Origin of the sequence: Pseudoalteromonas sp. Z9A6, from assembly GCF_011378805.1 — a bacterium.
GTDB classification, from domain to species: Bacteria; Pseudomonadota; Gammaproteobacteria; order Enterobacterales; family Alteromonadaceae; genus Pseudoalteromonas; species Pseudoalteromonas distincta.
On the sequence record NZ_WTKZ01000002.1, the window covers coordinates 1 to 57,671 of the forward strand.

Annotated in this window: 46 protein-coding genes and 2 pseudogenes (1 of these 48 running past the window's edge); 34 read left to right on the top strand and 14 right to left on the bottom strand. The window is 38.4% G+C overall.

Annotation, left to right across the window (positions count from 1 at the left end; translation table 11 throughout):
• Positions 1–56: 56 nt before the first annotated feature.
• The gene (locus GQR53_RS00800) at positions 57–989 is read right to left on the bottom strand and encodes a hypothetical protein (protein WP_165742599.1); all 933 of its coding nucleotides are present in this window, start codon (positions 987–989) and stop codon (positions 57–59) included.
• A gap of 386 nt (positions 990–1,375) precedes the next feature.
• Between GQR53_RS00800 and GQR53_RS00805 the strand changes: the two are divergent.
• The 10 genes and pseudogenes from GQR53_RS00805 to rluF all read left to right on the top strand — a co-directional run bounded on the left by GQR53_RS00805 (position 1,376) and on the right by rluF (position 16,925).
• Positions 1,376–1,678: pseudogene (locus tag GQR53_RS00805) on the top strand (isoamylase early set domain-containing protein).
• A 9-nt stretch (positions 1,679–1,687) separates the two neighbouring features.
• A complete protein-coding gene (gene malQ, locus GQR53_RS00810; protein ID WP_165742600.1) occupies positions 1,688–3,682 on the top strand; it encodes a 4-alpha-glucanotransferase in 1,995 nt (664 codons plus the stop codon).
• Positions 3,683–5,890, top strand: a complete 2,208-nt coding sequence (gene glgB / locus GQR53_RS00815) for a 1,4-alpha-glucan branching protein GlgB (RefSeq protein ID WP_165742601.1) — start codon at positions 3,683–3,685, stop codon at positions 5,888–5,890. It begins immediately after the preceding gene.
• A complete protein-coding gene (gene glgX, locus GQR53_RS00820; RefSeq protein WP_165742602.1) occupies positions 5,883–7,946 on the top strand; it encodes a glycogen debranching protein GlgX in 2,064 nt (687 codons plus the stop codon). Before glgB ends, glgX begins: the two co-directional genes overlap by 8 nt.
• Positions 7,939–10,476: a glycogen/starch/alpha-glucan phosphorylase gene (locus tag GQR53_RS00825; protein WP_165742603.1), complete on the top strand. Its 2,538-nt coding sequence runs from the start codon at positions 7,939–7,941 to the stop codon at positions 10,474–10,476. Before glgX ends, GQR53_RS00825 begins: the two co-directional genes overlap by 8 nt.
• A 14-nt stretch (positions 10,477–10,490) precedes the next feature.
• Complete coding sequence (gene glgC / locus GQR53_RS00830; protein WP_002958601.1) at positions 10,491–11,792, top strand: glucose-1-phosphate adenylyltransferase; 1,302 nt, start codon at positions 10,491–10,493, stop codon at positions 11,790–11,792.
• Between the two features lie 80 nt (positions 11,793–11,872).
• Positions 11,873–13,408, top strand: coding sequence for a glycogen/starch synthase (locus GQR53_RS00835; protein WP_165742604.1), 1,536 nt, complete (start codon positions 11,873–11,875; stop codon positions 13,406–13,408).
• A gap of 89 nt (positions 13,409–13,497) precedes the next feature.
• Entirely contained in the window at positions 13,498–14,712 is a 1,215-nt protein-coding gene (locus GQR53_RS00840; protein WP_149603661.1) for an HDOD domain-containing protein, read from the top strand.
• 30 nt (positions 14,713–14,742) lie between these two features.
• Complete coding sequence (locus GQR53_RS00845; protein ID WP_165742683.1) at positions 14,743–15,813, top strand: DUF418 domain-containing protein; 1,071 nt, start codon at positions 14,743–14,745, stop codon at positions 15,811–15,813.
• Positions 15,814–15,899: 86 nt separating this feature from the next.
• Complete coding sequence (gene rluF, locus GQR53_RS00850) at positions 15,900–16,925, top strand: 23S rRNA pseudouridine(2604) synthase RluF (RefSeq protein WP_165742605.1); 1,026 nt, start codon at positions 15,900–15,902, stop codon at positions 16,923–16,925.
• 668 nt (positions 16,926–17,593) lie between these two features.
• Here rluF and GQR53_RS00855 read toward each other — a convergent pair.
• Entirely contained in the window at positions 17,594–17,848 is a 255-nt protein-coding gene (locus GQR53_RS00855; RefSeq protein ID WP_165742606.1) for a MetJ regulator of methionine regulon, read from the bottom strand.
• 242 nt (positions 17,849–18,090) lie between these two features.
• Between GQR53_RS00855 and GQR53_RS00860 the strand changes: the two genes are divergently transcribed.
• Positions 18,091–18,423 carry a PBPRA1643 family SWIM/SEC-C metal-binding motif protein gene (locus GQR53_RS00860; RefSeq protein WP_165742607.1) on the top strand — a complete coding sequence of 111 codons (333 nt, stop codon included), beginning with the start codon at positions 18,091–18,093 and terminating at the stop codon, positions 18,421–18,423.
• 109 nt (positions 18,424–18,532) lie between these two features.
• On the opposite strand, the gene GQR53_RS00865 is transcribed toward GQR53_RS00860, so the two are convergent.
• Both GQR53_RS00865 and GQR53_RS00870 read right to left on the bottom strand, forming a co-directional pair.
• Complete coding sequence (locus GQR53_RS00865; protein WP_165742608.1) at positions 18,533–21,601, bottom strand: efflux RND transporter permease subunit; 3,069 nt, start codon at positions 21,599–21,601, stop codon at positions 18,533–18,535.
• A gap of 2 nt (positions 21,602–21,603) precedes the next feature.
• A complete protein-coding gene (locus GQR53_RS00870) occupies positions 21,604–22,686 on the bottom strand; it encodes an efflux RND transporter periplasmic adaptor subunit (RefSeq protein ID WP_165742609.1) in 1,083 nt (360 codons plus the stop codon).
• A 122-nt stretch (positions 22,687–22,808) separates the two neighbouring features.
• Here GQR53_RS00870 and GQR53_RS00875 point away from each other — a divergent pair, with 122 nt between their 5' ends.
• The 3 genes from GQR53_RS00875 (at position 22,809) to GQR53_RS00885 (ending at position 25,175) form a co-directional block, all read left to right on the top strand.
• On the top strand, positions 22,809–23,705 hold the full coding sequence (locus GQR53_RS00875; RefSeq protein ID WP_076924743.1) for a LysR family transcriptional regulator: 897 nt from the start codon (positions 22,809–22,811) through the stop codon (positions 23,703–23,705).
• A complete protein-coding gene (locus GQR53_RS00880) occupies positions 23,695–24,006 on the top strand; it encodes an MGMT family protein (protein ID WP_096794573.1) in 312 nt (103 codons plus the stop codon). The genes GQR53_RS00875 and GQR53_RS00880 overlap by 11 nt, the downstream gene beginning before the upstream one ends.
• 254 nt (positions 24,007–24,260) lie before the next feature.
• Positions 24,261–25,175, top strand: a complete 915-nt coding sequence (locus GQR53_RS00885; RefSeq protein WP_165742610.1) for a toll/interleukin-1 receptor domain-containing protein — start codon at positions 24,261–24,263, stop codon at positions 25,173–25,175.
• Between the two features lie 157 nt (positions 25,176–25,332).
• Here the strand turns inward: GQR53_RS00885 and GQR53_RS00890 are convergent, their stop codons facing one another.
• Complete coding sequence (locus GQR53_RS00890) at positions 25,333–25,962, bottom strand: hemolysin III family protein (RefSeq protein WP_024606016.1); 630 nt, start codon at positions 25,960–25,962, stop codon at positions 25,333–25,335.
• A 185-nt stretch (positions 25,963–26,147) separates the two neighbouring features.
• Between GQR53_RS00890 and GQR53_RS00895 the strand changes: the two genes are divergently transcribed.
• Both GQR53_RS00895 and GQR53_RS00900 read left to right on the top strand, forming a co-directional pair.
• The gene (locus tag GQR53_RS00895) at positions 26,148–26,498 is read left to right on the top strand and encodes a hypothetical protein (RefSeq protein ID WP_165742611.1); all 351 of its coding nucleotides are present in this window, start codon (positions 26,148–26,150) and stop codon (positions 26,496–26,498) included.
• A 400-nt stretch (positions 26,499–26,898) separates the two neighbouring features.
• Positions 26,899–28,383 (top strand): annotated as a pseudogene (locus GQR53_RS00900) (cellulase family glycosylhydrolase).
• A gap of 64 nt (positions 28,384–28,447) precedes the next feature.
• On the opposite strand, the gene GQR53_RS00905 reads toward GQR53_RS00900, so the two are convergent.
• Positions 28,448–30,139 carry an alkaline phosphatase D family protein gene (locus tag GQR53_RS00905; protein WP_165742612.1) on the bottom strand — a complete coding sequence of 564 codons (1,692 nt, stop codon included), beginning with the start codon at positions 30,137–30,139 and terminating at the stop codon, positions 28,448–28,450.
• Between the two features lie 298 nt (positions 30,140–30,437).
• Between GQR53_RS00905 and GQR53_RS00910 the strand changes: the two genes are divergently transcribed.
• The 15 genes from GQR53_RS00910 (at position 30,438) to GQR53_RS00980 (ending at position 41,720) form a co-directional block, all read left to right on the top strand.
• A complete protein-coding gene (locus GQR53_RS00910; protein ID WP_165742613.1) occupies positions 30,438–30,710 on the top strand; it encodes a hypothetical protein in 273 nt (90 codons plus the stop codon).
• 235 nt (positions 30,711–30,945) lie between these two features.
• Positions 30,946–31,524, top strand: coding sequence for an LON peptidase substrate-binding domain-containing protein (locus GQR53_RS00915; protein ID WP_206013088.1), 579 nt, complete (start codon positions 30,946–30,948; stop codon positions 31,522–31,524).
• A gap of 68 nt (positions 31,525–31,592) precedes the next feature.
• On the top strand, positions 31,593–32,216 hold the full coding sequence (locus GQR53_RS00920; RefSeq protein ID WP_002962457.1) for a sigma-70 family RNA polymerase sigma factor: 624 nt from the start codon (positions 31,593–31,595) through the stop codon (positions 32,214–32,216).
• Complete coding sequence (locus GQR53_RS00925) at positions 32,209–32,889, top strand: ChrR family anti-sigma-E factor (RefSeq protein WP_002962459.1); 681 nt, start codon at positions 32,209–32,211, stop codon at positions 32,887–32,889. Before GQR53_RS00920 ends, GQR53_RS00925 begins: the two co-directional genes overlap by 8 nt.
• Before the next feature lie 8 nt (positions 32,890–32,897).
• Entirely contained in the window at positions 32,898–33,851 is a 954-nt protein-coding gene (locus tag GQR53_RS00930) for a DUF523 and DUF1722 domain-containing protein (RefSeq protein WP_138490055.1), read from the top strand.
• Complete coding sequence (gene phrB, locus GQR53_RS00935) at positions 33,851–35,245, top strand: deoxyribodipyrimidine photo-lyase (RefSeq protein ID WP_165742615.1); 1,395 nt, start codon at positions 33,851–33,853, stop codon at positions 35,243–35,245. The genes GQR53_RS00930 and phrB overlap by 1 nt, the downstream gene beginning before the upstream one ends.
• A 1-nt stretch (position 35,246) precedes the next feature.
• Complete coding sequence (locus tag GQR53_RS00940) at positions 35,247–35,675, top strand: nuclear transport factor 2 family protein (protein WP_165742616.1); 429 nt, start codon at positions 35,247–35,249, stop codon at positions 35,673–35,675.
• A gap of 2 nt (positions 35,676–35,677) precedes the next feature.
• On the top strand, positions 35,678–36,388 hold the full coding sequence (locus GQR53_RS00945) for an SDR family NAD(P)-dependent oxidoreductase (RefSeq protein ID WP_024596920.1): 711 nt from the start codon (positions 35,678–35,680) through the stop codon (positions 36,386–36,388).
• Positions 36,385–37,641 (top strand): FAD-dependent oxidoreductase, encoded by a 1,257-nt coding sequence (locus GQR53_RS00950; RefSeq protein WP_165742617.1) that lies wholly within the window; start codon positions 36,385–36,387, stop codon positions 37,639–37,641. The genes GQR53_RS00945 and GQR53_RS00950 overlap by 4 nt, the downstream gene beginning before the upstream one ends.
• Positions 37,634–38,371: a DUF1365 domain-containing protein gene (locus GQR53_RS00955; protein WP_165742618.1), complete on the top strand. Its 738-nt coding sequence runs from the start codon at positions 37,634–37,636 to the stop codon at positions 38,369–38,371. Before GQR53_RS00950 ends, GQR53_RS00955 begins: the two co-directional genes overlap by 8 nt.
• A gap of 37 nt (positions 38,372–38,408) precedes the next feature.
• Positions 38,409–39,671 carry a cyclopropane-fatty-acyl-phospholipid synthase family protein gene (locus tag GQR53_RS00960; protein WP_165742619.1) on the top strand — a complete coding sequence of 421 codons (1,263 nt, stop codon included), beginning with the start codon at positions 38,409–38,411 and terminating at the stop codon, positions 39,669–39,671.
• Positions 39,649–40,149, top strand: a complete 501-nt coding sequence (locus GQR53_RS00965) for a DUF2878 domain-containing protein (RefSeq protein ID WP_165742620.1) — start codon at positions 39,649–39,651, stop codon at positions 40,147–40,149. The genes GQR53_RS00960 and GQR53_RS00965 overlap by 23 nt, the downstream gene beginning before the upstream one ends.
• A 55-nt stretch (positions 40,150–40,204) precedes the next feature.
• On the top strand, positions 40,205–40,693 hold the full coding sequence (locus GQR53_RS00970) for a chalcone isomerase family protein (protein WP_165742621.1): 489 nt from the start codon (positions 40,205–40,207) through the stop codon (positions 40,691–40,693).
• Between the two features lies 1 nt (position 40,694).
• Positions 40,695–41,234, top strand: coding sequence for a DUF3833 domain-containing protein (locus GQR53_RS00975; protein ID WP_165742622.1), 540 nt, complete (start codon positions 40,695–40,697; stop codon positions 41,232–41,234).
• 210 nt (positions 41,235–41,444) lie between these two features.
• Complete coding sequence (locus tag GQR53_RS00980) at positions 41,445–41,720, top strand: HU family DNA-binding protein (RefSeq protein WP_002962474.1); 276 nt, start codon at positions 41,445–41,447, stop codon at positions 41,718–41,720.
• 91 nt (positions 41,721–41,811) lie between these two features.
• Here GQR53_RS00980 and ilvN read toward each other — a convergent pair whose 3' ends face one another.
• The gene (gene ilvN / locus GQR53_RS00985) at positions 41,812–42,309 is read right to left on the bottom strand and encodes an acetolactate synthase small subunit (RefSeq protein ID WP_007580691.1); all 498 of its coding nucleotides are present in this window, start codon (positions 42,307–42,309) and stop codon (positions 41,812–41,814) included.
• Positions 42,309–44,033: an acetolactate synthase 3 large subunit gene (locus GQR53_RS00990; RefSeq protein WP_165742623.1), complete on the bottom strand. Its 1,725-nt coding sequence runs from the start codon at positions 44,031–44,033 to the stop codon at positions 42,309–42,311. The genes ilvN and GQR53_RS00990 overlap by 1 nt, the downstream gene beginning before the upstream one ends.
• Before the next feature lie 489 nt (positions 44,034–44,522).
• Here GQR53_RS00990 and GQR53_RS00995 point away from each other — a divergent pair, with 489 nt between their 5' ends.
• A complete protein-coding gene (locus GQR53_RS00995; protein WP_165742624.1) occupies positions 44,523–47,531 on the top strand; it encodes an immune inhibitor A domain-containing protein in 3,009 nt (1,002 codons plus the stop codon).
• A 285-nt stretch (positions 47,532–47,816) separates the two neighbouring features.
• Here the strand turns inward: GQR53_RS00995 and GQR53_RS01000 are convergent, their stop codons facing one another.
• From GQR53_RS01000 to GQR53_RS01025, 6 genes are all read right to left on the bottom strand, one after another.
• Positions 47,817–48,824 (bottom strand): isocitrate dehydrogenase, encoded by a 1,008-nt coding sequence (locus GQR53_RS01000; protein WP_007580684.1) that lies wholly within the window; start codon positions 48,822–48,824, stop codon positions 47,817–47,819.
• Between the two features lie 206 nt (positions 48,825–49,030).
• Positions 49,031–50,719 (bottom strand): hypothetical protein, encoded by a 1,689-nt coding sequence (locus tag GQR53_RS01005; protein ID WP_165742625.1) that lies wholly within the window; start codon positions 50,717–50,719, stop codon positions 49,031–49,033.
• Between the two features lie 11 nt (positions 50,720–50,730).
• The gene (locus GQR53_RS01010; RefSeq protein WP_165742684.1) at positions 50,731–51,114 is read right to left on the bottom strand and encodes a DUF3192 domain-containing protein; all 384 of its coding nucleotides are present in this window, start codon (positions 51,112–51,114) and stop codon (positions 50,731–50,733) included.
• Positions 51,115–51,183: 69 nt separating this feature from the next.
• On the bottom strand, positions 51,184–51,957 hold the full coding sequence (gene xni, locus GQR53_RS01015) for a flap endonuclease Xni (RefSeq protein WP_165742626.1): 774 nt from the start codon (positions 51,955–51,957) through the stop codon (positions 51,184–51,186).
• A gap of 10 nt (positions 51,958–51,967) precedes the next feature.
• On the bottom strand, positions 51,968–53,311 hold the full coding sequence (gene ppnN, locus GQR53_RS01020) for a nucleotide 5'-monophosphate nucleosidase PpnN (protein ID WP_165742627.1): 1,344 nt from the start codon (positions 53,309–53,311) through the stop codon (positions 51,968–51,970).
• 62 nt (positions 53,312–53,373) lie between these two features.
• Positions 53,374–54,909, bottom strand: coding sequence for a GGDEF domain-containing protein (locus GQR53_RS01025; protein WP_024596932.1), 1,536 nt, complete (start codon positions 54,907–54,909; stop codon positions 53,374–53,376).
• Positions 54,910–55,113: 204 nt separating this feature from the next.
• On the opposite strand from GQR53_RS01025, the gene GQR53_RS01030 reads away from it, so the two are divergent.
• On the top strand, positions 55,114–56,901 hold the full coding sequence (locus tag GQR53_RS01030) for a PDZ domain-containing protein (RefSeq protein WP_165742628.1): 1,788 nt from the start codon (positions 55,114–55,116) through the stop codon (positions 56,899–56,901).
• Positions 56,902–57,125: 224 nt separating this feature from the next.
• Positions 57,126–57,671 carry the 5' portion of a bifunctional diguanylate cyclase/phosphodiesterase gene (locus tag GQR53_RS01035; protein WP_165742685.1) on the top strand. It continues 1,500 nt past the right edge of the window, so 546 of the gene's 2,046 nt are visible here — the first part of the coding sequence; the start codon lies at positions 57,126–57,128; its stop codon lies beyond the right edge, outside the window.

Here is a 57,671-nt window from a genome sequence, read left to right on the forward strand (position 1 = left end):
TTTAGAGTAAATAATGATAGGCAGTTACACAAAATTAGTTACATCCTCACATTATATTATGGATGTATTTTTTCTGAGGTCGGCTTTTTTCTTATAATTTCTTTTTTGGCTTCATCAAGCTTTATAAAATAAGCATTACCGCCAATACCTTTAAACTCTTCATCTGTAAATACAATAGTATTGTCATCAAAAAAAGTGATAGCTTCTTTTTGAGTCACTATTCCTAAGTCAATTTTTGATACATCGCCAGAAAAAAACTTATCACCCTCAAAATTTTCGAATAACCAAATACTGGTTGAATCAAGTAATATCAGCTTTTTACGATCAGGGCTTAAAGCAGCCGATGTTATCCAGCATAGCTTTTCTAAAGTGGTACATGTTTTAAATGAGTCTATTAACTCTGCTTTAAAATTAGCGGCATGATCGCCCACTTTATAAACCTTAGTAATACCGTCAAATGGCTCTGTGCGGTTTTTAGTAAATAAATATAAGTGACGTCCTAGAGCTACAAATGCCTCTAAATCAAAATTACGTTTATTGGGCTTTATAGGACTGCCATCCATTTCGGGGTAGGTAAACTTAATTATTTCTGCTTGAGTCGTATCTGTTTTTATATCTATCGGGTTTTCTATTTTATAAATAGTGAGCCATCTACGATCGTTTTTGTTGTTACCAAAATCGCCTAAAAAGAAGTGCCCAAATTTGTTTTGGGTCATGTCTTCCCAATCAATGTTTTTAGCGTTTTCAACTAAAATTTCTTTAGCAATAGAACCGTCTTTATTGAGTCTGTATAGCTTTGGTTCATTGCCTCCGTCGTTAATTGCCCATAAACGTTGCTGTTTATCAAATTCTATTCCTGATATTTCTTTTAATTTAGGATCAACTGAGATTTCTTTTTTACTGTATAAGGTATAAATTGAAGTACCAATAAATGCAGCTACAACTAAAAAAATGATGGTGGTAGTTATTAAAATGCTTTTTTTCAACATGAAATTAATGATATTTCAGAGTATTAGAATGATGTGTATTATCCATGATGAAGTAATATAAAAAAAGTAATTTAGGATTTTAAATTTTCTTCGGATATTTGCAGCTATAAATATTTATATATTGAACTAATGAGGTTTTTAATAGTTTGTTGGTTTGAATATTGCTCTGTATGTTAAGTATCATTTAAAGCGTATTGTATATAAGGTTAATGCACCTTTTTGGTGTAATTGAAATATTATTTGCACTGTAATAAAGCGCAAATAAAGTTTTGTTTAACTAATAACACGTTTAATGATTTTTAGATGGTTACCACATCGCCTTTTTGTTTAGTTGTATGGCCTGTGGCAAAGATTAAGTACCCTTTTTGGTTTAGTTGGAGCCTGCTATGTTGAATAAACGTTTTTTTAAAACAAAAGATGAAGCTGAAGTTACTTTTGAATTTTCTCATCCAGAGGCAGAAGAAGTTTGCTTATTAGGTGAATTTAATGATTGGCAACCAGTGCCAATGAAGCTTTATAAAAAACAAGGTGTGTTTAAATTTAAGCAACGCTTACCTATCGATCAACAATTTCACTTTCGTTATCTAATTAATGGAGACATTTGAGATAACGACCATCAAGCTGACGGTTATATCGGCAATACATTTGGCACAGAAAACAGCATAGTAAATACTCAACGCACTAATTAAGGCGATTCAATGGATGCTCTTTCGCAGTTGTTTTACCTGCATGGTATTGGCTTTGAATTCACTAAGTATACAGGTGAACAGGTATTTTTTAGCGAAGAAACGCGTAAACGTGCTTTGCAATGTTGTGGTGTTGATACAAATAATGAAGCAGGAATAGCTCAACTAACTTATGATTTAGATGCATCGCTTTGGCTTGATTTAGTACCTAGTGTGAGTTTAGTTGAGCAAAGTGCATGTTTGTTAAAGCTTCGTATAGATGAACGTCAGCAATATTTAGCCGCTAACATTGATGTCCCTTCACTTGGAATGCATTTAGCATTTGATAACCTTTATAACTTGGCTGTCACTGGTGAATATTACTTGCATGGCGTTCGCTATATTGAGCTGGCACTACCCATAGATAATATGTCAATTGGCTATCATGACGCTAATGTTCAGGTAGGTGAGCAACACGCTATTACACAAATTTGGTGCGTGCCTGAGCAAGTCTTTCAAGTGGGAGACACAAAGCGCACTGGATTATCTATTCAGCTTTACACATTAAAAAATAGAGCGAATTTGGGTATTGGCGACTTTGACGATTTATTAGCGCTTACAAAACTATGCAGCTTCCAAAACATGGATTATATATTACTTAATCCACTGCATTTGTTATTTGCTGATATGCCAGAGCGAGCCAGTCCTTATAGCCCTAATAGTCGCGCTTTATTAAATCCTCTTTATATTTCTATCGTACTAAGCGAAGACGCAATAAATAACGAAAACCTTGACGCCATTATGCAGCAAGATGATGTCGCTGCGCTTATTAAAAGTAATGATCAGTTTATAGATTATGAAAATGTAAGCCGTACAAAGTATACGTTATTTGAAGCGCTTTATAATCAGTTTGAATTAACGGCAAGTGATGAGCGTCGCCAAGCGTTTACTGATTTTTGTAATACTCATTCTACTACGTTAAATACCCTCGAATCAGATAACCTAACATTTGCTTATTACCTGCAATGGCAAGCGCATATGCAACTGGCACTGTGTCAAAACAGTTGCGCAGAGAGAGGCATGGCTATTGGCTTAATAAACGACTTAGCTGTTGGTTGTGCTGGCGATGGGGCTGAATTTAAAAATCAGCAATCGTTGTTTAGCCAAGGTGCAAGTGTAGGCGCTCCACCCGATCCATGGGCTGAAGCAGGTCAAAATTGGGGCCTCCCAGCCCTCAATCCCCAAAGCCTTAGTAATAATCACTACCAATTTTACCGCTCGCTCATTCGGGCAAACATGCAAAACGTAGGTGGACTTCGAATTGACCACGTAATGGCTATTAGGCGCCTATGGTGGTGCTTCGAAAGCAATGGCGAACAAGACGGCTGTTATGTTTATTATCCGTTTGAGCATTTACTTGCCATTTTAAAAATTGAATCGCATATTAATCAGAGTATTGTTATTGGTGAAGATTTAGGCATCGTACCGCCAGAGGTTAGGGAAGCTTTGGCATCTAGCGGTATTTTTTCCAACAGCTTATTCTATTTTGAGAAACAGCACAGTGGAGAGTTTTTATCGGTAGATGAGCTGGCAACACATTGTTTGTTAATGATAGCTAATCACGATGTTCCTCCATTTACAGGCTGGTGGCAACATGATGATTTAGATATTAAGCAACAATATAAGCTTATAACTTGCAATGAATACGAGCAACTAAAGCAACAGCGAATAGAAGAGCAACAAAGGTTACTACGTTTTATTAATCACCATGGCAATACAACTGAGCTTTTATTACATAGTGAAGCTGTGACTGTTTATAGCGCACTTGCATTGTGTTTAGCAGGCTCTCAATCGCGTTTATTTGCAATACAAATAGATGACTTAGATGAGCAAAAGTATCCGGTTAATATCCCCGGGACAGATAAAGAATATCCTAATTGGCGACGTGTATTAACGCATACCAGTGAAGAAATTTTTACCAAAAATGCCTCACTTTTAGCTGCTATCGATTCAATAAGGAAAGGTTAAATGAGCAGTACAACTAATGAAAATAGTTACGATGCACAAGTACACGCATTAAATATAGGGCGATTTAAAGACCCATTTAGCTTCTTAGGGGCACATAAAACGGATGCTGAGGTTGAAATTCGTTTTTATCTACCTTGTGCAATAAGCGTAAGTGTTACATTAAATAATAAAAGTATTAAGGCGAAACGCTACCAGCAAAGTGACTTATTTATAGCCAAAGTTGATGCTTTGCCCACTGCGCCATATGAATGCATTGCTCAGTACACAGATAGCAGCGTTACCTTTTATGATGAATACAGTTTCCAAAGCACACTTGATGCAGAGGCAATGTATTTATTTAACGAAGGCAGTCTTGAACATGCTTACTCGCATTTTGGTGCACATTTTAGTACTCAACAAAACGTAGACGGTGTACGTTTTTGTGTATGGGCGCCTAATGCGGCAAGTGTCTCTATTATTGGTGAGTTTAACTTTTGGCAAGCGAATCGCCACTTTATGCGCTTTCATCCTGCAAGTGGTGTATGGGAGTTATTTGTACCAGGCCTTAAAGCTGACATGTGCTACAAATTTGCAATTACCGCGCAAAGTGGAGAGGTGCTCGAAAAAGCCGACCCCTATGCATTTAAAATGCAACAAGCACCTGGCACCGCAAGTGTACTGCAGTATAAACCAGAACCTATAAAGCTTGGCGAGCAGGCACTTCAAAACAGACAAAAGCGTAACCATATTGATGCACCAATTAGTATTTACGAAGTGCATTTAGGCTCATGGCAACGCGCTGAAAACAACCGTTATTTAAGTTACACAGAGCTTGCCGACAAACTCGTTAGCTACGCTCTTGAAATGAATTTTACTCACCTGCAACTTATGCCAATAAGTGAATACCCGTTTGATGGTTCGTGGGGGTATCAGCCTGTTGGATTATTTGCACCTACCAGCCGCTTTGGCGGCTACAACAGCTTTAAATACTTTGTAGAGCAGTGCCACAAAGCTAATTTAGGTATTTTACTTGATTGGGTGCCAGGGCATTTTCCAAGTGATCCGCATGGCTTACATCGATTTGATGGCACCCATTTATATGAGCATGCTGATAAACGCCAAGGGTTTCATCCTGATTGGAATACCTACATTTATAACTACGACCGTCCTGAAGTTAAAAGCTTTTTAATATCAAATGCTATGTATTGGCTACATCAATTTGGTTTAGATGGCCTGCGTGTAGATGCCGTAGCTTCTATGTTGTATTTAGATTACAGCCGAAAAGAAGGCGAGTGGGTTGCTAATTGCTACGGTGGGCGTGAAAACTTAGGTGCAATTGAGTGCCTAAAGCAAGTCAATATGCGCAGCTATAAAAACAACCCAGGCATTATGATGGTGGCTGAGGAGTCAACAGCATGGCCGGGTGTCACCCAAAGTGTTGAGCACAACGGTTTAGGCTTTGGTTATAAGTGGAACATGGGTTGGATGAACGATAGTTTGCATTACATGCAGCACGACCCGCTTTATCGTCAGCATCATCATCACGAAATGACTTTTTCGATGGTATACGCGTTTAGCGAAAACTATATATTGCCATTAAGCCACGATGAGGTAGTACATGGTAAAGGCTCGTTAATTGAAAAAATGCCAGGCGATGATTGGCAGAAATTTGCAAATTTACGCGCTTATTACGCATTTATGTGGGCACACCCGGGTAAAAAACTCTTATTTATGGGCGGTGAAATTGCACAGCGAAAAGAGTGGGGACACGATCATTCTATTGATTGGCATTTACTTGAGCACCAAAGCCATAATGGTATAAAGCAAACGGTAAAAACACTAAATACGGTTTATAAAAACCAACCTGCGTTGTATGAGCTAGATTCGAGCGCGGCTGGTTTTACCTGGATAGATAACAATAATAATCAGCAGAGCATTCTGAGCTTTGTTCGCTATGCTAAAAACGCAAAAAACTTTGTGGTTGTTATTGCTAATTTTACCCCCGCGTCCTATGAAAACTACGTTATTGGCGTACCGAGTAAAGGGCGTTACAAGGTCATTTTAAATACAGATGATACTCAGTTTTTTGGCTCTGGCGTAGAGGTAACTAAAGATTCATCGCAGATAGTTCAGGCAATAAACGAATCAAATCATGGTTTTAAACACAGTATTTCAATTGCCATTGGTGGCTTAACTACTATTTATTTACAAAAGGTTGATGATGAGTAACCGATTTGATGTAGCACCCGGTAATGTAGAACCACTTGGCTCTAGTGTTATTGATAATGGGGTCAACTTCGCGCTTTATGCGCCTGGGGCGAGCCAAGCTTATGTATGCCTGTTTGATAAAAGTGGCCATTCAGAAATACTAAAAATGGCGATGAATATCAACGAAGGGGGTATTTGGAGTATTCATATTTCGCCATTAAACGCCGGTGCGCTTTATGGTTTTAGAGTTGAGGGTGAATATAACCCTAAAAATGGTCAACTGTTTAACGAAAATAAGCTGCTGATAGACCCATATGCAAAAGACTTGTTTGGTGAGTTTACTTGGAGTGAACGCCATTACGGGCAAATGCCCATCGGTACTAAAAGCACTGTAAATAATGCGATTGATATACCTAAATCAAAAGTAGCGGCTCCTACGATGTATAGGCATAAAAAGCCTAACCACCGTTGGTCAAACACGGTTATTTATGAGTGTCATGTAAAAGGTACAACGTGTCGTCATCCTAAAATTCCCAAATCTCTACAAGGGAAGTTTTTAGGGTTAAGCCACCCAAGCTTTATTGAACACTTACAAAGCTTTGGTGTTACAGCCGTTGAGCTTTTACCTGTTCATTCTTTTATTAGTGAGCAATTTTTAACAGGAAAAGGGCTGCAAAACTATTGGGGTTATAACACGCTTAACTTTTTTACCCCCCATAAAGACTATTTAGTAAACGACGATATAAACGAGTTTAAGCAAATGGTGAAAGAGCTTCATGCTGCCGACATAGAAGTTATTTTAGATGTTGTTTATAACCATACCGCAGAGGCTGGGGCCGATGGCCCTATACTATCGCTTAGAGGCTTTGATAACTTAGCCTATTACCGCACAGTAGAGGGGCAGCCTGACGTATATATAAACGATACCGGCTGTGGTAATACCATAAATATTGACCACCCTAAAACACTGCAACTTGTACTTGATAGCCTTCGTTATTGGGTTGAAGTAATGGGAGTTGATGGTTTTAGGTTTGATTTAGCGACCATTTTAGGCCGCTCAAAAGCAGGCTTTAGCTCCGCACATACTTTTTTACAAGTAGTTGCCCAAGACCCTGTGCTTAACAAAGTTAAGTTAATAAGTGAGCCTTGGGATATAGGCCCAGGTGGTTATCAGCTTGGTGCATTCCCGCCGCCATGGCGAGAATGGAACGATCAATACCGCGATGTAATTAGACGTTTTTGGCAAAGTGAAACAGGCATTATTGCCAACGTTGCAAAACGTTTGCATGGATCGTTTGATATTTTTGAGCACAGCCAACGTGGGCCGCTCAATAGTATTAATTTTATAGCGAGTCATGATGGTTTTACCCTTGCTGATTTAGTGAGTTATGAGCATAAACATAACGAAGCTAATGGCGAGCAAAATCGAGATGGGCACAGTGCAAATCATTCGTTTAACTGTGGGGTAGAAGGTTTTACCAGCGACTCTAAAATAAACGCACTGCGCTTACAGCAACAAAAGAACTTTTTACTTACTTTAATTCTCTCAAAAGGTGTTCCCATGATTGCTGCTGGTAGCGAAATGGCGCACTCGCAAGGGGGGAATAACAATGCTTATTGCCAAAATAATCGCACTAGTTGGCTTGCCTGGAAAGATTCTCAACTTAATCATTCGTTAACACGATTTATTGATGATGCATTAAAAATTAGACGTGCGCACAGTGCGTTTAAACACAGTGTATTTTTAGATGATATAGACGAGCGTTTTACCGTTAAGTGGTTTACCGAACAAGGTAAAACCATGACTGATGCTCACTGGCATGAAGATACCAGACAGTTTTTAATGTATAGCTTACTTGATAAGCAAAACAATCATGCATTGCTGATTGTATTTAATGCCAGTGAAAAAACAATTTTTTGTCAAATGCCCCCATCGCCAATTAATGCGCCGTGGCAAATGATTCTATCAAGTGTACATAATGCATCTGTGAGCAGTAATGAAGATGCGATGGTTGAAATTTCAGCACAAAGTAGTTGGGTTTTTAGTGCCAATTTAGAGGATGTTAGTCATGGTTAAACAAAGTGATCAAGTGTGTGTAGTAAAGGGCTGGCAAGAAGGGCCAGTTATTGATGAAAGTACGCTTAAAGATGACTTAACACGGCATTTTTATTATACCCTCGGCCGAGATAAGGTGGGTGAATCGCAGCATTATTTGTATCACGCATTAGCGCTTACTATTCGCGACAGACTTGTGGCCCGCTGCAGAGAAACGAATCAACAAATTAAGCAAGAGAAACGGCGCAAAACGGCTTACCTTTCTCTTGAGTTTTTGATGGGGCGTGCGCTAGGTAATGCTGTTTTAAATCTAGATTTAGATAAACAAGTAAGCTCAGCACTACAAGAGTACTGCACAACAATAGAAACAATTGAAGACGCCGAGCACGACGCTGGCCTAGGAAATGGCGGGCTAGGGCGCCTTGCAGCCTGCTTTTTAGATAGCTGTGCTAGTTTAGCGTTGCCTGTTATTGGCTATGGCCTACGATACGAATACGGCATGTTTAATCAATCGATTAAAGATGGTAACCAAATTGAGCAACCAGATAACTGGCTACGTGAAGGACATCCATGGGAGCTAAGCGCACCAGAGCATGCAAAACGTGTGAAGTTTGGTGGCTATGTGCAAAGTTACACAGATAAATTTGGCAGAGAGCACCGTCAATGGATGGGCTCACAAGATGTATTAGCTGTACCGTACGATGTACCTGTCCCTGGTTATAAAAACAATATCGTAAATACACTACGTCTGTGGAAATCAGAGGCAACAGATGAATTTAATTTAACCGAATTTAATGCGGGCAGTTACTCAGAAGCCGTCGCACAAAAAAATCTAGCCGAACAGATCACCATGGTGCTGTATCCAAATGACAGCAGCGAAAATGGTAAGGAGCTTAGGTTACGCCAACAATACTTTTTATCATCGGCGAGTATTCAAGACGTAGTAGACCAATGGGTTTCTCAACATGGCGAGAGCTTTAGTGACTTTGCTGATTTTCATGTTTTTCAGTTAAACGACACGCATCCAAGTATTGCTGTTGCAGAGCTAATGCGTATTTTAATTGATGATTACGAATTAAATTGGAACGATGCGTGGCAAATCACAACTAAAACCATGGCCTATACAAATCATACGCTACTTCCTGAAGCGCTTGAAAAATGGTCTGTTTTGTTGTTTTCAAAATTATTACCACGCATTTTAGAAATAGTTTACGAGATAAATGCACGCTTTTTAGCACAAGTTGCACAGCAATGGCCGGGAGATGTTGAAAAGCAACGTGCATTGTCACTGATTGAAGAGGGTGATGAGCCGCAAATTCGTATGGCTTATTTAGCTATTGTAGGTAGTTACTCTGTAAATGGCGTAGCAGCACTTCATACTGAACTGTTAAAAGCGGGATTATTTAAAGAATTTTATGCATTGTGGCCAGATAAGTTTAATAACAAAACAAATGGTGTAACGCCTCGTCGATGGCTTGCGCATTGTAATCCAGTATTAAGTGAATTAATTGGTGGAAAAATTGGTCATGACTGGGTTAAAAACTTCTCAAAAATTAGTGACCTACGTCGTTTTTATGACAACAAGGCATTTCATGAGCAGTGGCAAAATGCTAAACGTGAAAACAAACAACGTTTAGTTGATTTAGTTAAGGCGCGCTGCGATATCGATTTTGATGTATCAATGATGTTTGACGTACAAGTAAAACGTATCCACGAATACAAACGTCAGCTATTAAACATACTTCATGTGATTCATTTATATGACCGCATTCGCCGTGGGGATACCCAAGGACTTGTTCCTCGTTGTGTTCTATTAGGTGGTAAAGCAGCGCCAGGTTATTACATGGCTAAAAAAATTATTAAGCTTATTAATAACGTGGCAGAGGTTATAAATAAAGACCCTCAAGCTGCACCATATTTACGCGTCGCATTTTTACCTAATTACAACGTAACCGCAATGGAAGTTATTTGTCCTGCAACCGACCTCTCAGAGCAAGTATCTACCGCAGGCAAAGAAGCGTCTGGTACTGGTAACATGAAGTTTATGATGAATGGTGCATTGACGATAGGGACGCTCGATGGTGCAAACATTGAAATTAGAGATGCCGTTGGTGCAGACAACTTCTTTTTGTTTGGCGCACAAGCTCACGAAATTGACGATATTAAATCACGTTATAATCCAGAGCATTTAATATCGCAAAATAGCGATTTAAAGAATGTGATGCAATTACTCGAGAGCGGGCATTTTAATTTATTTGAGCCATGCTTATTTGACGATATAACAAATGCAATTAAGAGCCCGCACGATCCATGGCTTGTTGCGCACGATTTTGAAAGTTATGTAGCAGCTCAAAAAGAAGTTGATAAAGCTTACGCAGATCAAACCTACTGGACACAAATGAGTATTTTAAATACGGCAGCCAGTGGACTGTTTTCAAGTGATAGAACCATAAGCCAATACAGTGAAGACATTTGGCATTTAGAACCCCTCAATATTAGTGAAACAGACTTAACGACAACTAAAAGCCATGCCACTAACAGCCTAGACTAAATGGAGAGAGTATTATGCCTAATTATGCAAATCGCTACATAAGTAGCCTAACCAGAGAAACTTACGCGTTAATACTGGCAGGCGGACGCGGTTCTCGCCTGCATGAGCTAACCGATTGGCGAGCAAAGCCAGCAGTTTACTTTGGTGGTAAGCATCGAATTATCGATTTTCCACTATCAAACTGCATTAACTCGGGTGTGAGACGTGTTGGTATTGCTACACAATATAAATCACATTCATTAATACGCCATGTAAACCGCGCATGGGGGCACTTTAAAAAAGAGCTAGGAGAGTCGGTTGAAATACTACCTGCATCTCAGCGCCAAGGTGATGATTGGTATTGTGGAACCGCAGATGCTGTTTTTCAAAACATAGATATTATTCGTCATGAGCTTCCTAAATATGTGATGATTTTGTCTGGAGATCATGTGTACCGTATGGACTATGGTGCTTTATTGGCTGAACATGTGCAAAAAGGCGCAGATATGACTGTGTGTTGTATTGAAGTCCCAGTAGAGGAAGCCGCAGACACGTTTGGTGTAATGACCGTTGATGAAGAAAATAGAGTGTGTCGTTTTGATGAAAAACCAGCAATGCCGAGCTCCGTACCCGGCAAGCCAGGTACATGTTTAGCATCAATGGGGAACTACATTTTCAATACAGAATTTTTATTTGAGCAACTTAAAAAAGATTCTGAAAATGAAGGCTCTGGACGCGATTTTGGTCACGATATTATTCCAGCGATTATAGAAGAGCATAATGTATTTGCTTTCCCATTTAGAGATCCAAACCAAGAAGGGCAACCTTATTGGCGCGATGTAGGTACGCTTGACTCGTTCTGGGAAGCTAATATGGAACTGGTAATGCCAGAGCCACAACTTGATTTATACGATCCAACGTGGCCAATATGGACTTATCAAGAGCAACTACCACCTGCTAAATTTATTTTCGATGACGAAGATAGACGTGGTATGGCTTTAGACTCAACAGTCTCGGGTGGGTGTATTATTTCGGGCTCTGCGGTTAGAAAATCCCTGTTGTTTTCTAACGTTCACGTTCGCTCATTTTGTACTATTGAGCAGTCGGTTATTTTACCCGGTGCGGTTATAAACCGAGGTTGTAAAATTAAACGCGCAATAATAGATAGAAGCTGTGAAATACCTGCGGGTCTTGAAATCGGTTTTGACAAAAAAACAGATGAAGAAAACGGCTTTAGGGTATCTAAAAAAGGTATCGTTCTTGTTACACGTGATATGCTCACTGAGCTTGCAAAAAAGTTAGAACGCCAAGCGCGAGAAAATAAAAAGCTAGCGTAACAACAAGTTAGATAAGCACGACAACATAGCTTGCTCATTTGTGAGCAAGCTCACACAGGTTTAAAGGAAATAATAAATTAATGCATGTATTAATGGTTGCAGCAGAAAATGACGCGTTACCAGGCGCAAAAGTAGGCGGTGTGGCAGATGTAGTACGCGATGCACCTAAGGCTCTTGCAAAGCAAGGTATAACGGTTGATGTTGTTATTCCTGATTACGGGTTTGAGCCGCTTGAGCGTATTTATATAGGTGAAGTAACCGTTGCATTTAATGCTCAACCCCATGTATTAACCATTTTTAAAGTACAACAAGCCGAAAATAATGTAAGCCAAATTGTTATTAGCCACCCGTTATTTAGTGAATCAGGCAGTGTATATTGTAATGATGCACCGGGGAGGCCTTTTGCAACTGATGCGACAAAATTTGCTTTATTTAATGCAGCTGTCTGCGAAGCATTATTACAAGGTGTATTAAAGCCCCCTACAGCTCTACATTTACATGATTGGCACAGCGCCTGCGTTGCAGTTTTACTTAAGTTTGAGCCACGTTATAGCTCACTTAATACCTTACCCATTGCCTACACAGTACATAATATTGCACTGCAAGGTATTAGACCTTTCAAACATGATGATTCAAGCTTAGAGGCGTGGTTTCCGTCACTTAGCTATAATGGCCAGCAACTATGTGACCCTCGTTATCCGCATTGCTTTAACCCTATGCGCAGTGCAATAAATCTGTGCGATAAAATACATGTTGTATCACCAACCTACAGCCAAGAGGTTCTTGAACCTAGTAATTACGAGCATGGTTTTTTTGGTGGCGAAGGGCTTGAGCAAGATCTGCAAAATGCAGCAAGCCAAGGAAAGCTTGTCGGTATTTTAAACGGATGTGAGTATCCAAGTAATGAACTTGAAGGGGTAACTCTTGCCGATTTTTATAGCCAAGCAGGGAACACTTTATTTACTTGGATGGCAAATAGCGAGCAGTTACAAAGCGGCTACTATATTGCCCACCAACGACTACAGCAATTTAAAGCAACGATTAATAATGGCCCATTAGTCACAAGCGTTGGCCGACTTACAGAGCAAAAAGTGTTGTTATTGTGCCAGCAAGTTAATGGAGCTTTAGCTATTGATAAAGTGTGCCAATTAATTAGTGAACATAATGGCAGACTTATTATTCTCGGCTCGGGTGACAAAGAGCTCGAAAGCATATTTACCAAAGCAATGGCGCGTAATTCCAATCTTTTATTTTTAAAGGGCTATGGGCAAGGTGTTGGCGATTTAATGTATCAAGTAGGTGACTTATTTTTAATGCCAAGCTCGTTTGAACCGTGTGGTATTAGCCAAATGCTAGCAATGCGAGCGGGGCAACCGTGTTTAGTTCACAGTGTTGGCGGATTAAAAGATACAGTTAAACACCACGAAAATGGTTTTAGCTTTAATGGAGATACGTTAGCAACGCAAACGCGTAATTTAATTAGCTGTTTAGACGAAACTCTCTTAATTAAAAAGCAAAATCCTAAAAAGTGGCATAAAATTAAGCACAGCGCAGAGCAAATGCGTTTTTCGTGGCCACAAGTGGCAACTGATTATATAACAACCTTATACCGGTAAATCGTTTCTGTACTTTAAAGTTTAGTGACAAATCTACCTGCTTAGGGTTTAATTACTTAGTATTATATAAAAGCTAAGAAGTAGGTAATGTGTCTGTATTTGTTGCAAGGCAAGCAATATTCAATCGAAGTAAAAAAGTAGTAGCCTATGAGCTACTTTTTCGTGATAGTCCAAAAAATTATTTTCCAGATATTGCAGAAGGCCAAGCAACAGCAAGGCTTATTATGGAAAATCAATTAAATTTAGGTACACGCCATATTACATCAGGCAAAAAAGCGCTTATAAATATAGGACCTGAATCATTAAAACTCGATTTATGTGCTTTCTTACCATGCCAAGACGTTGTGATTGAGTTGCTCGAAACCATAGAACCTACCGACGACAACTATGAGCTATGCCGAGGTTTATTTCATAGTAACTACAAACTCGCGCTCGATGATTTTGTATATAAACCACAATGGGATCGTTTTCTAAAGCTTGTGAAGCTCATTAAATTTGATATTGCAATTACACCTCTTAGCGAAATACAGCCCATAGTTACTAAGTTACAAGCGCATAAACAAATAAAAATACTAGCCGAAAAAATAGAAACACAAGAAGACTATGAGCTTGCCTTTGATATGGGGTTTGATTATTTTCAAGGCTATTTTTTTGCAAAGCCTACCATGATCAAGCAAAACGACATTGATTATAATTATGGTTTAGTCGTCGCTATTTACGCAGAAATAATGAAGCAAAGCCCTGACATTAAAACAATCGCAAGCCTGTTTGAGCTAGATGCTGCACTCGCATATAAGTTACTGAGATTAATAAACAGCGGTGTGTTTCCTATACAAAGCCAAATATCGTCATTAAAGCAAGCGCTCGTGTATTTAGGACACGAACGCCTTAAAAAGTTTGTGAGCCTTATTGTTACTGCTCATACAGCGGGTAAAAAACCTGCAGAGCTAATGCAAGTGTGTGTTGTACGTGCTCGTTTTTGTGAGCTTGTGGCAAAAAAGGTTAATAAAAGTCAGTCAGGCGAAGCATTTTTAACAGGATTATTTTCACTGCTAGATGCAATCCTTGATCAACCAATGAGCTTGCTTGTTGAAAAGCTACCTTTCCCTGATGAAATAAAAACGGCATTATTAGGGGACAAAAACACACTTTATTATATTTTAAACGTTGTTAAAGCATATGAAACAGGAAGCTGGTGGGCACTTGAACAAGCTGTACTTTTGTTGAATATTGACAGTGCTATACTACCTCCACTTTACCAGCAGTCAGTCGATTGGGCTGACAGTTATAAGAATAATATTTAACGGATAATAGCTTTAATGCGCAATTATAATATGGACTTTATTCGCGGCGTTGCCGTGCTTGGCCTAGTTTACATGAATGCTTACGCCTTCGGCCTTTTTGACTACGGATATACCTCCTTAACTAATCCTCCTGTTAGCGACTCAATTATTCACACCCTTAGCAGCGTGTTTGTAGACGGGCGTTTTAGAACGCTGTTTAGTTTGCTTTTTGGTGCTGGGCTTTATATTCAGTGGCAACGTTACAAGTCTGAAGTGCAGATAAAAAGCAGGCTCTATTGGTTAATCCTCTTTGGTTTAGCGCATGGTTTTTTACTTTGGGCCGGTGATATTTTATTTGTTTACGGTGTATCTGGCTGGTTTGTTATTAAATATTTAGAAAGTGATAGCAACGTACTTTTAAAAAGAGGGTTTGCATTTACCTTGTTGTCGGCTGTGATTACCTTACTTGTTATATCTAGCGTACCCGATGAAATAATTTACCGCGATACAGCACAGTTTATTGAATTATATAACCCACACTATATTGATTACTTTATTAGTAACCTTGCTATGAACACGTTAATGCTTGTTATGGTGCCAATAATGACAATGTGGATGTGCGTGGGCCTTATGCTCATTGGCATTTATTTATATAAACAAGACGTTTTTAGTAAAGGCTTAACGACTCAGCAATTAATAGTTTGCGGTGCAATGACCCTTGTTTTTTGTGGAATCAGGCTTTATGCATCACAGCTTAATGGCAGCTTAGGATATGGGGTGCAAGAATTTGTAAATATTTTTGCGGCGCTAGGTATGGCTACGCTGTATATTCATTTAATTGTTAAATTTTGCAATAACAGCGCACACGTTGGCACGCTTATTCAACAAGCGGGGCGCTTAGCATTTACTTTATATATTAGCCAAACACTCATACAACTGTTGTTATATAAAGTGCTATTTACGCACTGGGTGCTCAATTTTGATCGTATTGACTACTGGTTAGTTGCAACGGCATTAGTTGCACTGCAGCTCATATTTACCTTTATATACAGCCGCTATTTTAACCAAGGCCCGCTTGAATTTGTATGGCGTAAATTAACGAAAGCAAAAATTAATGCTTAAACACCTATAAATTTTAAATTAGGGGCGAAAAAATAGTGTGGGTGGTTTACACTACTCGCCTTAAAAATTACTACGCTATAAGTGCCATGACCGAATTAAAACGTTTAAATAAATTTATTAGTGAAACAGGATTTTGTTCACGCCGCGAAGCCGATAAATATATTGAGCAAGGTCGTGTCAGCGTTAATGGCTACTCGCCTGAAATGGGCGTAAAAGTAGCTGCTACCGATGTTGTATTAGTTGATGGCAAGCCACTTAAAGCCACACCAAAGCGCGTTTATATCGCTTACAATAAACCCGTTGGTATTACGTGTACTACCGAAAGTAAAATTCAAAGTAATATTATTCGCGCGGTAAATTATCCTACGCGTATATTTCCAATAGGGCGTTTAGATAGACCGTCTGAAGGACTTATATTTTTAACTAACGAAGGCGATATCGTTAATAAAATTTTGCGTGCGGGTAATAACCACGAAAAAGAATATGTTGTTACGGTTGATAAACCGCTTAATCGTCAGTTTGTTACAAAAATGGCCAATGGCGTGCCTATTTTAGATACCGTGACTAAAAAGTGTAAAGTGACACAAACTGCCCCTAAAGAATTTAAAATAGTACTTACACAAGGTTTAAACCGCCAAATACGCCGTATGTGTGAATATTTAGGTTACGAAGTGGTGACGTTAAAGCGCACTCGTATAATGAACGTAACACTAAAAGGTTTAAAGGTAGGGCAGTGGCGTCATTTGTCTGATACTGAAATGGCGCAAATAAACGACTCGATTTCTGACTCAGGTAAAACTCAAGAACATTCGCTTGATGCTAATAAACAATCAGAAAATAATATGCTGTCGGCTCCTAAAAAGCGTGATTTTCAGGGTGAAAATCCTCGCCGTTTTAATAAAGGCGAACAAAGTGGCGAGCGTAGTACTGAGCGAAATTCAAGTCGCAACTCTGATCGCAGTAATGCTAATGGCGAGCGCAAAAATGAGCGCAGTAAAGCACCTTATCAAAAGCGTTCTACCACGTATGTTGGTAAGCCAAAAAGTATTAAAGAGAACAAGTCGTCACAGTCAAAACCTAGCTCGGGGCGTACCCTTAGCTTAAAAAAATAATCTGCACCTAAGTGGTATTCTACTACCACTGTATTTCTTGTACTATATTGCCAAGTGGGCTTGTAACGCCCACTAAATTTATATTGTTATTTTGCAAAGTCACCAATTTATTCTTATCTAAATACCACTAAAAGTGTATTTTCTGTAGTTCTGTAAACTAAGCACAGTTAGCGTTGCACAACTGTACTCATAATCAGTTGGGCAACTACCTACCTCTAGTAATTGATGCTCTTGCTGCCATATATTATTGCTGTGTTTATTGGCCCATAATTTCACAGAAATACAAACTGACGTCCATAACCATAAGTAAATTAAAATGGGCAAAAACAGTGGTATAAATGCGCTGCGGAACTTCCCATGCTCAGCAATATAATTTTTAACTGTATGTTTAAATTCAAAGTTATTATTGTATTTTTTATATAGGTGCCTTAATAAAACAACCGACAACACTATCGCCGTTATTGGAAATAACGTAAATGTTAAGGTGTTATATATACTGTTGGGGATAAAAGCGGGGTCGGCTTGTTCATCCCATGCAAGTAAAACCAGCGGAGGTGCTGTTACTAAGAGTAATAAGGCGCTGTTGAAGAGTTGCTTAAAGGTCAAAGGGTATTCACTTATAAAATGTTGCTTGTATAAAGCCCAAATTAGCGCTTAATGTTTCGCTATTAAATGCTAAAGCCAATATAAAATAAGAGTATACCTAAATAAATTGCAATCGCCGATAACGAGTTTTTAGAGCGCAGGCGATTAACAAGGTCGCGTGTGCCATCAACCATGCCTGAAATCACCAGTACTAAACCACCTGTAAATCGGTAGTTGTTTAAGTTCACGTTACCATTATCGTCAGTTATAAAGCGTAAATAACCAAAAAGTATAAAAACGCTGCCCGCTATTAGTATCGCGGTTTTAAAATTTTCCAAGGCTTTTCCATAATATTGAGTTAGATACTAAAACGGCACTAAGTTGAGTCATAATAATTTTACTATATTTCGAATTCAAATTTAGCCTAAATCCATTAAATGGCCTCATTATGTCGCTATATTAGGCGTATATACACGAAAGCTTGATTTATATTGTGCATTAGCAAGTACACCTTAGTTATATGTTGGGTAAGCTGTTAAGATGCGCCGTCTTAATAATGTAGAAAGGTTATAGAAGTAACATGTCAAAATTTTTCTTTATGGGTAAGCCCGACATAATGGGTAAAAATAACAGTAATGGATTTGCGCCAAATCGTACCGCAAAGGTAGGCACAGAGTTACACCCGTTAACGCTAATTGTAAACTCAGTTGCACGACAATCAGAAATAGAAGCCATACTAGAAGAGCATTCGCTGTTTGCTTCAATTGAAGTTAAAGCAGACGTACCAGAAGATATTCGCGAACTAGACTTTGCACTTAGCAAGTCAACACCACAAGTATTTGATAAAGTACCAGAGCGTAACGCACCTTGTGTATGTGGTAGCGGCAAAAAATATAAGAAGTGTTGCGGTTAGTTTCTTAACAACTAAATATGTAGCCTTTCTTTTTTCATCGGTATTAAATAAAAATGCCACTGACCTTGAGCCAGTGGCATTTTTTAATGTTAACCGATTATATGCTTAACTACTTACGCGGTTCGTAATCAATTCTAAATATAACCGTGTAAAGTACTGGCACTACAATTAGAGTCAAAATTGTAGCAAAGCCTAAACCAAACATAATTGTTACCGCCATTGACTGGAAGAACACGTCAAATAACAGCGGGATCATACCTAAAATAGTAGTTATAGCCGCCATAGCAACTGGGCGTACACGGCTCACACCAGAGTCAAATACGGCCTCATAGGGAGATTTACCTTCCCTTAATTCGAGATTTATTTGATCAACTAATACAATACCGTTTTTAATAAGCATACCGCTTAAGCTTAATAAACCAAGTAGTCCCATAAAACTAAACGGAGCATTCATAGCTAACAAGCCCGCGCTTACACCAATTATAGCAAGTGGCACTGTTGCCCATATAATTAGTGGTTGTTTAAGCGAGTTAAAAAGTAATACGGTTACTGCAAACATCGCTAAGTAACCCAGCGGTAATGAGCCAAATATTGCTTTTTGAGCTTTGCTTGAAGATTCAAACTCGCCGCCCCATTCCAGTTCGTAACCGCGCGGTAATTCCATGTTTTCTATTGGTCCGCGAATACGTGCAAATAGTTTAGCTGGGGTTTCATCCCCTAATACATCGTGATCGGCCATAATCGTAATTGTACGTTTGCGATCGCGGCGCATTATTAGGCTGTCTTCCCACTGTACAATAAACTCGTCTACCACTTGGGTTACTGGTACAAATACACCAAGTACTGGGCTGTATATTTGAAGGTCGTGTACGCTTTCTACGTTTAAGCGCTCGTTAGCAGGAGATCGTGCAATAATAGGCAGCAACTGCGTGCCATCGCGATATACGCCCACTTGTTTACCCGATAAACTTGTTAGTAATACATTGTCTAAGTCAGATTTACTAATACCTAAGCGGCGTGCTTTTTGCTCGTTAAACTGCGGGCGAATCATTTTAGTACGTGCACGCCAGTCATCACGAATATTGTACGCGCCATCGTCGTTACCAATAAGTTCTTCAGCTTTAGCAGCCAATTGTCTTAAAATAACAGGATCAGGGCCTGAAAAACGCGCTTCTATTTTTGCATCAGTAGAGGGGCCAATTTCCATTGGCTTAATTTTAAGCTGTGCAGAGAGTGCATGATTATTTGAGTAATCACGTACAGTTTGCATTACAGTCGCTACGGCTTCTCTGTTGGCCACACGAATAATTAATTGCCCGTACGCGGGATATGACTTTTCTGGCGCGTAGGTAAGCATAAAGCGTGGAGCGCCTTGGCCTGTTGTACTTGTTACTTCTTCAACAAGGTCTTCTTTTTGCAAAAACTCTTCAAGTTTTTTAACGCCCTCTAGGGTTGAGCGAATATCAGAGCCTTGCTCTTGCCAGTAATCTACATAAAACATAGGTGTATTAGAGGCAGGAAAAAACGACTGTTTAACAGAGCCAAAACCAACAACCGCAGTACACAGTAAAACAACCATTAATATAAGCGTGGTTTTTCTAAAGTGCAGCGCTAAATCTAAAATCGCTTTGTAACCGTTAAAAATAAAACCTTTATATGGGTCTTCATCTTCTTGGCCTTCTTCGTTTTTAAACTCGTTTTCTTTGAACATTAAATTGGCAAAAAATGGCGTTAGCGTAATGGCTGTTATCCAACTTAATAAAAGCGAAATAAACAACACCCAAAACAAACTGCCGGCAAATTCACCACTGGCATCAGAGCTTAAACCAATTGGCGCAAAGGCAGTGACTGCAATGACTGTTGCACCTAGTAAGGGCCATTTTGTTTGCTCAACAATATTAACCGCCGCTTTGAGCTTTGTTTGCCCACGTTTAAGGTTTATTAGTATCCCTTCGGTTACAACTATTGCGTTATCAACCAGCATCCCTAGGGCAATAATAAGTGCTCCAAGCGATATGCGTTGCAAGTCGATGGCAAACAACTTCATAAATATAAACGTACCCAGTACAGTAAGCAGTAAAATACCACCAATTAAAATACCGCTTTTTAAACCCATAAATAACAGCAGTACTACAAGAACAATCGCAATAGCTTCAAGTAAGCTGATAATAAAACCATCAACCGATTTTTGAACCTCTTGTGGTTGGTTGTATACCGAATTTATGTCAATACCATGAGGGCGTTGATACTCAAGTGAAGCTAAGTGATCGTCAATGTGTTTACCCACATCAACTACGTTAACTCCCGACATAAACGACACGCCAATAAGCAAAGCTTGCTGAGAATTATAACGAATAACATTGTTAGGTACTTCTGCGTACTCTCTGTAAACCTTTGCTACGTCGCCTAAATAAATAAGCTCACTTGCACCAGGTTTTGAAATTAATAGCGTTTCGAGCTCTTTTACATCTTTAAATTCGCCAGTAGGGTGCAAGCGAATTGACTCATCGCCCACGCGAATTTTACCCGCATTAGAAACCGTATTTTGCGATTGCAGTAACTGGAATATATGGCTTGGCGCAATACCTAATTGAGCAAGTTTACGCGTTGAGACTTCCACCATTACTTGCGGTTGTTGCTCACCTGCAACCGTTACTTTACTTACGCCTTTAACCAAGACTAGCTCGCGTTTTAAAAAGTCTACGTAGTCTTTAAGCTCGTCATATGAGTAGCCATCACCGGTTACCGAATACATAACACCGTAAACATCGGCAAAGTCATCTAAAACAGTACTTGGGTAAACGCCGCTGGGAAGCGAAGGGGAGAGGTCGTTAATTTTACGACGCATTTCATCCCAAATTTGGCGAAGTTGCTCTTTTCGATAAGTGCTTTTCATCTCTACCGAAATTTGCGACTTACCGTTAGATGAAATAGAAGTAACGTAATCAACATAAGGGAGTTGCTGAATTGCGTTTTCCAGAGGAAAAGTAACTTCTTCTTCAACTTGTTGCGGCGACGCGCCAGGGTACATGGTGATAACCATGGCTTTTTTAAGCGTAAACTCAGGGTCTTCTAGTTGCCCTAAATCAAAATACGATACACTACCGCCAATTAATAGCAGCAGCGTAAACATCCAACTGATTACTTTTTTCTCTATGGAGAGTTGTGCAAAGCTCATAATTATAAGCCTCGCTCTTTATTCCATGCTCTTACTTTCATGCCTTCTTTTAGTGAATGTACACCGGCTGAAACTACAATTTGGCCTTCTTCAATACCACTTAACACTTCAATACCATCGCGGTGCAACTGGCCAACCTTCACAGCTTGTTTGTGCACTTGGCTAGTTTTTGAATCAAAAAGCCATACGTAGGCGTTATCTTCAATTGATTCTTGCGGCTCAGAAAACACCGACTCGATAGGTAGTATTGTGTAGGCAACTTGCGAGCGCGTTACTTTACTTAAATCAATAAGCACGCTACCCGTCATACCTGCGAGTAAATTAAAGTCCTCAGGTACTGGTAGCGAAAATACAACCTTATAAGTAAGTGTTGCAGGATCTGCTTGGGTATCCCACTCTTTAATATCAAGTATGTATTCTTTGTCGTCAAAGCCATCAAACTTTACAGTAGGGTGGTAATCGGTGCCTTTTTTAAAACGAGCGACTATTTTTTCAGGAACCTGAATTTCTACGTCCATTAAATCGCGTGTTTCTAAGCGTAATATATTTTGCTTTGCTTGAATATTTTCAAAGTTTTTAACAAACACCTTAGCGACAGTGCCTGAAAATGGCGCGCGTAGCTCGCTGTACTCAAGGTTTGTTTGTGCAATTTTAAATGCAGACTCAGCAATTTGCATATTAGCAGTGGCTTCATCTAATTCTGATTGGCTGGTGATTTTTTTCTCAAACAATTGCTCAATTCGGCCAAGTTGTGATTTTGCCAATTCAAAGCGTGCTTTACGTTCGTCAAACTGTAACTGAAAATCTTCTGGGTCTAGTTTTGCTAATAAATCACCTTTTTCAACGTGTTCACCAGCAAGCACAGGAAACTTAACAAGTTCGCCGTTTACCCTGAAGGCTAGGTAAGAGCCTTGGTTTGCAACAACTTCAGCAGGAAAACTACGAATGTTAATTTGCGTATCATGACCTATGTTGAATAATTTAACAGGGCGAATAGGCTCTTCTTTAACTTGTTGTTCTGGCTCAGAACAGGCTATTAAGCTAAGTAAGGTCGTTGTTAATAAACATAGACGAAAGAGTTTCATGTCTTCTCCGTTGCAATGATGGCAAAATAATTAAGTGCAGCATACGCTGCAAACATATAAAATAAAAATCATTAAATTTTAGAAACTCAATAAGTTTTACTTATAATGTTGCAGAGCGGTATATGAAGCTGAATCAATTAATAATTTTAGATGCCATAGTGCAAAGCGCAAGCTTAAGCGGAGCAGCACTAAAGCTACATAAAACGCAGCCCGCGCTTACTCTCGCCATTAAAAATTTAGAAGCTAAAATAGGATTTGAGTTACTAGACAGAAGTAAATACCGATTACAGCTCACTGAAAAAGGGCGTATTTTTCACCGCGAAGCGAAGCAGCTCCTGCATGCCAACGACGAGCTGGCACAACTTGCTGAAGAATTAGCATTAGGCAATGAGCCTCAATTTAGAATTTGTTACGAACAACTGTGCCATATGCAAAGTTACAATGAGATCATAAGTAATACTTTTAGGTTGTTTACTAGTACCGAATTTAGCTTAACAAGCGGAAAACGCTTTATTTCATTAGAGCAAGTAAACAGTGGGCAAGCCGAATTAGGCATTGGCCCGTGGTTTGACTTATTTCATGCAACAGGCGATTTAGAAAGTGTACCAATTGGCAAGCTTGCTATTGGCATTGTGAGCGCTAAGGGCGTACTTCCTCAAAAACTTACCTATAGCGAACTGCAAACGTATCCGTGTTTAGCCATGTTTGAAAGTGACTTGAGTATCGACAGCGACAGGCTATCGTACTCAAAAGGCTCCGCCATGATGAAAATTGATGATGTATCAACTTTAAAATCGTTTTTACTCTCAGGCGCGGGTTGGGCAATGATGAGCCTAGAGCACTGCGACTCTGAAATAAAAGCTGGCTTACTTCAAGAAATACACATAACTGACCGAGAGCATAAGTTTAGCGCGCAAATTAGAGCCTTTAGGCAACATGCAATGCACCACGGCCCTGTAGCGCGTACTATTTGGGAGCAATTTAAAGTACTTAGTGAGGCGTATTTAAATGAACGCTGATATTGATAAAGAAACACTTATTTATACTGTTATCGCAGGCATACCAATAGGTAAAGTGGCAAGCTACGGGCAAGTTGCAGCTCTTGCGGGCTATCCGCAAAACTCACGATTGGTGGGGCGCTTATTAAAAATGATGCCAAACGACTCGGTTATACCTTGGCACAGGGTAGTGAATAGCCAAGGTAAAATATCATTCCCTGAAGGTAGCGAAAAATACCAAGAACAGCGCGAAAAGCTATTATCAGAAGGCGTATTGTTTAAAAACGACAAAGTGAATATGCGCGAGTGCCGATGGGAGTGATGTGACTATTGTGGGCAGGTAAGTGCCATGAGCGGACGGTGGTACTAACTCGTTTATGCCCCTTTTCGAGCTAGGGAGTGTGATTGTTTAGGCTGCCTTGGTACATATTCAAACTAACAAATCGTAATCCGAAGATGAGAAGCAGTTTGATGAATTTGTACTTATTGTCATTAGTCTGAGTAGCTTTTAAATTCTCTTTTTGTTTACTATTGCATTTAAACAATATGTCACGAACATAAGGAAAACACATTAAAATGAAAACGGATTTATTTATTTCATACGCTTGGACGTCAAATGATCATAAAGAGTGGGTTCACCTACTCGCAAGCCAACTTCATTTAATGGGTTACACGGTGAAAATTGACGAAGCAGTCGACTATGGTTCGAGTTTAAGTGGCTTCATGCAAGAAGTAACCGATGCTTCTCATGTACTTTTAGTTGTTGATGAAAATTATGTTGAACGTGCAGACAACTCCCCAACATCAGGAGTTGGCATTGAGACAGAATGGATAAGCAGTGTTTTTGAGAGTAAACCAAACACATGGCTGTCCGTTATTTTTGTTAGAAACCCTAACTATAGATTACCTCGTTGGCTAAAAGCTAAAAGTCCTAAAGGTTTTGATTTTAACTCAAACCCTGATGCTAGGAGATATCCAGGATCAACCCAGATAGACGCAGTATGGCGATGGATTGAAGGACTTCCCGCAGACAAACAACATGCGATACCTATCTCGGTCGTTCATAAACGAGCAGCGCGACTTGAGCGGATTGATGTTCTGAAAGACTCTGGTAATTATGCAAACCCAGCTCTAAGTGGGCGTGTAACTTTTCGCTATCGAGAGCATTTAGGTTATACCGTTGGAAATGGTGAGTACCAGTTCAAAATCCATTTCAGTGGGTGTTCAGGAAATAGTGTCTATGTATACACTGATGGTGGTCTTAAAGCTGTGGGGCTAATAACAACTCCAAACTTTACCCCCTCAACAGTCGATTCTTTTCTAACCCCCGGTCGAACAATCACGCCTACTGTCGGACAAAAAGCCGTGCTCTTGAATAGTGAGGGTGCTCTTTGTGTTTTGACTATCGAAGAAGTCCAACGTGAAATTAATACTGAACAGTATGTACCCGAGCTTGTAACTTTCACTTATGAAATTTTAGTTAATCAATAGCGGGATCATTTTGCGCATTTGTCCCTAGCTTGCTATGCCACAGTAATTCGTTAGACGCTAATTTAGTAATCTCTATAACTCAGTTATGTCCAAAAACGAGTTTACTCGACCGTCTGCTTCTCGCTCAAACCAGACCATTCTAATTGGCTTTACCTGCCTAATAAACATAATTACTAATTGAAATATAATGGCAAACACACCCAGCAATAACAAATAAGTGCCAGATAGCGTGGCTAAATTGGGTGCTTTTAGCGCTGTAAAATAATGTACCTAAACTATAAAAAATACCGCCGGCAAGTAGCCAGTAAAGTGCTTTTACATCAACACTTGAATAAAGCGGATATACAATAGCCAGTGCGAACCAACCCATGAGCAAGTAGGTGGCGAGTGATATTTTTTTATTACCGTTTTTTACAAATACTTTGTACGCCACGCCCGCCAGTGCCACCGCCCAAATAAATGTAAGTGTGGCCCATGACCAAGCACCGGATAATGAGATTAATAAAAAGGGAGTGTAGGTGCCGGCAATTAATAAGTATATGGCGCAGTGATCGCACTTTTTATAAAAGGCTCTTAAGCGCGGTTGAATACTGGCGTGGTACAAAGTGGATGACAAAAACAGCACAAATAGGCTGCTGCCATAAATTGCAGTACTAATATATGCTTTAGTGCTGGTGGCTTGGCTAAATAAATCCCACATTACAAATACGGCAAATATAATACCGAGTGCATGGCTGATTACGTTTAATTTCTCTTCTTTACGGGAATAAGGCGCTTCTAACGACATAACTGTTCCTACCACTATTGGAATTAATTTCAGTGTACAACTGTACGCTGAAAGTTTCAATCTTAGCTGTGAGTAATTCTAAATAACTTTATTTGATACGCTACTTTAGCTTTTACTTGATTTTAAAGAGAATTAATTCACTATATTGGTGTCTAGTGTAATACATATTACGAGCTGAAATAACCATGAAACAAGATCTAAAAGCTGCTTTACTTACCGCCATTGTTTATCCTGGAGCGGGGCATTTCTCTTTAAAAAAACACCTAATAGGCGCTATTTTTGCGGGTGTATTTACTGTTTTTTTAATTTTAACCTTTCAAGATATATTTGCGATTGCACAGTGTACTGCAAATGAAATTGTACACGGTAAAATCCCCATGTCGGTTACGGCCATTTTAAAAGCAGCACAACAACCATCTGACGCTTGCGCTCAACTCGCTGAATATAAGTATGTACCTTTAATGATTATAATTTGGGTGCTGAGCATGATGGATGCATACCGTTTGGGCAGAAAAGCGCTGCCTACTAAAAAATAAGCCACTTAATTAGAACTCGGTTTGGTTGGCTGATTAATTTTCTTCCCGCATATTTATCTCTGATATTTAGCTATTATTGATGGCGGTAATAATTATTATTACCGCCTTTTCATTTTTATACATATTTTTTGTAACCGAGATTTTTTGCCCGCATCATGTAAACATCGTGTAAATGCTTGTATATACCCAGTAAAATCCTCAAACCTCGTTAAATCGCTCACTTGTTGATATTTGGTTAATTAAAATCCTTATCTTTGTACCTTTTTATTCATTTAATGTTAATAAATAAATGATACTTTCTGCTCGCCAAATTAACTTTGTTTAACTATTAAGTATTGGTTTGCTATCAATTTATTACGTCAAGCAATGACGACTGATAATTTCAATTTAAGGAAATACGATGAATAACAGTTCAAATAATCACAATAGAAAGGATTTTAAAGTGGCGAGCTTATCGTTAGCTTTATTATTAGGATGCTCAACAATGGCCAATGCCGCTGTTGAGAAGTTAACGGTGAGTGGGAATCAAATTCTTGCGGGTGGGGAAAGCACAAGCTTTGCAGGACCTAGCCTATTTTGGAGTAATACGGGGTGGGGCGCTGAAAAATTTTACACAGCAGAAACAGTAGCAAAGGCAAAAACTGAATTTAATGCAACATTAATTCGTGCAGCTATTGGTCATGGTACGAGTACTGGTGGTAGTTTGAACTTTGATTGGGAGGGCAATATGAGCCGTCTTGATACTGTTGTGAACGCAGCTATTAGCGAAGATATGTACGTTATTATTGATTTTCATAGCCATGAAGCACATACCGATCAAGCAACTGCAGTTCGCTTTTTTGAAGACGTAGCTACCAAATATGGGCAGTACGACAATGTTATTTATGAAATTTATAACGAGCCGTTACAAATTTCGTGGGTTAACGATATTAAGCCTTACGCAGAAACAGTTATTGATAAAATTAGAGCAATCGACCCTGATAACTTAATTGTGGTTGGAACGCCTACGTGGTCGCAAGATGTTGATGTGGCATCACAAAACCCAATTGATCGTGCCAATATTGCTTACACTCTGCATTTTTATGCTGGCACGCATGGTCAATCGTATCGAAATAAAGCACAAACAGCACTCGATAACGGCATTGCACTATTCGCCACAGAGTGGGGAACAGTCAATGCTGATGGTAATGGTGGTGTTAATATCAATGAAACCGATGCATGGATGGCATTTTTTAAAACAAACAATATTAGCCACGCTAACTGGGCTTTAAACGATAAAAACGAAGGTGCATCGTTATTTACTCCAGGCGGTAGTTGGAATTCACTAACATCGTCAGGCTCTAAAGTTAAAGAGATCATTCAAGGTTGGGGTGGTGGTAGTAGCAATGTTGATTTAGATAGCGACGGGGATTGCGTAAGTGACAGCCTTGATTAGTGCGATAATACTCCCGCAGGTACAACGGTTGATAGTATTGGCTGCGCGGTAACCGATAGCGATGCCGATGGTATAAGCGATAATGTTGATCAATGTCCTAATACACCTGCAGGTGAAACTGTTAATAATACAGGTTGTGTTGTTGAAGTAGTTGAGCCACAAAGCGATGCGGATAACGATGGAGTGAATGATGATATTGATCAGTGCCCAAATACACCCGCTGGTACAAGTGTTGATACAAATGGATGCAGTGTTGTGAGTTCAACCGATTGTAATGGTATTAATGCATACCCTAATTGGGTGAACAAAGATTACTCAGGTGGTCCGTTTACTCACAATAACACCGACGATAAAATGCAATATCAGGGTAATGCATACTGCGCAAATTGGTATACAAACAGTCTTCCAGGAAGTGATGCTTCGTGGACGTTTCTTTATAGTTGTAATTAAGCGCGTTTAATAAAATAAACGAGAAGGTAAATAATGTGTTTACCTTCTCTTTTTATACAAAATGTTAGCCCTTATAGACACTTTGGTGTTGAGCAGCAATGTTGTAGCTTGGGGAATTTATGTTATCTATATAGCGCCAATCGGTTGTGATTTGCTCTTTAGTAATAGTCAGTAACATATATCCACGGTGTGATAAGTCACAATAATTTAAGTCGTTTATTAGCAATGTAAGCGAGTCAGCCATTTGCTTTGCTTGTGCTGTATTAAGCGCTAAATAATGCTCCATACCCGGGGATGTAACACCAGGTGTTGCAAACTCTACTCCTACGCTTTCGCCTTTTGCATTTTTTAATGTGCCATGCCACGCATTGTGCGTATCACCTGCAACCACTACTAACTTTTTATTTAATGCGGTAACGCTTTTGTATAATGCTTCGCGCTCGCTTGGGTAACCATCCCACGCATCTAAATTATAAGGCATTAAAGTATTTACGCGTGCGAGTTGCGCGGGTGTTACCGCTTTATTAGCTAACACGGCTTTTTTAATGGCAACAAGCTCTTTTAACACCAGGGGTATTTTAGTGCGATCGGATTGCGAGAATATTTCAGTAGGTAGCCACATTTTAGTCATTAATACTTGCTGGCCTAATATTTGCCACTTTGCATTTGATTTAGTTATCGCACTGGTGAGCCAGTTTAGTTGTGTGTTACCTAGTAACTGCCTTTTTGGATTATTTAAATCACTGACAAAGCGCGCAACATCCATTTGCTTGGTCTCGGGGTTTTTGTAGTCGCTGTAAGCGAGTTGTTTATCGCGTGCTATTACGCGCGTATCTAGCATGTGCAAGCTTATTAAATTACCAAAATCGAAGGTGCGGTATATTTGCGGGCTTTGTTCGCCCATAGGCGGTCTAATTGGCAGCCATTCGTAATAGGCTTGAATAGCTGCTGCACGGCGCTTAAAAAAGTCACCTTCATCAGGGGTATGATTTTCAGCACCACTTTTATAGGTATCGTTGGTAACTTCGTGATCATCCCATATTGCAATAAAAGGCGCTGCAGCGTGAAGAGCTTGAAGGCCTTGGTCTGTTCTGTAAATAGCATAGCGTTTACGATAGTCGCTAAGGGTAATAATTTCACCACTGTTATCGGCTGCTAATTGGCGGCCAATTTTTTCAGCATTTTCGGTAGCGTATCCGCCCATTGGGTATTCGTAAATGTAATCTCCCAAATGCAGTACCACATCTAAATCTTTTTGTTTAGCGGCATCGGTGTAGGCATTAAAGTACCCAGCAGGATAGTTTGAGCACGACACAACAGCCATTTTTACTTGTTCAATGTTATTTATTGGTAGTGTTTTAGCACGGCCAATTGGGCTTTGTGTATTTAAACCCATAAACCGATAAAAGTACTCTGTGTTTGGATCAAGTTCTTGCACATCTATTTTTATTGTAAAGTCTCTGCTTTTATCTGTTTGTTCGCGCCCGCTGCGGATGATGTTTTTAAATTGAGAGTCACTTGCCAGTTCCCAAGCAACAGTAACTTCAAAATTTGATTGAGAAGTAGTTGCACGTGTCCAAATTATTAAAGCATTACTGAGCGGATCGCCACTGGCTACACCGTGTTTAAATTCAATAGCCGATAGTGGTTTGTTTGTTAATGTTTGAGCACAACCTGTAATGGCACTCGATACTGCGACGGTAAATATGCTTGCTGCTGAGATTTTTAAAAAATTTCGACGTGATGAAAGGGTCATACTGCACTTTTTGAATTATTTATAGTGGTGTGCACTTTAGCGGGTAGATATGACGTTTTTATAAACGCTAAATGTATTTAGTGTGACGGTATTAATACATTTATACTCTTTTATTTATTAACTAAAAAGTAGTCAGAAAATTAAATTAAATGGTTAAATTAACAAGGTATGAATTTTTTAAATTAAAGAGATGCATGTAAAACTGATTAATTACAGTTGCTTACGATTTATTTTTATGTTGGCACAACCCTTGAGTATGTAACTACGTCTAAACAATACACAAACAAGGAATACCATTATGAAACATTCAATTAAAATCGCTATGGCAAGTTTATTAGTATTAGGTTCTGCGCAAGTACATGCAACAGAAGTGGACCTAGATATAACTGATATATTAACTCAAAGTGTAGCAAGCTACGTAAAGCAAACCACAATCGAGCTTGAAAAATCACTAAAGGAAACGCTTTATTTTGATGCTAAAACTGTTTTAGAGGGTTTATTAGATGAGCCCGCTTTAACAGATAGCACAGCGCTTAAAAATACTGACACTAGTATAAAAAACGCAAAATAAATTATTTAAAGGATTAAAACGATGAGCAGTGAACTTGGATTATTTGCATTAATGTTAGCACCCGTAGTCAGTATGATTAGCGCTTATTACTCGGTTCAAGTGTTTAAAGCTATGGGAGGTTGGTTTAATCTTTAGCCAATTATATAGCTGGTAATTAATTCGATTCATACAAAGCTGATCGACTTAGCAAAAGCGCACGTAAATAAAGGCAGAGTGTTTGAAAGAAGTAGACTTTATGAAACGTGCGATTTTTCCATTACCCATTTTTATGTTACCAGAAGGCTATACGCGATTACGCATATTTGAGCCTCGCTATTTAAATATGGTTAAAACCGCATTAAAAAACAATACAGGGTTTGTGCTTTGTACATTTGAGCACGACACGCCATTTAATATAAGCGCGCAAGGTTGCCTTGTTGATATTATTGATTTTGACCAAGACGACAACGATGTATTATTAATCGATGTGTTTGCATCTAAAAATGTGCAAATTAATGATGTTTATCAAGACAAAGACGAATTACGTCATGGCTTGGTATCGCCTTGTAATACGCCATATTGGTATAAGGATTCTAACAACTCAGTTGGCGAACATGACTTATTGCATGATGCACTTTTAAACGTGTTTAAAAGTAATCCGGAACTTAATTTGCTGTACAAAAAAACTCACTTTGACAAACTGCCTTGGATTGCAGCTCGTTGGCTTGAGCTCCTACCTATTTCTATTGAGAAAAAACAGCAACTTGCGTTTGAAACGAACTTTGATAACTTACTGAATTTCCTCCATACTGTGATTAATAACGAATTTGCCTAAATTTTATGATCCTAAATTAATTATTGCCCGTATTACTTAATACAAAAGCAATAACGGGATAAATTATTATGGTAAGTCAACAACAATCACCACGTTGTGAACCTAATACAGGTAAGTACACTGCCATGCCAGAGACGCCGAGTAAAGAACTCATGCAAGCGCTTATAGATGTTGCACAGTCACGCGATAAAAAAGCATTTTCCTATTTATTTGAATACTTTGCGCCAAAAATTAAACGTTTTGGAATTAAGCAATTTGGTGTTGAAGCTCAAGCAATGGAGCTTGTGCAAGAGACGTTAACATCTGTTTGGCGTAAAGCACATTTGTATCACAGTGATAAAGGTGCGGCTACTACGTGGGTTTATACCGTTATGCGTAATGCTTCATTCGATATGCTTCGTAAAATGAAAAGTAATAAAGAAGAAAACATAAGCGAAGATATTTGGCCGTTATTAAACGAATCACAAGATACACATCACGAATACAGTGATCATTTAGAAGATAAACAAATTAAACGTTATTTAGACAAATTACCTATTGCTCAACGCGAAGTGGTAAGAGGCGTTTATTTTCAAGACATGTCGCAAGAGCAACTTGCACATCAACTTAATATTCCAGTAGGCACGGTAAAATCACGATTACGTTTGGCCTTGCAAAAATTACGTAATGAAATGGGAGATCAGCATGATTAAACATCACCCGAGTGAAACTTTACTGACACAGTATTGCGATGCATCACTTGCTACATCATTGAGTTTAGCCGTTTCTATACATGTAGATATGTGCCCTGTGTGCCAAGCTAAAGTAGCTAAAATTGAGGCAAGCAATGCAAACGCATTATTTAGTGAAGAGCCAGCGCAATATGAGAAACCTCAAGCTGAGCAACCTGAGTTACTTGAAGAATTTGAATTGAATGTGCTTGATATGATCACGTCTGATGATTCTATCGACGAAGTTTATGAAGTAGAGCCTGTTTCTATTAAAGTTAATGAGCATAACTATCAGCTTCCACGTGCGCTAACGCGTATTTCTCACAGTAAATTTACCCAAGTGGGTAAGCTTGCTAGATCGCGTATTGCACTTGATGATGGCCCATTACGCTCTAGCTTGTTGCATATTGATGCTGGTGGTGAAATACCAGAACACACACACACTGGCTTTGAAGTTACTTTACTCCTAGATGGCGAGTTTAGTGATGAAGAAGGAAAATATGTACCAGGTGACTTTATATGGCAAGATGGTAGCCACCAACATACTCCTTTAACAAAAGATGGTTGTTTGTGCTTTACAGTTGTCAGTAGTGCGCTACATTTTAATAAGGGCTTCAGCAAGTTACTAAATCCAATAGGTAATTTGATTTACTAAGAGAATTTATGCACACAGATATAATAAAAATAGGTATAAGCGCCTGCTTAGCAGGCGAAAAAGTTAGATTTGACACCGGTCATAAAAAGTCAAATTTCTGTATGGATGAGTTAGGTAAACATGTTGAATATACACGGTTTTGTCCTGAGGTAGCGGTAGGTTTACCAATACCTCGACCAACTATTCGCCAGGTTAAAGTGGGAGATACTATTAAAGTATGTCGCCCAGATGGTACTGGAGATGTAGGCCAACAACTTACCGAGTATGGTAAAAAAGTTGCAACAGAACAAGCTAAAGAGTTGAGCGGGTTTGTATTTTGCGCAAAAAGTCCAAGCTGCGGCATGGAGCGCATTAAAATATACAACGAAGCAGGCACGGGTAATACCTCTGAAGGCGTTGGTTTTTTTGCTGAGCAAATAATGAAGCACAACCCATTATTGCCATGTGAAGAAAACGGTCGCTTAAACGACATGCATTTACGTGAAAACTTTGTAATGAGAATTTACGTATTTAAAAATTGGCAAAAGTTGGTACAAGAACCACTAACGGTTCACAAGCTTACTCAATTTCATTCTCAGTATAAGTACTTGTTGATGGCTCATAATTACCAAGCTTATCGTGATTTGGGTAATCTGCTTGGAACGTTCGTAGGTGACGACATAAATGCAGTTGCGGATGAATATATTTTAGGTTTGATGACGGGTCTGAAAAAGCCAGCTTCTCGAAGAAATAATTGCAACACCCTAATGCATTTACAAGGCTACTTTAAAAATGATTTATCGAAGGTTGAAAAACAAGAACTTCGTGATGCCATAGACGAATACCGCGAAGGATTGGTGCCATTGTATGTACCACTTACCTTGTTAAAACATCATTTGAAAGTTCATCCGAATGAGTACCTTGAAAAACAAGTGTTTTTTAACCCATACCCTCACGATTTAAAACTACGATTTGGTATTTAATGGATACATTATTTTGGTTTAGGCGCGATTTGCGCCTTTTTTCTAATGAAGCGTTAATTCAAGCGCTAAATAATGGCGCTAAACACGCCATTTTTTATGTGTCTGAAAAGCAGTGGCAACAACACCAAGCTGCGCCTATTCAGATTGACTTACTCAAGCGCCGAGTTACTTATCTTCAATCACAACTTGCTGATTACGGTATTACTTTACATATTATTGAAGCGCCGAGCTTTTGTGATTGTACGCGCGAGCTTATTAACTTTTGTAAAGCAAACGATGTAAAACACATAATTGCTAATACAGAATATGAGCTTAATGAAGTAAACCGCGATAAAGCAATTTTACATGAATGCGATGAGCTTTCTATTACTTTTACTTTGTACGAAGGTGATTTAATTGCACCTGTTGGAACGGTTAAAAATCAAAGTAATGAAATGTATAAAGTGTTTACTCCTTTTAAACGTGCATGGTTAAAGCAGTATCAAGATACACACTTTAGTTTGCCACAATGGCCTTTAACTTCTGACCCTATTGAGTTTGACGAGAGTGATTTACTAAAAAGTGATGGGTGCTCAGATAAGTGGCCGGTTGACGACGAAACACTCTCTACCGTAGTTGATAACTTTATATGCGACAAACTTACAAGTTACGACGACCAGCGTGATATTCCCAGTGTAAAAGGCACATCGGGTTTAAGCCCGTATTTAGCACTAGGTATTGTAAGCACAAAGCAACTGCTTATTAATATTCAGCAGCGTTATCCTGATATTTTAACTACATCAAAAAGTAAAACGTTTACGTGGATTAACGAGCTTGTTTGGCGCGAATTTTACAGGCATTTAATTGCTGAATTTCCGAAGCTTTCGCGCGGCGATAACTTTAACGAAAAGTATAATGCTGTAGTGTGGCGTAAAAGTGAAAGCGATTTTAAAGCATGGTGCGAAGGGCGTACAGGTTACCCATTAGTGGATGCAGCAATGCTACAACTTAAGCAAACCGGTTGGATGCATAATCGTTTACGAATGGTTGTTGCAAGCTTTCTAACTAAACATTTATTAATAGACTGGCGTGAAGGTGAACGCTTTTTTATGCAGCACTTAATTGATGGCGATTTAGCCTCAAATAATGGTGGCTGGCAGTGGGCTGCAAGTACCGGGTGTGATGCTCAGCCTTACTTTAGAGTTTTTAACCCTATCAGACAAAGCGAGCGCTTTGATCCAACGGGCAAGTTTATCCGTAAATATTTGCCAGAGCTTGAAAACGTGCCAGATAAACACATTCATTTTCCACACACTTATTTAGCCGCAACAGGCAAAGATAAGGAATGTTACTGGCCAGCAATAGTTGATCATAAAGCGGCACGAGAACGTGCACTTGCTGCATTTAAGGTGTGATATGGATAACCAGTTACCAGTAGATAAATTTGTTGAAATATACCAACAGCTTGATAGCACTAATCTTGATTTATTGAGTGATATTTACTGTGACAACATACAGTTTATAGACCCGATGCATGAAATTAACGGCATTGTAGAATTGCGCAGGTACTTTGCTAACTTATACAGCAATGTTAAGCATTGCCAGTTTGATATTAGTGATTCGTTTAATAGCGGTAACAATGCTTTTATTTATTGGACTATGTATTATGCACATCCAAAGCTTTCATCAGGTAAAACTATCTCGGTAGCCGGTCATAGTAAGCTTATTTTTAAAGATGGCAAAATTATTAAGCACAGAGACTACTTTAATGTGGGCGAGTTGTTATACAAACACATTCCTTTACTTGGTAGCGTTATAAAGCTAATTGATAAAAGGGCAGGTTAATTATGATCACACTTATAACGGGTGCTACATCAGGTATTGGCGAGCAGCTAGCAATTAAATATGCACAGCTAGGAGACACTGTTATAGCTTGCGGCCGTAATAGTGATAAGCTCGCCGAGCTTGCTAAATACGACAATATCCAAGCATGTAAATTTGATGCAACTAACCTGCAAGATATAAAAGAGTCGACAGTTGGCTTTCCTCATTTTGACCGTGTTATTTTAAACGCTGGTAATTGTGAATATATAGATGATGCGCGCAACTTTGATAGCGCGTTGTTTGAGCGTGTAATAAACGTTAACTTACTTTCTATGGGGTATTGCCTTGAGGCGTTACTTCCTAAAATAAATCCAGGCGGCCAACTTGTTTTGGTCAGCTCAAGTGTTACTTACCTTGCGCTACCTCGTTCAGAAGCTTATGGCGCATCAAAAGCGGGTGTAAGTTACTTAGCAAAAAGCTTAGCGGTTGATTTAAATGATGTTGATGTGACTTTAGTTCATCCTGGGTTTGTAAAAACGCCACTTACTAATAAAAATGATTTCCCGATGCCTATGGCCGTTACTGCTGAAAAAGCAGCTGACTACATGATTAAGGGTATTCAAAAACGCCGCAAAGACGTTCATTTCCCTTATCGTTTTACACTTATATTAAAAGCTTTACGCATTTTACCACTGCCGATTTGGCTTAAAATCGCAAAAGGATTAGCCCGTTGAAAAAAATAGCAATAATAGGAACTGGTGTATCTGGTTTAACATGTGGGCATTTGCTTCACAAACATTACGATGTAACCGTATTTGAAAAAAATGATTACATAGGTGGCCACACAGCAACGGTTGATGTTGATGTGTGTGGCATCAAATACGCAATAGATACAGGCTTTATTGTATTTAATGACCGAACTTACCCATATTTTGAAAAGCTACTTTCGCACATTGGTATTGATAAACAAACAACCCAGATGAGCTTTAGTGTGCACAACGAAGCCACTGGTTTTGAATACAATGGACATACGTTTACAAGCTTATTTGCACAGCGTCGTAATATTTTTAGACCTAAGTTTTGGCGATTATTGTACGACATTGTTAGGTTTAACAAACTGTGCAAAGCAATGCATGAAAAAGGTGATTACCAGTCTGATCAATTATTAGGGCAATTGCTTAACGATAACCAGTTTAATGACTTTTTTAAATACCATTATATTCTTCCTATGGGCGCGGCTATTTGGTCTACCAGTATTAAAGAAATGGAAAACGTAGGCGTTGAGTTTTTTGTTAAGTTTTTCTTTAATCATGGGCTTTTAGATGTAACCAATAGACCACAGTGGTATGTAGTACCAGGAGGCTCTCGTCAGTACATTAAGCCGCTGATCAGAGGTTTTGCCGATAAAATTAACCTCAATACAAATATTAAATCAGTTACGCGTCAAAATGATGAAGTAACAATAGAGTTTGCCAATGGTGAGCAAAGTAAATTTGATAAAGTAATATTTGCTTGTCATTCAGATCAGGCGCTTGCACTACTGGGTGATGCTACTGAGCAAGAAAAGTCAGTATTGGGTGCAATAGCTTACACTGAGAACTCAGTGGTGTTGCACACCGATACAAACCTTTTGCCAGATAGAAAAGCGGCATGGGCAAGCTGGAACTACCTACTTAATAACAACACGGATAAAGCCGCTGTTGTAACTTACCAAATGAATATTTTGCAAGGTATACAATCAGATACACAGTTCTGTGTAACGCTTAACCATCTTGAAGGAATAAGCCAAAGTAAAATTTTGCGCGAGTTTACTTATCACCACCCTGTATTTAACCAAGAGTCTATTGCGGCTCAAAAACTTAAACACAGTATTGACGGACACAACAATAGTTATTTTTGTGGCGCTTATTGGTACAATGGTTTTCATGAAGATGGCGTACACAGTGGTGTAGATGTAGCCAAGCAACTTGGGGTCGAATTTGACTAGTGCAGTGTATTTAGGCGATGTTAAACATCGCCGTTTTGCTGTTAAAGAACATCGCTTTAGTTACCCTTTATATATGATGTGGGTAGATTTAAATAATCCTCAACAACTAAATGGTGTGCATAAACACATAGGTACGTCAGGCTTAAAGGCGTTAAAGTTTAATGAAGCTGATTATCTTAAAGGCACCTCACAGCTTGCTAAACGTCCTCTTATTGAGCGTGCACACGAACAACTTGCCAATTTAGGTATTACTGAAACCTTTACTCATATTTACATGCTTGGGCAACTTCGTTGTTTTGGTGTGTATTTTAGTCCTGTTAATTTTTACTTTTTTGGTCATAATGACACCTGTTTTAAATACATGATTGCTGAAGTAAGTAATACACCATGGAACGAACGTCATTATTATTTAGTACCTTTAGAAAAAAAAGTGAACTTTAAAAAGGTTTTTTCCGTATCACCTTTTATGAATCTAGATATGAACTATCATTGGCATGTTAAGCAATCGCCTGATAAAACATTGATACACATTGAAAATAAGCGAAATGAAGAGCTATTATTTGATGCTACACTTCGCTTAAAGCGTAAAGAACTTACTAAAGAAGAAGTTAATAAGTTATTTAAACGTTTTCCGGCCATGACATGGTCTATTTTCAAAGGTATTTATTATCAAGCGTTAAAGTTGTTTATAAAACGAGTTCCTTTTTTAGGTCACTCAGGCAAGCCATAAAGCACATAGATAGTCAGGACAATTAATAGGTATTTCAATGGATAAAGTGTCGAGCTTAAATTGCGAACAAAGCACAAACTGGTTAACTAACATATATAAAAAATTAGTGACTAAAGCCTTTTCGTCAATTGAAACAGGTCAAGTTGTTTTAATTGAAGGAAATGAGCGTACAGTTTTTGGCGATGTATCGTCTGCTTTAAAAGCCACAGTAACAGTTAACGATAAAGCTATGTATAAAGCGTTTGCGTTATCTGGGAGCGTTGGCGCTGGTGAAGCGTATATTTTGGGTCACTGGTCTTGTGACGACTTAACTTCATTTATAGAAATATTTGCTATAAACGAAAAGCAACTCGATGAGTTTGAAAAAAAATTCGCATTTTTTAGTAATATCGCACACCGATTTAATCACATAAAAAATAAAAATTCAGAATCGGGCTCTAAAAAGAACATTGTTGCTCATTACGACTTAGGTAATGATTTGTACGAATCATTTTTAAGTAAAGAAATGCTTTACTCAAGTGCTGTATATCCTACAAAAGAAGCAACACTTGAAGAGGCGCAGCAATACAAGCTTAAACGCATTTGTGAGCAAGTTGAGCTTCAAAAAAATGATTCAGTAATTGAAATTGGTACAGGGTGGGGGGCTTTTGCTATATACGCAGCCACACATTACGATTGCCATGTAACAACAACCACCATATCTGATGAGCAACATGATTTTGTAGCTAAAAAAATTGTTGAACTTGGTCTTGAGAATAAAATAACATTACTCAAGCTCGATTACAGATTACTAAAAGGTAAATACGACAAACTTGTTTCTATTGAAATGATAGAAGCGGTTGGTCATGACTATTTACCTAGCTTCTTCACTCAGTGTGGTGAGCTCTTAAAAGACGACGGCGCAATGCTTATACAAGCAATTACTATTGGCGATCAGCGTTATAAGCACTACTTAAAAAACTCTGACTTTATCCAACAGTATATTTTCCCAGGTGGGTGCTTGCCATCACTTAACGAAATGAGTGAGCAAATCAAGAATAATACCGATATGGTTATTCACACTGTTAATGATATTGGCGCTCACTACGCACGAACATTAGCGGATTGGCGTACTCGTTTTATAAAAAGCTGGCCTGATTTGGACCGCTCTAAATTTGATGAACGTTTTTATCGTTTATGGTTATTCTATTTTGCTTATTGTGAAGGTGCATTTAGAGCCAGAGCAACAAGTACAGTGCATTTAATGGCGCGTAAACCACGTTTTATTAGCGATAACGATGATATTGCGCTCAATTACTAATTTTGTTTTGTTTCAAGCAGTGTGGTTTTTATCATTACTGCTTGAAGCTGATTCGCTAATTTTTAGTGGCGTGATTATTGTTTTAATGTTTTTGTTATCAAAGCAGAAAAAACAAGACTCCTTACTATTAATTAAAGCCCTACCTTTAGCCCTGTTATTAGAATTTATAGCGGTAAAGCTAGGCTTGTTAGAATTTAAAGTATACCCCTTCCCCCTATGGCTCGCTTTTTTATGGGCTGCATTATTACTTTCTTTAAATACCTCTATGGTCTTTTTAAGTAGATTAAAACTTTGGCAGGCCTTTTTGGTATGTATTGCTTTTGCGCCTGCAAGTTATTGGGCAGGTGCTCGTTTTGAAGTAATAAGCCTAGGATTACCTTTATGGCAATTTTGGCTTGTTTACGGAGCGATATGGTCTGCAGTGTTTACCGCTATCCTTTTTATAAACCAAAAAATTAAGTTGTTTATTAATCGCTGAACGCCCACAAATTTGCATTTTGCAACATTACTCACTTATTCAAAGGGAACTTATTTTGAAATTTTTACTAAAGGCAGTTACTTTTTATTTGCTTACAACTTCAATTGTTTTAGCTAACACACAATTTAATAAAGTAGGCGAAGCACGAATGGAGTATTTATTTTGGGATGTATATGACGCTGTGCTATTTACCCCTTCAGGTAATTACAGTGCAGGAACACATCCTATTAAGTTTAAGCTTACCTATTTACGCGACTTTGAAGCTAAAGAAATAGTTAAAGCAACAAATGAGCAGTGGGAACATCTTGGGAAAAAAGGATTAGCTGACAAATATGACAGTAAATTGTTGTCTATTTGGCCTGATATAAAAAAGGGTGACTCGCTAACGTTAATCACAAATGAGCAAGGTATGAGCACTTTTTATCATAATGATGAAAAAATTGGTGAAATTAATGAGCCTCAATTTTCGAGTGACTTTTTAGCCATTTGGCTTGATAAAAAAACCTCTGAGCCAAAACTACGAAAGCAACTATTAGGGAATTAATATGAACATATTAAACACGTTGAAAGCAGCTGTAATGACCGTCTCGGCTCTACTTTTAATTAGCTGTTCGGCACCAAATGTTGAACATTATAAAAATACATCGCCAAATTTCGACTTTAAAACGTTTTTTAGCGGAAATTTGAAAGCCTATGGTGTTGTACAAGACTTTAAAGGCGAATTGACCCGAAAGCTTGTCGTAGATATGAATGCGACTTGGGACGGCAACCTGGGCGTTATTGAAGAAGACTTTGTTTATGATGATGGCCAAACCCAAAAGCGAATCTGGAAAATAACGTTAAACGAAGACAATAGTTTAACAGGGTTGGCAGATGATGTTATAGGTACAGCAAAAGGTAGAAGTGATGGCAGCGTATTTCATTGGAATTACGATGTAGAGCTTCCATACGATGGCAGTAGTTTAAAAGTGAATTTTGATGATTGGATGTACCTGGTTACACAATCGCGCTTGATAAACCGCACATCTATTGTTAAGTTTGGAGTCGAGGTCGGGGAAGTGACCTTAGTGATCGAAAAAATATAGCTTATTTACCCAGTTGCTTAACTTGCGCCAAAATTGTACTCAAATTAAGTCTTTGTTAACCCAACACGCTGTATTTTACAGAGAATTATTTAAATTTTACTCATTTTTTAAGAATTTAAGCAAAAAATGCAATTTGCTGTTGCTAACTCTTTAAAAATGCATAAAGATAGGTTTTGCGAAGGCAAAATAATAACGAATAGGAATCTAACAATGAATAAAGCTCAATTAGTTGAAAAAATTGCTACTGATGCAGAAATCTCTAAAGCCGCTGCTACTCGTGCTCTTGACGCGTTTACAGGTGCTGTAACTTCTTCTTTAAAAGAAGGTGATTCAGTAGCATTAGTTGGTTTTGGTACTTTCTCAGTAAAAGAACGTGCAGCTCGCACTGGCCGTAACCCACAAACGGGTGCTGAGATCCAAATCGCAGCGGCAACTATCCCAAGCTTTAAAGCAGGTAAAGGTCTTAAAGACCAAGTAAACCCTTAATAGGTTTAACGAATTAAATTAAAAAAAGAGCTATTTAGCTCTTTTTTTTATGTTTAAAAAGCCGCTATATAACGGCTTTAATAGATGAGTGTTATGCTTTTAGCGCTTTATCGCCTCGCCCAATACCAACAGCACCAGAACGTACAACTTCAATAATATCGGTTTCATGGCGAAGTGTGTCTAAAAACGATTCTATTTTGTCTGTACTGCTCACTAGTTGCAAACTATAGCTTTGTCGGCCCATATCTAAAATTACACCTTGAAATACATCAACTACGCGAGTAACCGCTGCACGAGTCGTCTCGTCTTGAGCAAATACCTTAACAAGTAATAGCTCGCGCTCAATGTGACTCATTTCTGTTAAATCGATAATTTTAAGCACATCTACTAACTTGTTAACTTGCTTTGTGATCTGCTCAACAACTCTGTCGTCACCCATAGTGGTAATAGTAATACGTGACAATGATTGATCATCAGTTGTGCCAACGGTTAGGCTGTCAATGTTGTATGCTCGTTGTGAAAATAGCCCAACAATACGCGACAGTGCACCGGGCTCGTTTTCTAATAGAATAGATAAAATACGACGCATTATGCTTTTACTCCTTTACGTAACCACATCTCATCAATGCCACCTAACTTGATTTGCATTGGGTATACATGTTCTTTTTCATCAACGTTTATATCTAAAAAGACTAATCGGTCGTTAATTGACATTGCTTTATCGATAGCAGGTTGTAACTCATCTAGTGTGTTTACTTGTATGCCTACATGGCCGTAGCTTTCAACTAACTTAACAAAATCAGGTAGTGAATCCATGTAAGATGATGAATGACGTCCACCGTAAACCATGTCTTGCCATTGGCGTACCATACCTAAAGAGCGGTTATTAAGTGATACAACCTTTACCGCTAGGTTGTACTGTAAACAGGTTGATAGTTCTTGAATATTCATTTGAATAGAGCCATCACCCGTAATACACACAGACTCTTTATCAGGAAAGGCTAGCTTTACGCCCATTGCAGCAGGTAAACCAAAGCCCATGGTGCCTAGGCCGCCTGAGTTGATCCATTGACGAGGATGCTTAAATGGATAATATTGCGCTGCAAACATTTGATGCTGACCAACGTCAGAACTTACGTAAGCATCGCCATTAGTAGCTTTATAAACCGCTTCAATTACAGCTTGTGGTTTAATTTTGTCGCCAGCAGTGTTGTAGCTTAAGCACTTTTGTTCGCGCCAGCTGATAATTTGTCGCCACCAATCTTCTTGCGCGCTGCGGTCTATTTTAATTGGGCTTTTATCAATACCCGCTTGTAGTTGTTCAAGTACGGTTGCTAAACAACCTACAACTGGTATGTGTGCTTTAATCGTTTTAGAAATTGAAGTTGGGTCAACATCAACATGAACAATTGTGGCATTAGGGCAAAACTTTTGAACATTATTAGTTACCCTGTCATCAAATCGGGCACCAAGCGCTAAAATCACATCGGCGTTAGCCATTGCTTTGTTTGCCTCAAGCGTACCGTGCATGCCTAACATACCTACAAAGTTTGGATGCACACCTGAAATACCACCCAATCCCATTAGTGTATTTGTAATGGGGGCATTTAATGATTCAACTAAATGCGTTAATTGCTCTGATGTATTTGAAATAACAATACCACCACCAGAGTAGATAACCAGTTTTTTGGCCTCTAAAATAGCTGTTACGGCTTTGCGAATTTGTTTTGAGTGCCCTTTAGTATTAGGGCTGTAAGTTCTCAGCTCGGTGGTTTTAGGAAATTCGTATTCAAACTTAATAGCAGGGTTAAGCATATCTTTCGGAAGCTCAACAACGACAGGACCTGGGCGACCAGTGCTAGCAATATAAAAAGCTTTAGCTAAGATTGTAGGGATGTCTTTAGCACTTCTACAGTTAAAACTGTGTTTAACTACAGGGCGAGAACAACCCACAATATCGGTTTCTTGGAATGCGTCGTCGCCAATCAAATTTGTAGGCACTTGGCCTGATAACACAACCATAGGAATTGAATCCATGTAGGCCGTTGCAATACCTGTAATGCAGTTTGTAGCGCCAGGGCCTGAGGTTGCAAGTACAACACCAACGTCTCCAGTGGCGCGGGCATAGCCGTCAGCCATATGTGTTGCAGCTTGTTCGTGACGTACTAATATATGTTCAATATCATCTTGCTGAAAAAGTGCATCATATAAGTCTAAAACCGAACCACCGGGATAGCCAAATATGTATTTTACCTTTAACTCTTTTAATGCCTGAACTACTAGTTCAGAACCATTATATTCTTGTTTGCTCATCCTCATTCCTCTGTGCGCTTTTTTATGCATAAAAAAACCCCCGCGTAGTGCGAGGGTTTTTAAAAAGCAGTATCACCTTTTAATACATCCCCGCTGGGCTTATAACTAAGACCAGTACGAGTACGACTAAAAGATTAATGTGTGTGTTCATAGTTTTTACTCTACTTAGCAAAACACTGCTTTTAAATTAAAGATTTTGTATAGGTTTATTTTTAAGGGTTTTAAGCCTTCATGTCAACCTTGAAAGCTGTTTTTTGCATTTTAAATTCGTTTTGTGGCTTTTTTTAATTTAAAGCTGCAGGAAACCTGTGTTTAATTGAGTTTACTGGCAGAAATTATGCATTTTAGATTGTAAGTTCGATTTTAGATATAAAAGAGTGTTAGAGACCATTAGCCTTAATTGCATATGTTAACTATATGTTTTTATCGCATGTTTAAATTTCTATTATTAGGTATGATTGCTACATAATTATGTTTGAGGAAAACACAGTGAAAAAAGTGACGTTAATTGCGCTTTTAACTACGCTATTAAGCCCTATAGTGGCGGCTAATAACTTAAGTCCGCATGATATTGGTATAACTAACGAAGAGCGTATTTTATATTGGCTTAAAAAAAGAGACCAAATATCTTCAAGTGAGTTAGATAGTTCATTTAAGTCATATATGAGTAACAAAGACGTTGCCAATCACTCAATTAAAAATGGCTTTAGGCAATTTAAATCCTCCTCCAACGTTTTTTCAAACACAAATAAACAACAGGTCGCTTTTTCAACGTCGCTAGTGCCAGATCAAAGCGTTAATGATGTGAAAGTGTTAGCTATTTTAATTGATTTTCCTGATCTTAAACATGACGACAATCAACTTGTAGAGCAAGACACCGATATGTTTTACGCTGATTATTCAACTGAGCACTATCAGCAAATGCTTTTTAATACTCAAGGTTATACAGGCCCTGATGGACAAAGCTTAAAAACGGCTGCTGATTATTATAAAGCGGCTTCGGGAAACAGCTTAAACTTTAGCGGGCAGGTATATGGCTGGGTAACCGCTAATAGCAATGCAAAAATATATGGTGAGCGCCAAGGCAGTACACGGGATATAAATGCGCCCGCTTTAATTAAAGAGGCTGTGGAGAAAGCAGTTGCAAAGTTTAATATTAATTTAGCGGACTATGATTTAACTGATTTAGATGATATTGATGGCGACGGTATCCTTAATGAACCTAATGGCATTATTGACCATGTAATGGTATTTCATTCAAGTATTGGCGAAGAAGCGGGTGGCGGTTACCTAAGCACCGATGCTATTTGGTCACACCGCTACTATGTATTTGATGAAAATAGCGGGCCGAGCGAGATTGCAGGCAGCAACATTAAGCTCTTTGGTTATACCATTAACCCTATTGATGCTGGGATTGGTGTGGTTGTGCATGAGCTTGGGCATGATTTAGGATTATTAGATGAATACGACTTACAATCTAACACGGTAGGTGAGCCTGTCGCGTCTTGGTCAGTTATGTCGACAGGAAGTTGGGCTGGTTCGCCAAGAGGCTCAGAGCCAGTTATGTTTAGCCCTTATGCGCTTGAATATTTACAAAAGCGGTACCAGGGTAACTGGGTTAACCAGCTTACGCTTGATATGGATGAGATAGAGGCTAACTCACAGCAAACATTAATTAATACTGCGAGTACTTCACAACAGCAAAATCAAATAAAAATAACACTACCACCAAGGCTCGAAAAATTTAGGGCTCCAGTAGAAGGTGATTTTCAATACTATTCAAATACGGGCGACAATATTAGCAACAGCTTAGCTAATACAATAGCGCTACCAAGCACAACTGAGACACTTACTTTAAGCTTTATTGCTTATTACAGTATTGAGCGCGATTACGATTTAGTTCAAGTAAAAGTAAATGGCGAGCCAATCGCGAGTAATTATACGCAAGCGCTTAATCCATACTACGGTGATATTGGTCCGTATATCTCAGGTGATTCATTTCTTAATAGTGATGCTAAGCAACCTAACGGCTATTTGACCCATAAGTTTGATTTATCAGCTTATGCTGGGCAAACAATTGATTTAAAAATTGAATACATAACAGATGCGAACACACATTATTATGGTTTTGTTGTTGATGATATGCGCATTGAGCAAAGTGATACTTTAATTTGGCAAAATAATGCACAAGATCAAGTTAACACTGAGTTTAATGGCTTTGAAAAAGTTGGTAGTTACACATATGCATCGCCATCACATTACTATCTACAACTGCGTTCATACACAGGCGTTGACAGTAGTTTGCAAGCAGAGCAGTACTCACCGGGGTTATTATTGTGGTACAGCAATGAATCTCAAGCAGATAATAATACTACCGAGCATCCAGGCAGTGGTTTTGCATTAGTGGTAGATGCCGATCAGCGGTCAATAAATAAAGGCAGTACGCAAACTCCGGCTGCTTCAGCAATTCAAATACGTGATGCTGCTTTTAGCCTATATCAACAAAGGGCAGGGTTAGGTGATGATGATTTATCAGCTATCACCGGGTTTACTGATAAAACCGATTATAGCTTTGCAGCGCAAAAACCATCGGGTGTTGTGCTTCCACAGGTTGGTTTTGGGTTTAGTATTATAAGCCAGTCAGCAGACAGTGAAGATATAGAAGTAGAGCTTAATTACGATGTTACTAAGGGAATTAATTTTACTAAAAACGGTTTAACCGTTAATTTTAATGTAGAAGGTTTTGCACTTACTCCAGCGGACAAATTTACGTGGAGTTTTGACGACGGGAGCTCCAGCACAGAGTTAACGCCTACTCATGAATACCAAGACTATGGCACTTATAACGTTGAGTTTATGGCAGATAATGGTACTTCACAGCAAGTCGCTGTAGCACAAGTTACATTAGTTGAACCATTAACTGTAAATGAAATTGAATATGTAATAAACCAAGGAACTTTAACAGCTGACGCATCGCTTACAGGTGGAGTCGCACCGTATACTTATAATTGGCAGCTAGGAGATGGAAGTACTTTAGCGACTCAATCGCTCTCGTATAATTATTTGTACTCTGGTGATTACCAAGTAACGCTTACAGTGACAGATAACGAAGGCACTGAACAATCAAAAGAGATTGATGTAACTGCTAATGTTCCGCTTAGCATAAACGCAAACGCTACAGTTAGTGATTTAAGCGCACAATTTAATGCCCAAGTAACCGGCGGCTTTAATAGTTACACTTACAGTTGGGATTTTGGTGATGGCAGTGCGTTATCAAATTTACAAAACCCAAGGCATACTTATCAAGCTGACGGGACTTATAACGTAACGTTGAATGTTACTGATACTCAAACCAATGATACTTTTACTCAAGAGTTATCTGCTACTGTACAAAAACAACAAAGTAGTTCGGGTTCAAGTGGCGGATCACTGGCGGGTTTATTAGGATTACTACTTTTGGGCTTATTTAGGTTTAATACTAATACCAATCCGCAATAATACTTAATCATTTTGCGGGACTAAACGTGTCGCTACCTGTGTTAAAATTCTCATTTACGACTGCATGGATGCAGAAGGTAGAGCAATGCAGGAGCAATTGCCGAGAACAACTAAATAGCGAATTTTTTGCCTAGCTATCAACATGCTTTTCCATCCTCAAAATAGATCACTTAATTAAGCGAATTGGTATAACTTGCATAAATACATTCGGTTAGTAAATGCAGTTAGCAAACACAAAAAAGCCCGCTAAATTAGCGGGCTATTTAAATTAATAACAAATATTAATTACAGACGGTCAATTACTGATTGAGTGAAATCAGTTGTGCCGTGGCTGCCGCCTAAATCACGAGTTGTACGGTCGCCTGATTTAATTACATCGGCAACAGCACTACGAATACGCTCTGCCGTGTCGCCCATATCTAAATGCTCAAGCATTTGGATAGATGCTAAAATTACAGATGTAGGGTTAGCTAGGTTTTTGCCAGCAATATCTGGTGCACTACCGTGTACAGCTTCAAAAATTGCAGCGTCTTCACCAATGTTAGCACCTGGTGCCATACCTAAGCCACCAACTAAGCCAGCACAAAGGTCAGATAAAATATCACCGAATAAGTTAGTCGTTACTATCACGTCAAACTCTTCAGGTGTCATTACCAGTTTCATACACGTTGCATCAACAATCATTTCATTTGATTCAATTTGTGGGTAACGCTCAGCTACTTCACGTGCTACTTTTAAAAACAAACCAGATGTTGATTTTAAAATGTTAGCTTTATGAACAGCAGTTACTTTTTTACGACCTTCACGTACCGCTAGCTCATATGCAAAAGTTACGATTTTTTCTGCGCCTTCACGCGTAATTATCGATTTTGCTTCTGCTTCATTACCGTCTTCACTTACAATTTGGCCTGCACCTGAGTACATACCTTGCGTGTTTTCACGAATAGTAATGATATCAATATCGTCGTAACGCGCTTTAGTACCAACAAATGATTTAACAGGGCGTACGTTAGCGTATAAACCAAATTGCTTACGAAGTGTTACGTTAATAGATGTAAAACCTTCACCTACAGGCGTTGTTAATGGGCCTTTAAGAGTGATTTTGTTTCTAGCTATTGTATCAACCGTGTCTTGTGGAAGTAACTCACCTGTTTTTTCAAGTGCAGCTAGGCCAGCATCAACAAATTCATAATCAAAGTCGCAGCCTGCGGCTTTTAATATTTCAAGTGCTGAGTCGATAATGCTCGGACCGATGCCGTCGCCTTTGATCACTGTGATGGTTTGTTTGGCCATTGACTTTTCCTTTAAAGAGTTTGATTTGCACATAAATTATTACCCTGAGAGGGTAATCGCTTGTTAGATCATTTATGTGAACGTGCTTGAAAATTTAAGGGCGAATTTATACCAGTTTATCACCCATTTTGCTAGTTTATACAAAAAATACTGGGTATACACGAAAGTTATAATTGGTATAAAGACGTTAAATAGGTTTTCATAAATCAAATACTATCAAATAGCTCAAGAGATTCTAAATTTTGATAAAAATCTGCTGGATTGTGCCAATTGAGTATTTTTAGCTGTTCATTCAACGTTTGCTGCTGCCACGGAGTTAGCGAAATTTCGGGTTTAAACACACTCTGAGCAACAATCTTAAGTGTGATCCAAACTTTATGAGAGTCAGTTAAGTGTTTTTTAGGTGTTTGCTCTGCTTCTAATAGTGCTGCTGTCCATGGGTTATCACTCAATAAATGAGTAAGCTGTTGTGTTAGTTGTTCGGTGTTAATTGCATTTACCCCAAAAAAGGAGCAAATAGGGGCACTCAATGTTTTATTTGGTGTGTCGTCAATCAGCGTTTTACGAGAAAGCTGTGTACTGCATTGCGTTAATAAAAAATGGGCGTAAGCGTATAAAGGTAAAGTGATGTGCTCAAACTGGTCGTGATCATTTTTACTAACCAATAAAGCCATTATTTTTACTAACCCATTTAATCTGTTAGTCACGTAGGCTTGCAATGGATGTGGGGTAACATTAACTAATTGTTCAAAAACAACCCGTTGAATTATTGCAGGTGCATTATAATAACCGACCATCGATAAACTATGTTTTAAGTCTTTTGCGGGCTGATGTTCTTTATTATATGGTTTTACAGCCTCGCATAAATTAGCAATTACGAGAGGGTGGGGCGCCATCAGCAGGCTTAATCCTTTATAGCTGTATTCGTGCTGTAACTTAATATTACTTATTAGCTCAAGTAAAGATTGTGCCTTATCAACCTCAAGCTCACTTTGTGGTTTTACATGTTCACTGTTAAATACTTTGAAGCTAATGGTTTTATCAGTGCAATGCCATTGTTTTGGATTATCGTTAAGCGTTGCTTTTACTCTGTACCAGCTTAATTTATTTGGATTTGCTGTACTAATTAAAACATGGCGTTGTTGTGCATCAGTTGCTAAATAAATCATGGTTTGCTCAGCGTATAAAACGCGGCTTCCCGGTAATAATGGCCCTAAATGCGCTATTAGTGATTTAATTAATTGCAGTGCGAACAAGTTAGGTGTGCGAATGTACAAATCGGTAAGTGCTTTATATAAGCTAATATGTTTATTAGCCGTGTTGCTCGTAATGTTCATGCTAATAATATTTGCTAGAGCAATCAGCGTTATGCCCCCATCGTAAAGCATTATTTTAGGAGCACTTACCAATGCTTGTTTATACTTATTTAATTTAGCTAGTAACTGCGTAACAGGTTTTGCTGAATCGCCACTAGCTAACATTACTTTTGCTGCTAACTGATGACGCATTTTCCAAATTTTTTTATCAGAATCTTGAAAAGGTGTTTGCTCGCAAAGCTTGTTTAATTGCGCTCCAACACATAAATGTTCAATGAGTGTAGCGGCTATGTATAGCTCACTTAAGGCACTATTATAATTTTGAGATTTACACAGGGCAGCAGTTATGACGCTCTGACTAACAACTAAATTTGTTGCATAAGAATAACTTGGATTATAAAGCGTTAATCGGGATTGTAATGCGAATGGCTGTTTGCTGTAGAGCACTCTATATTGCTCAGCTAGCTTACTTGCCATTGGATATAGAGCTGTCCATTTTTGTTTATTGTTATAATAACTTAAAAACAGCTGCGTATTATTAAGCAGCTGCTCTAAGATAGTTGAAACAGCTTCATCCATTAAACCTTCACCTAATTTTGTTCTTGGTATTTATTGTATGCACTCGGGCCCCATAAAAACAGCTGCCCATTTTTAAATAATAGGCCAGTACATTCATCCATAGTGGTAATACCGTCAGATGTTTTATGTTGTGTACGATAAAAAACTATCTGATATACTTGTTCACCATCTCGTTTGGCATAAGTAAGATCGGGGCTGCCTAAGTAATCAAGAACACTATTTAGTGTTGTTGGCTGCTCAAGTGATAGTTTTTCGATGTAACGTTTATTGAAAGCCTCTCGGTCTTGCCAAATCATAGCTTGAGGATCGTCTTTATAAAAGGTAATCACCAATGCAGCTATCAGTGCATATAGCCCTAAACCTAAAATTAAATATCGGATAAATTTTTTCAATATGGCTTACTCTGACTCCGGTAACTAATATCAGTATACGTTTTGTAATGTTTAGAGGCTATTAACTTGCGACTAATTAAGTCTTAACTGCTTTAAACTAAAACCTAAATTTATATCGGTGCGTAAACTAACCAAGTGCTTTGAAATTACGTACATATCCATATTAGCGGCTAACTTTGCTTTAATACTCGGGCTTAGAGACTCATCTTCGGCTGCTTGTTCAATTGAGTTATAGTTATTAACTATTTGCTGCGCAGATTTAGTACCTATTCCTTTAACTCCCGGAATATCATTTGTTTTATCGCCCGCTAATGCCCAAAAATCAACGAGTTTATTTTGCTCAACACCAAAACGCTCTTTTATACTTGTCTCATCTAGATAGAGCTTTTTAAAGTAATCGTAAACTGTAATGTAAGGGCCAATATAAGGTAAAAAGCCTTTATCAGTAGAAACAACAGTGCTCGTTATTTGATTATTTGATGCCTTAAAGGCAAGCGTTGCAATAATATCATCAGCTTCATCGTTAATAGGCTCAAATACTACAATACCTGTTTCTTCAATTGCGGTTTTAAAGTGCTCTAAGGCATCTTTTAGCACTTGAGGCATTGGCGCGCGTGAATGTTTGTAGTCTTTATAAAAATGATAACGCCAGCTTTTGTCACCATCGAACACAGCAATGGCATGGGTTGCATTACTCGTATCTAAAAGCTTTTTACAGGCGTGGGCTACACGTGCACAGCACGTTTGTATCATTTGCTCGTCGCTATGATGTTTTTGATTCGCGTCAACGGCGTAAATGCGCCTAATTAAATTAAGCGCATCTATAAGAAGTAAATGGGGTTTCAAACTATAAAACTCATGCTTTTATTTTGTAACATGGAACATATTTACTACCAGGGAGCTTCATGCGACCCTGATCAACAAATGCCTGTAATAATTTATCCATATTTGTCATAAGGGCAGGTTCGCCACTTAAAATGTATGGACCGTTTTGTTTAATGGCTCTAACGCCTTCGTCTTTTACATTACCAGCAACAATACCAGAGAAAGCTCTACGCAAATTAGCCGCGAGTAGCTGTTTAGGCTGATCAAGGTGTAAATCTAAACTTGCCATATTTTCATGTGTTGGTGCAAAAGGTTGTTGAAAGTCGTTATCTATTTTTAATGTCCAGTTAAAGTAGTAGGCATCACCTTCACTTTTACGGTAATCACGAACATTAGCCATCGATGACTTTAGTTTTTGACCGACTAATTCAGGATTATCAATAATAACTTCAAACTTATCCAACGCTTCCTTACCAAGGGTCATTTCAACGAACTCGCATAGCTCTTTAAAGTACGCCTCGCTTTGTTTGGGGCCAGTTAAAATAACAGGTAAACATTGTTTAGTATTATCTGGGTGCAACAATATGCCTAATAAATATAACAACTCTTCAGCAGTACCTGCGCCACCAGGAAAAATGATAATTGCGTGAGCTGTTCTAATAAAAGCTTCAAGGCGTTTTTCAATATCAGGTAAAATAACGAGTTCGTTTACAATAGGATTTGGTGGCTCGGCAGCAATAATGCTTGGCTCTGTTAAACCTAAGTAGCGATTATCGGTGTTACGTTGCTTTGCGTGGCCAATAGTTGCGCCTTTCATTGGGCCTTTCATGGCACCAGGACCACAACCGGTACAAATATTTAATCCACGTAAACCAAGTTCGTAACCTACTTGTTTTGTGTACTTATATTCAACCTCGTTTATTGAATGTCCGCCCCAGCAAACAACCATGTTAGGCTCGCTTTTAACACGCAGTGCACCTGCATTTCTGAGCATATCGAACACCATATGGGTTATGGCTTTTTGCTCTTTTAAATCTTTTTCGTATTTTTGACAAATAAACAAAATATCACGAATAACAGAAAATATATGTTCGTGAATACCGGTAATTATTTCGCCATCAACAAATGCGGTTTCGGGTGGGTTTTCAAGTTCAATTTTAATACCTCGTTCGCGGCTTACTAAACGAATATCAAAATCTTTGTATTTGTTGTATATATCGTTACTGTCGTCGGTATGACTACCTACATTGAGGACTGCAAGTACGCAGTTTCTAAATAATTTATAACGCTCACTCGCAGACGATTGCTCTAATAAATCAACTTCTAATTGCGACAGTAAATCTAAAACCCCAGTTGGGTTTAACTGTATTAACATAGACGTGCTCCTACTACTAAATCGTAAAACTACTTGTCATAAAAGTTATAATAGCTATGACATTATTTACTGGTACAAAGTCTATCTCGCCCTGAATTTTTGGCTTCGTAAAGTGCATCATCAGCTCTATCAAATGCCTTTAATAGGGTATCGCCTTTTTTAAATTGAGTTGCACCTACCGAAATAGTGATCTCAATTTGTTTTTCTCTAAATTTAAAAGGTATATTTTTAATTACCTTTCTTACTTTATCCAGGGGTAATGTTGCGTTTTCTAGCGACACACCTGGCATTAATAGCACAAATTCTTCACCGCCATAACGCGCTATAAAATCAGACTTTCTTACTGATTTTTGCAACGCTTTTGATATAACTTGTAAGGTAATATCACCTGCGGTGTGGCCAAATCTATCATTGATAGATTTAAAGTGGTCAACATCAATAACTGCAAGCGTAACATCTGATGGCTGCACATTAAACAAATGCATTTCGTGATTGTAACGTTCGTCAAATGCAGCCCGGTTAGGCAGTTTTGTAAGTCCATCTAGTAAGCTTTTAAAGCGCTGTTCGTTTAAGCGTTTTTTATACGTTGTTAACTTATCTTCTAAAGTAACAATTCGAGTATTTATTTCATTAAAGCTAGCGCTAAGCATTTCTCTGTCTTTTCGTTCTAACTTTTCTTTTGCTATAAAATCTTCGCTTATTGATTTTAATTCGTTATCTACGAGTTCTTTTAAAGATGAGATTGATGTAGCTTTTTGCGTTTGCTCATTAAGATTTTTTATTTTTAGTTCAATGCTTTTATTAAGTGAGTCAAACTCAACTTCCATAGACTCAGAGTGCTTGCTAGTTGAGACGATAGAGTTATGAAGATCTTCGAGGGTTTGATTTAATGAAACTAAAAAGCTTTGCGCGGATTTACGCTCTTTACTTATATTTTTTACCACTACATCAATAATACTAATTGCAACATCGAGTAATGAATCGATTGAGTCACTTTCTGTAATATTATTTTTTATATTATTAATTTGTAGCGTAGCTTCTTCTTCAAGTATAAGTTCATTAGCGAGCTCAAGCAGTTTTTTTGCACGCGCCTGTTTTACAGGGCGCTGCTGATCAACTTGAGGGTCTTGTTTGGTAAGCAACGCTTCATGATAAAAGCTAATAAGTTGATCAAGTAGCGGAATGTAACCATGAGTTGAATGAACGTTATTAATCTCGTGATCGAGTAAATTTCTTAGAGTTCTACGAGTATCGTCAGGTAAACCTTTGGTTTTTTGTAATTGTTTACCGGCACTTTGCACACTGTTGTATAAATTACGTTGCTGAGCTTGTTGAATCGATTCTTGGTTTTTAAGTAGGATTAAAGTTTCACTAATAAGGGGAGCAAGGTTTTCAAAACTCATGCCTTTATTAAGCGCACTTCTAAATTTGGCGAGGCGATTATCTAACTCGATATCTAGTCCTTTACAGCTCAACGATAGTTTAGCTGTAAAGTCACATAGAACATCTACTTGATGTTTACGAGCGCTCTCAACAGCCATACGCGCATCAATTGCTTGTTTTAGCTTTTTATCTGTTGCGTTAGATCTTTGTGACACCTAAGCATACCGCCATCAAATTAATTTCATTATCTTCAGTTTACAACAAATTTTTATTATGTGTAGTTATCTAGTAAAAAACTTAGAAATTTTAATAAGCTACTACTTATAAACTCGTATATAGGGTCATTTATCGTATTTAATTCACTTTTAAATAGGGGCTTGTTAGTCTTGTAAGCAATTAAGTTTCCACTAAGAGTCTCTATGAAAAAGTTATTAGCCCTTTCAATTTTAGCTGCATGTTCAGCGCCTGTATTTGCCGATGTAAATTATTCTTTAGAAATCTCGCAACCACAGCATCATTTAGGTGATGTAAGTGTTGAGTTTCCAAAAACAGCGCAAGCACACCTTGATATAAAACTTCCTGCGTGGCGCACGGGTCGCTACGAAATGTTAAATCTTGCAAATGGCATTCGCTACTTCAAAGCCAAAGATGAAGATGGCAAAGAACTAAAATGGGAAAAAATAGATCACAGTACATGGCGTGTACATCTTAATGAACCTACAGAAGTAAATGTTGACTACCAGGTGTATGCAAATGAGCTTGGTAAACGTGCTCGCCACATTGACGACAGCCATGCATTTATAGATGCGTCAGGCTTTTTTATGTTTAGTGAATCATTTCGCCAAGAGCCTGTAACCATTAATTTAGACGTGCCTAAAAAGTGGCGTTCTGTATCGGGTATGAATAATTTAAAAGGCAAAAATTCATTTAAAGCAGCTGATTACGATGTACTTGTTGATTCACCAATCGAAACGGGTATTAACCAACTACACACATTTGAAGTAGAAGGGCGTGAATATGATTTAGTTATATGGGGCGATGGTAACTACGATGTAGAGCTAATGCTTACCGATCTTAAAAAATTAGTTGCCACGGGTAATGTAATTTGGGATGGCTATCCGTATGAGCGTTATGTATTTATGGTGCATGCAACATCAGGAGCTGGTGGTGCAACAGAGCATTTAAACTCAACAATTATTCAACGACCACGTGACCGATTTGGTAGCCGCGAAGATTACTTAGGTTTTATTAGCACCGCTGCGCATGAGTTTGTTCATACATGGAATGTTAAAGCATATCGCCCTCAAGGTTTAGTGCCATACGATTACACTAATATGAACTATTCAAAACTGCTGTGGATTGCAGAAGGTTCAACAAGTTACTTTGAAGATCATTTATTAGTGCGCTCAGGCATTCAAACAACAGATGAATTTTTTAAAGTAATGAGTAAAACCATTAACCGTCATTTGCAAACACCGGGCCGTGAAGTGCAAAGCGCAAGCGAAACAAGCTTTGATAAATGGATTAATCAAGGTGGCGATCACGCACGTAACTACAGCACCAATATTTATTCAGAAGGTTCGTTACTTTCACTTGCTTTAGATATTGACTTACTAGAAAAAAGCCAAGGTAAAATAAGCTATCGCGACGTGCACAAAGCACTTTATAACAATCATAAAATGCCCGCTGGATTTACAGATACAGATGTACTTAATATCTTAAAAGATTTAACAGGACGTGATTATTCAAGCTGGTGGCAAGAAAATGTAGAGTCGCCTGCAAGTATTAACTTTGACGATTTACTTACTAAAGTAGGTTTAAAGTTTGAGCGTCCTGAAAAAGCAAAAGCACTTGCAAGTATTGATGCTACCGCCAAAAATACGGGTGAATTACTGACGTTAAGTTATGTACGCCGTGGTGGCAGTGCGTGGAAAGCGGGTTTAACTACCGATGATAAAATTGTCGCTATAAACAAACATCACGTAGGTAAAGATTTAAAAACTAGCCTAGAAACGTTTAAGGCAGGCGACAAAGTAACCGTTGACTATCTTCGTCGCGATGCACTTGAAAGCTTAACATTAGTATTATCAGAAGATTTCGATAAGCCTAAAAAAGTAGTTGCTGATAAAGAGGCAACGCCACAGCAAAAAGCACTATTCAAAGCATGGATTGGCGTGGAACATCCAAATGATGTGACAAAAAAATAAATTCAGTTTTTATAGCGTTTAAATACAGTTAACAATTATTAAAAAAGAGCTTCGGCTCTTTTTTTGTTTTGTATAATGGCGTATATAATGTACATGGAAATTTAATATTAAAATTAAATTTAATTATTATTTGGTGTTTTTTATTACTAAATAAAATTACTTATGGATATAGCCTCAAAATGAAATTAGACGACGTTGCTTCAGACTTAACCAACTAATTTGTAATTAACGACTATTTGCATCAGTTATTTGATGCGGTAAATGTTATTTCTGTTCAAGGTTATGACAATGAACGTCGTGTTATTTATTGGAATGAAGGCAGTGAGCGACTTTATGGCTATACCAAAGAAGAAGCCATAGGGCAAAAAATAGAAGATCTTATAATTCCAGAGCCAATGTGTGAATTTGTTATTGACGCGCACAGTGATTGGGTAAAAAAAGATATAGAAATTCCAGCGTCTGAAATTATCTTACAAGACAAGGATGGAAACAACGTATCGGTTTTTTCCAGCCATGTTATGTTTACAAATCAATATAATACAAAACAAATGTACTGTATTGATATCGATTTGTCAGATGTGAAAAAAGCACAAGCAGAGGCTTCATTTAATGAGGATATGCTAAAAACCATTTTTGGGGCAATCCCTGATTTATTTTTCTTGATGGAAAATGATGGAACTATCCTAGAGTATCATGCGAGCAATGAAACCGATCTTTATACCAAGCCAAAGCAGTTTATTGGTAAAAAGATGGGAGATGTATTACCTGAG

Excerpts from the sequence above, each read along its gene's own strand:
- GQR53_RS00895 (WP_165742611.1), top strand. The coding sequence starts at position 26,148 with ATGAAACAAGATCTAAAAGCTGCTTTACTTACCGCCATTGTTTATCCT.
- GQR53_RS00870 (WP_165742609.1), bottom strand. The coding sequence starts at position 22,686 with ATGAAACTCTTTCGTCTATGTTTATTAACAACGACCTTACTTAGCTTA.
- phrB (WP_165742615.1), top strand. The coding sequence starts at position 33,851 with ATGGATACATTATTTTGGTTTAGGCGCGATTTGCGCCTTTTTTCTAAT.
- GQR53_RS00990 (WP_165742623.1), bottom strand. The coding sequence starts at position 44,033 with ATGAGCAAACAAGAATATAATGGTTCTGAACTAGTAGTTCAGGCATTA.
- GQR53_RS00945 (WP_024596920.1), top strand. The coding sequence starts at position 35,678 with ATGATCACACTTATAACGGGTGCTACATCAGGTATTGGCGAGCAGCTA.
- GQR53_RS01030 (WP_165742628.1), top strand. The coding sequence starts at position 55,114 with ATGAAAAAGTTATTAGCCCTTTCAATTTTAGCTGCATGTTCAGCGCCT.
- GQR53_RS00845 (WP_165742683.1), top strand. The coding sequence starts at position 14,743 with ATGGACTTTATTCGCGGCGTTGCCGTGCTTGGCCTAGTTTACATGAAT.
- GQR53_RS00875 (WP_076924743.1), top strand. The coding sequence starts at position 22,809 with ATGAAGCTGAATCAATTAATAATTTTAGATGCCATAGTGCAAAGCGCA.
- ppnN (WP_165742627.1), bottom strand. The coding sequence starts at position 53,311 with ATGTTAATACAGTTAAACCCAACTGGGGTTTTAGATTTACTGTCGCAA.
- GQR53_RS01000 (WP_007580684.1), bottom strand. The coding sequence starts at position 48,824 with ATGGCCAAACAAACCATCACAGTGATCAAAGGCGACGGCATCGGTCCG.
- GQR53_RS00825 (WP_165742603.1), top strand. The coding sequence starts at position 7,939 with ATGGTTAAACAAAGTGATCAAGTGTGTGTAGTAAAGGGCTGGCAAGAA.
- malQ (WP_165742600.1), top strand. The coding sequence starts at position 1,688 with ATGGATGCTCTTTCGCAGTTGTTTTACCTGCATGGTATTGGCTTTGAA.
- GQR53_RS00920 (WP_002962457.1), top strand. The coding sequence starts at position 31,593 with ATGGTAAGTCAACAACAATCACCACGTTGTGAACCTAATACAGGTAAG.
- GQR53_RS00960 (WP_165742619.1), top strand. The coding sequence starts at position 38,409 with ATGGATAAAGTGTCGAGCTTAAATTGCGAACAAAGCACAAACTGGTTA.
- GQR53_RS00890 (WP_024606016.1), bottom strand. The coding sequence starts at position 25,962 with ATGTCGTTAGAAGCGCCTTATTCCCGTAAAGAAGAGAAATTAAACGTA.
- glgC (WP_002958601.1), top strand. The coding sequence starts at position 10,491 with ATGCCTAATTATGCAAATCGCTACATAAGTAGCCTAACCAGAGAAACT.
- GQR53_RS00865 (WP_165742608.1), bottom strand. The coding sequence starts at position 21,601 with ATGAGCTTTGCACAACTCTCCATAGAGAAAAAAGTAATCAGTTGGATG.
- glgB (WP_165742601.1), top strand. The coding sequence starts at position 3,683 with ATGAGCAGTACAACTAATGAAAATAGTTACGATGCACAAGTACACGCA.
- GQR53_RS00860 (WP_165742607.1), top strand. The coding sequence starts at position 18,091 with ATGTCAAAATTTTTCTTTATGGGTAAGCCCGACATAATGGGTAAAAAT.
- rluF (WP_165742605.1), top strand. The coding sequence starts at position 15,900 with ATGACCGAATTAAAACGTTTAAATAAATTTATTAGTGAAACAGGATTT.
- GQR53_RS00835 (WP_165742604.1), top strand. The coding sequence starts at position 11,873 with ATGCATGTATTAATGGTTGCAGCAGAAAATGACGCGTTACCAGGCGCA.
- GQR53_RS00880 (WP_096794573.1), top strand. The coding sequence starts at position 23,695 with ATGAACGCTGATATTGATAAAGAAACACTTATTTATACTGTTATCGCA.
- GQR53_RS00930 (WP_138490055.1), top strand. The coding sequence starts at position 32,898 with ATGCACACAGATATAATAAAAATAGGTATAAGCGCCTGCTTAGCAGGC.
- GQR53_RS00965 (WP_165742620.1), top strand. The coding sequence starts at position 39,649 with ATGATATTGCGCTCAATTACTAATTTTGTTTTGTTTCAAGCAGTGTGG.
- GQR53_RS00800 (WP_165742599.1), bottom strand. The coding sequence starts at position 989 with ATGTTGAAAAAAAGCATTTTAATAACTACCACCATCATTTTTTTAGTT.
- GQR53_RS00980 (WP_002962474.1), top strand. The coding sequence starts at position 41,445 with ATGAATAAAGCTCAATTAGTTGAAAAAATTGCTACTGATGCAGAAATC.
- GQR53_RS00910 (WP_165742613.1), top strand. The coding sequence starts at position 30,438 with ATGAAACATTCAATTAAAATCGCTATGGCAAGTTTATTAGTATTAGGT.
- GQR53_RS00885 (WP_165742610.1), top strand. The coding sequence starts at position 24,261 with ATGAAAACGGATTTATTTATTTCATACGCTTGGACGTCAAATGATCAT.
- GQR53_RS00940 (WP_165742616.1), top strand. The coding sequence starts at position 35,247 with ATGGATAACCAGTTACCAGTAGATAAATTTGTTGAAATATACCAACAG.
- glgX (WP_165742602.1), top strand. The coding sequence starts at position 5,883 with ATGAGTAACCGATTTGATGTAGCACCCGGTAATGTAGAACCACTTGGC.
- ilvN (WP_007580691.1), bottom strand. The coding sequence starts at position 42,309 with ATGCGTCGTATTTTATCTATTCTATTAGAAAACGAGCCCGGTGCACTG.
- GQR53_RS00915 (WP_206013088.1), top strand. The coding sequence starts at position 30,946 with ATGAAACGTGCGATTTTTCCATTACCCATTTTTATGTTACCAGAAGGC.
- GQR53_RS00905 (WP_165742612.1), bottom strand. The coding sequence starts at position 30,139 with ATGACCCTTTCATCACGTCGAAATTTTTTAAAAATCTCAGCAGCAAGC.
- GQR53_RS00975 (WP_165742622.1), top strand. The coding sequence starts at position 40,695 with ATGAACATATTAAACACGTTGAAAGCAGCTGTAATGACCGTCTCGGCT.
- GQR53_RS00925 (WP_002962459.1), top strand. The coding sequence starts at position 32,209 with ATGATTAAACATCACCCGAGTGAAACTTTACTGACACAGTATTGCGAT.
- GQR53_RS01005 (WP_165742625.1), bottom strand. The coding sequence starts at position 50,719 with ATGGATGAAGCTGTTTCAACTATCTTAGAGCAGCTGCTTAATAATACG.